General features: G+C 64.4%; 44 protein-coding genes and 1 tRNA gene. 29 read left to right on the forward strand and 16 right to left on the reverse strand.

Annotated elements, in window-relative coordinates:
* Positions 1-5 precede the first annotated feature (5 nt).
* Entirely contained in the window at positions 6-1,067 is a 1,062-nt protein-coding gene (gene hemB / locus XF30_RS18920) for a porphobilinogen synthase (RefSeq protein ID WP_036025484.1), read from the reverse strand.
* Positions 1,068-1,205: 138 nt separating this feature from the next.
* Here hemB and XF30_RS18925 point away from each other — a divergent pair, with 138 nt between their 5' ends.
* The 12 genes from XF30_RS18925 (at position 1,206) to XF30_RS18980 (ending at position 11,918) form a co-directional block, all read left to right on the forward strand.
* Complete coding sequence (locus XF30_RS18925; protein WP_036025482.1) at positions 1,206-1,709, forward strand: DUF6163 family protein; 504 nt, start codon at positions 1,206-1,208, stop codon at positions 1,707-1,709.
* 516 nt (positions 1,710-2,225) lie between these two features.
* Positions 2,226-2,744, forward strand: coding sequence for a transcriptional regulator LdtR (gene ldtR / locus XF30_RS18930; RefSeq protein WP_025036696.1), 519 nt, complete (start codon positions 2,226-2,228; stop codon positions 2,742-2,744).
* 202 nt (positions 2,745-2,946) lie between these two features.
* The gene (locus tag XF30_RS18935) at positions 2,947-3,183 is read left to right on the forward strand and encodes a hypothetical protein (RefSeq protein ID WP_036010478.1); all 237 of its coding nucleotides are present in this window, start codon (positions 2,947-2,949) and stop codon (positions 3,181-3,183) included.
* Positions 3,184-3,220: 37 nt separating this feature from the next.
* Complete coding sequence (locus XF30_RS18940) at positions 3,221-3,442, forward strand: hypothetical protein (RefSeq protein WP_025036694.1); 222 nt, start codon at positions 3,221-3,223, stop codon at positions 3,440-3,442.
* 263 nt (positions 3,443-3,705) lie between these two features.
* Complete coding sequence (gene glyA / locus XF30_RS18945; RefSeq protein ID WP_109143542.1) at positions 3,706-5,004, forward strand: serine hydroxymethyltransferase; 1,299 nt, start codon at positions 3,706-3,708, stop codon at positions 5,002-5,004.
* Positions 5,005-5,074: 70 nt separating this feature from the next.
* On the forward strand, positions 5,075-5,557 hold the full coding sequence (gene nrdR / locus XF30_RS18950) for a transcriptional regulator NrdR (protein WP_011087793.1): 483 nt from the start codon (positions 5,075-5,077) through the stop codon (positions 5,555-5,557).
* A complete protein-coding gene (gene ribD, locus XF30_RS18955) occupies positions 5,554-6,702 on the forward strand; it encodes a bifunctional diaminohydroxyphosphoribosylaminopyrimidine deaminase/5-amino-6-(5-phosphoribosylamino)uracil reductase RibD (RefSeq protein WP_036010471.1) in 1,149 nt (382 codons plus the stop codon). The genes nrdR and ribD overlap by 4 nt, the downstream gene beginning before the upstream one ends.
* On the forward strand, positions 6,702-7,331 hold the full coding sequence (locus XF30_RS18960) for a riboflavin synthase (protein WP_057029743.1): 630 nt from the start codon (positions 6,702-6,704) through the stop codon (positions 7,329-7,331). The genes ribD and XF30_RS18960 overlap by 1 nt, the downstream gene beginning before the upstream one ends.
* A gap of 62 nt (positions 7,332-7,393) precedes the next feature.
* Positions 7,394-7,885 (forward strand): 6,7-dimethyl-8-ribityllumazine synthase, encoded by a 492-nt coding sequence (gene ribH, locus XF30_RS18965; protein WP_036010456.1) that lies wholly within the window; start codon positions 7,394-7,396, stop codon positions 7,883-7,885.
* Between the two features lie 4 nt (positions 7,886-7,889).
* Positions 7,890-8,387: a transcription antitermination factor NusB gene (gene nusB / locus XF30_RS18970; RefSeq protein ID WP_036010453.1), complete on the forward strand. Its 498-nt coding sequence runs from the start codon at positions 7,890-7,892 to the stop codon at positions 8,385-8,387.
* 175 nt (positions 8,388-8,562) lie between these two features.
* Positions 8,563-9,561, forward strand: a complete 999-nt coding sequence (thiL, locus tag XF30_RS18975) for a thiamine-phosphate kinase (protein WP_036010463.1) — start codon at positions 8,563-8,565, stop codon at positions 9,559-9,561.
* Positions 9,562-9,797: 236 nt separating this feature from the next.
* On the forward strand, positions 9,798-11,918 hold the full coding sequence (locus tag XF30_RS18980; protein WP_109143543.1) for a sodium-translocating pyrophosphatase: 2,121 nt from the start codon (positions 9,798-9,800) through the stop codon (positions 11,916-11,918).
* A 175-nt stretch (positions 11,919-12,093) separates the two neighbouring features.
* Here the strand turns inward: XF30_RS18980 and XF30_RS18990 are convergent, their stop codons facing one another.
* Both XF30_RS18990 and XF30_RS18995 read right to left on the reverse strand, forming a co-directional pair.
* Positions 12,094-13,095: a Bug family tripartite tricarboxylate transporter substrate binding protein gene (locus XF30_RS18990; protein ID WP_036010447.1), complete on the reverse strand. Its 1,002-nt coding sequence runs from the start codon at positions 13,093-13,095 to the stop codon at positions 12,094-12,096.
* 216 nt (positions 13,096-13,311) lie between these two features.
* Positions 13,312-13,797 carry an outer membrane protein assembly factor BamE gene (locus tag XF30_RS18995; protein WP_036010444.1) on the reverse strand — a complete coding sequence of 162 codons (486 nt, stop codon included), beginning with the start codon at positions 13,795-13,797 and terminating at the stop codon, positions 13,312-13,314.
* A 98-nt stretch (positions 13,798-13,895) separates the two neighbouring features.
* Between XF30_RS18995 and XF30_RS19000 the strand changes: the two genes are divergently transcribed.
* From XF30_RS19000 to XF30_RS19035, 8 genes are all read left to right on the forward strand, one after another.
* Positions 13,896-14,447: a ubiquinol-cytochrome C chaperone family protein gene (locus tag XF30_RS19000; protein WP_109143544.1), complete on the forward strand. Its 552-nt coding sequence runs from the start codon at positions 13,896-13,898 to the stop codon at positions 14,445-14,447.
* Complete coding sequence (locus XF30_RS19005) at positions 14,444-15,007, forward strand: YceD family protein (protein WP_109143545.1); 564 nt, start codon at positions 14,444-14,446, stop codon at positions 15,005-15,007. Before XF30_RS19000 ends, XF30_RS19005 begins: the two co-directional genes overlap by 4 nt.
* Positions 15,008-15,307: 300 nt before the next feature.
* Positions 15,308-16,369: a phosphate acyltransferase PlsX gene (gene plsX / locus XF30_RS19010; protein WP_036010436.1), complete on the forward strand. Its 1,062-nt coding sequence runs from the start codon at positions 15,308-15,310 to the stop codon at positions 16,367-16,369.
* Entirely contained in the window at positions 16,366-17,346 is a 981-nt protein-coding gene (locus XF30_RS19015; protein WP_036025462.1) for a beta-ketoacyl-ACP synthase III, read from the forward strand. The genes plsX and XF30_RS19015 overlap by 4 nt, the downstream gene beginning before the upstream one ends.
* A 132-nt stretch (positions 17,347-17,478) precedes the next feature.
* Positions 17,479-17,820, forward strand: coding sequence for an integration host factor subunit alpha (locus XF30_RS19020; protein WP_036010431.1), 342 nt, complete (start codon positions 17,479-17,481; stop codon positions 17,818-17,820).
* A 24-nt stretch (positions 17,821-17,844) separates the two neighbouring features.
* Positions 17,845-18,420 (forward strand): MerR family transcriptional regulator, encoded by a 576-nt coding sequence (locus XF30_RS19025; RefSeq protein WP_109143546.1) that lies wholly within the window; start codon positions 17,845-17,847, stop codon positions 18,418-18,420.
* Positions 18,421-18,530: 110 nt separating this feature from the next.
* Positions 18,531-18,608 (forward strand) — tRNA-Pro (locus tag XF30_RS19030).
* 336 nt (positions 18,609-18,944) lie between these two features.
* Positions 18,945-19,436: a DUF421 domain-containing protein gene (locus XF30_RS19035; RefSeq protein ID WP_109143547.1), complete on the forward strand. Its 492-nt coding sequence runs from the start codon at positions 18,945-18,947 to the stop codon at positions 19,434-19,436.
* 247 nt (positions 19,437-19,683) lie between these two features.
* Here the strand turns inward: XF30_RS19035 and XF30_RS38545 are convergent, their stop codons facing one another.
* From XF30_RS38545 to XF30_RS19055, 4 genes are all read right to left on the reverse strand, one after another.
* Positions 19,684-20,190, reverse strand: a complete 507-nt coding sequence (locus XF30_RS38545; protein ID WP_036010404.1) for a septal ring lytic transglycosylase RlpA family protein — start codon at positions 20,188-20,190, stop codon at positions 19,684-19,686.
* A gap of 292 nt (positions 20,191-20,482) precedes the next feature.
* Complete coding sequence (locus XF30_RS38170; RefSeq protein WP_244608978.1) at positions 20,483-20,851, reverse strand: hypothetical protein; 369 nt, start codon at positions 20,849-20,851, stop codon at positions 20,483-20,485.
* Positions 20,848-22,101, reverse strand: coding sequence for an OpgC domain-containing protein (locus XF30_RS19050; protein WP_063822468.1), 1,254 nt, complete (start codon positions 22,099-22,101; stop codon positions 20,848-20,850). Before XF30_RS19050 ends, XF30_RS38170 begins: the two co-directional genes overlap by 4 nt.
* Positions 22,102-22,469: 368 nt before the next feature.
* Positions 22,470-23,090, reverse strand: coding sequence for a TetR/AcrR family transcriptional regulator (locus XF30_RS19055; RefSeq protein ID WP_036010401.1), 621 nt, complete (start codon positions 23,088-23,090; stop codon positions 22,470-22,472).
* A gap of 121 nt (positions 23,091-23,211) precedes the next feature.
* Here XF30_RS19055 and XF30_RS19060 point away from each other — a divergent pair, with 121 nt between their 5' ends.
* The gene (locus XF30_RS19060) at positions 23,212-24,183 is read left to right on the forward strand and encodes an alpha/beta fold hydrolase (RefSeq protein WP_109143548.1); all 972 of its coding nucleotides are present in this window, start codon (positions 23,212-23,214) and stop codon (positions 24,181-24,183) included.
* A gap of 147 nt (positions 24,184-24,330) precedes the next feature.
* Here XF30_RS19060 and XF30_RS19065 read toward each other — a convergent pair whose 3' ends face one another.
* Positions 24,331-24,570 (reverse strand): hypothetical protein, encoded by a 240-nt coding sequence (locus XF30_RS19065; RefSeq protein WP_025036674.1) that lies wholly within the window; start codon positions 24,568-24,570, stop codon positions 24,331-24,333.
* A 408-nt stretch (positions 24,571-24,978) separates the two neighbouring features.
* Here XF30_RS19065 and XF30_RS19070 point away from each other — a divergent pair, with 408 nt between their 5' ends.
* Both XF30_RS19070 and XF30_RS19075 read left to right on the forward strand, forming a co-directional pair.
* The gene (locus XF30_RS19070; RefSeq protein WP_109145775.1) at positions 24,979-25,950 is read left to right on the forward strand and encodes an SDR family NAD(P)-dependent oxidoreductase; all 972 of its coding nucleotides are present in this window, start codon (positions 24,979-24,981) and stop codon (positions 25,948-25,950) included.
* A 354-nt stretch (positions 25,951-26,304) separates the two neighbouring features.
* Entirely contained in the window at positions 26,305-27,417 is a 1,113-nt protein-coding gene (locus XF30_RS19075) for an alpha/beta hydrolase family protein (RefSeq protein ID WP_036010398.1), read from the forward strand.
* A 10-nt stretch (positions 27,418-27,427) separates the two neighbouring features.
* Here the strand turns inward: XF30_RS19075 and XF30_RS19080 are convergent, their stop codons facing one another.
* On the reverse strand, positions 27,428-27,934 hold the full coding sequence (locus tag XF30_RS19080; RefSeq protein WP_036010395.1) for a MarR family winged helix-turn-helix transcriptional regulator: 507 nt from the start codon (positions 27,932-27,934) through the stop codon (positions 27,428-27,430).
* 407 nt (positions 27,935-28,341) lie between these two features.
* Between XF30_RS19080 and XF30_RS19085 the strand changes: the two genes are divergently transcribed.
* Positions 28,342-29,829 carry a porin gene (locus XF30_RS19085; protein WP_109143549.1) on the forward strand — a complete coding sequence of 496 codons (1,488 nt, stop codon included), beginning with the start codon at positions 28,342-28,344 and terminating at the stop codon, positions 29,827-29,829.
* Positions 29,830-30,099: 270 nt separating this feature from the next.
* On the opposite strand, the gene XF30_RS19090 is transcribed toward XF30_RS19085, so the two are convergent.
* The 3 genes from XF30_RS19090 to XF30_RS19100 all read right to left on the reverse strand — a co-directional run bounded on the left by XF30_RS19090 (position 30,100) and on the right by XF30_RS19100 (position 31,994).
* On the reverse strand, positions 30,100-30,579 hold the full coding sequence (locus XF30_RS19090) for a GcrA family cell cycle regulator (protein ID WP_036010389.1): 480 nt from the start codon (positions 30,577-30,579) through the stop codon (positions 30,100-30,102).
* Between the two features lie 75 nt (positions 30,580-30,654).
* Entirely contained in the window at positions 30,655-30,852 is a 198-nt protein-coding gene (locus XF30_RS19095) for a hypothetical protein (protein ID WP_024341172.1), read from the reverse strand.
* Positions 30,853-31,052: 200 nt separating this feature from the next.
* Positions 31,053-31,994, reverse strand: a complete 942-nt coding sequence (locus XF30_RS19100; protein ID WP_109143550.1) for an acetamidase/formamidase family protein — start codon at positions 31,992-31,994, stop codon at positions 31,053-31,055.
* A gap of 168 nt (positions 31,995-32,162) precedes the next feature.
* On the opposite strand from XF30_RS19100, the gene XF30_RS19105 reads away from it, so the two are divergent.
* The 3 genes from XF30_RS19105 to XF30_RS19115 are packed head-to-tail and all read left to right on the forward strand — an operon-like array spanning position 32,163 to position 34,956.
* Positions 32,163-32,930 (forward strand): YdcF family protein, encoded by a 768-nt coding sequence (locus XF30_RS19105; protein ID WP_036010382.1) that lies wholly within the window; start codon positions 32,163-32,165, stop codon positions 32,928-32,930.
* A 55-nt stretch (positions 32,931-32,985) separates the two neighbouring features.
* Complete coding sequence (locus XF30_RS19110; protein ID WP_109143551.1) at positions 32,986-33,768, forward strand: DUF169 domain-containing protein; 783 nt, start codon at positions 32,986-32,988, stop codon at positions 33,766-33,768.
* Positions 33,769-33,777: 9 nt separating this feature from the next.
* Entirely contained in the window at positions 33,778-34,956 is a 1,179-nt protein-coding gene (locus XF30_RS19115) for a saccharopine dehydrogenase family protein (protein WP_109143552.1), read from the forward strand.
* A gap of 82 nt (positions 34,957-35,038) precedes the next feature.
* Here XF30_RS19115 and XF30_RS19120 read toward each other — a convergent pair whose 3' ends face one another.
* Positions 35,039-36,253, reverse strand: coding sequence for an FAD-dependent monooxygenase (locus tag XF30_RS19120; protein ID WP_109143553.1), 1,215 nt, complete (start codon positions 36,251-36,253; stop codon positions 35,039-35,041).
* 147 nt (positions 36,254-36,400) lie between these two features.
* On the opposite strand from XF30_RS19120, the gene XF30_RS19125 reads away from it, so the two are divergent.
* Positions 36,401-36,877, forward strand: a complete 477-nt coding sequence (locus XF30_RS19125) for a MarR family transcriptional regulator (RefSeq protein WP_050995948.1) — start codon at positions 36,401-36,403, stop codon at positions 36,875-36,877.
* On the opposite strand, the gene XF30_RS19130 is transcribed toward XF30_RS19125, so the two are convergent.
* The 3 genes from XF30_RS19130 to XF30_RS19140 all read right to left on the reverse strand — a co-directional run bounded on the left by XF30_RS19130 (position 36,846) and on the right by XF30_RS19140 (position 41,060).
* Entirely contained in the window at positions 36,846-38,102 is a 1,257-nt protein-coding gene (locus XF30_RS19130) for an O-antigen ligase family protein (protein WP_192893188.1), read from the reverse strand. The two genes, XF30_RS19125 and XF30_RS19130, sit on opposite strands and share 32 nt — an antisense overlap.
* A 155-nt stretch (positions 38,103-38,257) precedes the next feature.
* On the reverse strand, positions 38,258-39,808 hold the full coding sequence (locus tag XF30_RS19135; protein ID WP_036025420.1) for an undecaprenyl-phosphate glucose phosphotransferase: 1,551 nt from the start codon (positions 39,806-39,808) through the stop codon (positions 38,258-38,260).
* A gap of 118 nt (positions 39,809-39,926) precedes the next feature.
* Positions 39,927-41,060: a glycosyltransferase family 4 protein gene (locus XF30_RS19140; protein WP_109145776.1), complete on the reverse strand. Its 1,134-nt coding sequence runs from the start codon at positions 41,058-41,060 to the stop codon at positions 39,927-39,929.
* A 202-nt stretch (positions 41,061-41,262) separates the two neighbouring features.
* Here XF30_RS19140 and XF30_RS19145 point away from each other — a divergent pair, with 202 nt between their 5' ends.
* On the forward strand, positions 41,263-43,608 hold the full coding sequence (locus tag XF30_RS19145) for a GumC family protein (RefSeq protein ID WP_109143555.1): 2,346 nt from the start codon (positions 41,263-41,265) through the stop codon (positions 43,606-43,608).
* Positions 43,609-43,724 lie beyond the last annotated feature (116 nt).

Below are 43,724 nucleotides of genomic sequence, written 5' to 3' on the forward strand. Positions count from 1 at the left end.
ACAGCTTACGTCTGGCCCCGCAGCTTCTCCGCAGCCTTCGGCGCAAAATAGCTCAGCACACCGTCGGCGCCGGCGCGCTTGAAGGCGAGCAGGCTTTCCATCATGGCACGGTCGCCGTCGAGCCAGCCGTTGTTCGCGGCTGCGGCGATCATCGCGTATTCGCCGGAGACCTGATAGGCGAAGGTCGGCATCGCAAACGTGTCCTTCACGCGGCGGACCACGTCGAGATAGGGCATGCCGGGCTTCACCATCACCATGTCGGCGCCCTCGGCGATGTCGAGCTCGACCTCGCGCAGCGCTTCATCGGTGTTGGCGCTATCCATCTGATAGGTGCGCTTGTCGCCGGTGAGCGTCTTGGCCGAGCCGATGGCGTCGCGGAACGGGCCATAGAAGGCGGAGGCGTATTTCGCGGCATAGGCCATGATCTGCACGTCGAGCAGGCCGGCGCGGTCCAGCCCCTCGCGGATCGCGGCGACGCGGCCGTCCATCATGTCGGAGGGCGCGATGATGTCGCAGCCGGCTTCGGCCTGCACCAAGGCCTGACGCACCAGCACGGCGACCGTCTCGTCATTCAGGATCTTGCCGTCGGAGATCAGGCCGTCGTGGCCGTGGCTGGTGAAGGGATCGAGCGCGACGTCGCAGAGGATACCGATCTCCGGAAACTCCTTCTTGATCGCGCGCACGGCCTGGCAGACCAGGTTGTTCGGGTTGGTGGCTTCCGAGCCTTCCTCGTCGCGCAGGGACGGATCGGTGTAGGGAAACAGCGCGATGCAGGGGATGGTCAGCTTCATCGCGCGCTCGGCCTCGCGCACGGCCTGGTCGACGCTGAGGCGGTCGACGCCGGGCATCGAGGCGACCTGCTCGCGCTTGTTGGTGCCGTCGATCAGGAACAGCGGCCAGATCAGGTCGTCGGTGGTGAGGACGTTCTCGCGCACCATGCGCCGGGCCCACTCGGCCTTGCGGTTGCGGCGCGGACGGACGGTCAGATCGAGGGCATGCGGCACTGCCGTGCTGTCCCGGCGCGAAACGTCGCGCAATTCGATCGGACGTCCGTATTTGATCGCCATCACTCTTCCTCCGGCTGGAATTATTCTTATACCAGCTCGCATGGTTCCCGTCACCGCGGCTTGACCTGCCGCAAGGCAGATCTGAACCTGACTTGGGCAGCCGATTGATTTTGCGGGCCGAAGCAGCCAGAAGGGGCCATGTCCGAGATCTCCACCCGCGATGCGGCCCAAGGCGGCGCCAATGCCAGGGACGCTGCCCGTGACACTGCCCGAGAGAGCGCGCTCTCAGTGGCGGCGATCTCCTCGGAGCGCTCGGAGTCCGACGACAATGTCTGGACCCGACGGCTGGTGCTGTTCCTGCGGGTGATGGCGCTGCTCTCGATCCTGAAAGGCCTCTATCACTGGGCGCAGGTCACGGGCTTCGTCGGCGGCGAGGACGAGGCGTTCGAGAACCAGTCGATGGCCTGGCAGGCCGCGACGGTCTACTTCGCGGTGATCGAGCTCGTCGCCGCCGTCGGCCTCTGGCTGGCGACGCCCTGGGGCGCGGTGGTGTGGCTGACGACCGTGGTGTCGATGGCCGTGATCGAGCTGATGTTCCCGGGAATCTACGGCGGCAGCCTCGTCGTGGTCGGCATCGAGGTCTTCATGCTTGCCGCTTATCTTGCGCTCGCCTGGATGGCCGCGCGCGAGCGGCCGCCGTAGCGCGCAGAGATTCACGCTCACGCTCTCGTGCCCCGGACGCAATGCAGCACGCCGAAGTTTGCGGCGTGATGCGTTGCAGAGCCGGGGCCCATCTTTCCGATATCTCGCTTTTGGCTTCTGGGATCCCGGGTCTGCGCGCCGCTTGCTGCGCTTGTCCGGGACAAGAGAATGTTGCGTTTGGTTGACCGCTGGTTGCCTAAAATTCGCGGTAAGTTTTCATTGACCAGCCGGTTCCGCCACAGCTCTTACGCGTGCGTTTCGAAACGGGGCGGGGCTGTTCTGGAATGCGACAACAGCGGCGGACGGAGGGTGAACAGGACCTTGCGAAGGTCAACAGAGGCTTTCAAAAAGTACTTGTGGCACAGGCTTAATGCGCAATTCACTGTCTTAAATTCATGATCTCTTTATTCTCTTATTTAAGCCGATCTTCAAACGCCCCTCTTAAGTTGCACCTATCAGACGGGACACAAGTTTCGTCGAATAAGTGTCGATAAAAACGACAACAGGGGAAGTGTCATGATGAAAGCCGTCGCAACTGCGGCAGATACCGCAGAGCGCGTCTCCGGCCAGCAGGGTTCGGTGCAGTCGCTCTATCTGGAAGCTTTGACTCTGGTGGAGCGGCTGCATCGCCGGCTCCTCGACGTGATCAAGGACGAATTCGATCGCCGCGGCCGCGCGGACATCAACTCGGTCCAGGCGCTCTTGCTCTACAACATCGGCGACAAGGAGCTGACCGCGGGCGAATTGCGCACGCGCGGTTACTATCTCGGCTCCAACGTCTCCTACAATCTGAAGAAGCTCGTCGAGCTCGGCTTCCTCGATCATCAGCGCTCGCGCGTCGATCGCCGCTCGGTGCGCATCCGCCTGACCCCGCAGGGCCAGGAAGTCCGCCGCATCGTCGATGCGCTCTACCAGAAGCACGTCAAGACGGTGGAGCAGGTCGGCGGCATCTCCGGCGACGAGTTTGCGACCCTCAACAAGTCGCTGCACCGCCTGGAGCGGTTCTGGACCGACCAGATCCTCTATCGCCTCTGAGTTCTAAAGGGATCTGGGCGAAGCCGGCCCGCAACAAGACCGGCAGCCCTCCCGAACGTGCCTGACTTCCCCAAGCGCGCTGGTCCGGAGTTGCCCCGGACCGGTGCGTTGATATTTTTTTGCACCTGCGAAAAAATCCCCCCGGCAGCCAGGAACCAGTTCCGGGCTCGGCGCTTATCTTCTTCGGATCGGAGAAACGGCGATGCTGGTCGAGCGCGGGCTTCGGGTGATGAACGTGGAACTCGTCAGCGAGGCCTACGCCATCGCCGCGAACTACCTTCGCCGCTCCGGCGCAATCCCGGACACTCTCGTCACCGACGACCGCCTGCTTCACCTGATCGTCAAGCTGCTCCAGCAGGGCGAATTCAACAAGATCAGGCTGGCCAACAGGGCGATCGCCCGGTTCCAGGCGCAGACCGAGGCCAGAGCGGTTGCCTGATCAAAACCCCCAAGATCCCGACCAACCAGAGGATGCCATGGAAGCTGCCATCGACCGCATCATGCAGACCTACGACCTGCTCGCCAACCGCACCGCGGCGGCCAGCGCCGAGGCGCGTGAAAAGGTCACGAACTACCTCAACATCCTGATGGAAGCCGGCGAGACCGACACCCATAGGTTGACGGTCTGCGGCCTGACCTATCTGCGCCAGCTCGACGGCAGCGTCGACCCCGTGAAGGCGGGGTATACCGGGCTGTAAAACGACGCCGGCTGCCCCGGCGGCAGCTGGCAAGAAATAAGGCCCAAAGCGGCCCCACCCGGATATTGACGGGGAGCGGATCTCGCAAGACCGCTCCCGGGCTGAAAACCTCCAATCCCACCATATCTTGCATAAATATCAGGCCCGACCCGCAAATGCTTGGCCGCGGTCGGCCGATGTGGTAGATCGCGCGTGCTTCCGACCGCCACACCAGACCCGCCCGTAGCCCGCCAAAAGGCTGCGGCGGTGGAGATATTCGCGAGATGACCGCACCCAAGTCCGCCTCCGCGCCCGATTCGTTTTTCACCGCCTCGCTCGAGCAGGCCGATCCGGAAATCGCTGCCGCCATCAAGGGTGAGCTCGGTCGGCAGCGCCACGAGGTCGAGTTGATCGCCTCCGAGAACATCGTCAGCCGGGCCGTGCTGGAAGCGCAGGGTTCGGTCATGACCAACAAATACGCGGAAGGTTATCCGGGCGCGCGCTATTACGGCGGTTGTGAGTGGGTCGACGTCGCCGAGAACCTTGCGATCGATCGTGCCAAGAAGCTGTTCGGCGCCAGCTTTGCGAACGTGCAGCCGAACTCCGGCAGCCAGATGAACCAGGCGGTGTTCCTGGCGCTGCTGCAGCCCGGCGATACCTTCATGGGCCTGGATCTCGCCGCCGGCGGCCATCTCACCCATGGCTCGCCCGTGAACATGAGCGGCAAGTGGTTCAAGGCCGCGCACTACACCGTGCGCCGCGAGGACCAGATCATCGACATGGATGCGGTGGCCAAGCAGGCCGAAGAGGTCAAGCCGAAGCTGATCATCGCCGGCGGCTCGGCCTATTCGCGCGCCTGGGACTTCAAGCGTTTCCGCGAGATCGCCGACAGCGTCGGCGCTTACCTGCTGGTCGACATGGCGCATTTCGCTGGGCTCGTCGCCGGCGGCGTGCATGCTTCCCCGGTGCCGTATGCGCACGTCACCACCACCACGACGCACAAGTCGCTGCGTGGTCCGCGCGGCGGCCTGATGCTGTGGAATGACGAGACGCTGACCAAGAAGCTCAACTCGGCGATCTTCCCGGGCCTGCAGGGCGGTCCTTTGATGCACGTGATTGCAGCCAAGGCGGTCGCCTTCGGCGAGGCGCTGCGTCCGGATTTCAAGGTCTACGCCAAGAACATCGTCGAGAACGCCAAGGCCTTGGCCGAGACGTTGAAGGGCCATGGTCTCGATATCGTCTCCGGCGGCACCGACAATCATCTGATGCTGGTCGATCTCCGGCCGAAGGGCCTGAAGGGCAACGTCTCGGAGAAGGCGCTGGTTCGCGCCGCCATCACCTGCAACAAGAACGGCATTCCGTTCGACCCGGAATCGCCCTTTGTGACCTCGGGCATTCGGCTCGGCACGCCGGCTGCGACCAGCCGCGGCTTCGGCGTGGCCGAATTCCAGCAGGTCGGCGGCATGATCGCCGAGGTCCTCAATGCGATCGCGCAATCCTCCGACGGCAAGGCGCCGCTGGTGGAGGCTGCGATCAAGGAACGGGTCAAGGCGCTCACCAACCGGTTCCCGATCTACCAGTAAGGCGCCGCATGATCCGGAAAAGTGGGTACCGGTTTTCCGAAGAGATCATGCGAAAATAAAGGTCACACGGATGCGCTGCCCGAACTGCAACAGTCTCGATACGCAGGTGAAGGACTCGCGTCCGACCGAGGACTCGTCCGTGATCCGCAGGCGGCGCGTGTGCGTCGCCTGCAATTTCCGCTTCACCACCTTCGAGCGCGTACAGCTGCGCGAGCTCACGGTGATCAAACGCAACGGCCGCCGCGTGCCGTTCGATCGCGACAAGCTGATGCGCTCGGTGCAGATCTCACTTCGCAAGCGGCAGGTCGAGCCGGAGCGCGTCGAGAAGATGGTCTCCACCATCGTGCGCGAGCTCGAGACCGGAGGCGAGGCCGAGATCTCCTCAGAGGTGATCGGCGAGACCGTGATGGAGCATCTGCGCACGCTCGACGACGTCGCCTATGTGCGCTTTGCCTCGGTCTACCGCAATTTCCGCGAGGCCAAGGATTTCGCCGACGTGCTCGGCGAGCTCTCCGGCGAGGAGGAAGCGCGGCTCGCCGCGATCCGCAAATGATCTTCCGCATCCTGGAAGACCAGTTCGCGCAGAAGGCCCGCGAGGCCAAGGATGCTGATCGCCGTTTCATGGAGCTGGCGCTTGCGCTCGGTCGGCGCGGGCAGGGCCGGACCTGGCCCAATCCGGCCGTGGGCGCCGTCATCGTCAAGGACGGCGTCATCGTCGGCCGCGGCTGGACGCAAGCAGGCGGACGTCCGCACGGTGAGCCCGAGGCGTTGCGGCGGGCGGGCGAAGCAGCGCGGGGTGCCACGCTCTACGTCACGCTGGAGCCGTGCTCTCATTTCGGCAAGTCGCCGCCTTGCGCCGATGCTGTGATCGCCGCCGGCATCAAGCGCGTGGTGGCGGCGATCGAGGACCCCAATCCGGAAGTTGCGGGCCAGGGCCATGCGCGCCTGCGCGCCGCCGGCATCAATGTGGACGTCGGTCTGTGCGCGGCGGAGGCCGCGTTCGACCATGCCGGCCATTTCCGCCGCATCCGGGACCAGCGTCCTCATGTGATCCTGAAGCTCGCGGTCTCGCCTGACGGCAAGATCGGTGCGGCCGGCGGCAAGCCGCTTGCGATCACGGGGGAGGCGGCACGCAACCGCGTGCATCTGCTCCGCGCGCAAAGCGATGCCATCCTGGTCGGCATCGGCACGGTGCTGGCGGATGATCCGCAGCTCAACTGCCGCCTGCCGGGCATGGCGGCGCGCTCGCCGGTGCGTGTGGTGCTCGACCGGAGCCTGCGCATTCCCGCATCGAGCCAGCTGGTTCGGTCCGCGCGCGAGACGCCGCTTTGGGTGATCGCGTCCGAGCTTGCGGAAGCGGCCGCCGCGACGCGCCTTGGCGCGGCCGGTGCGCAAATCATGCGCATGCCTCCGGGGAGTGCATCCGGGCTCGATCTTTCGGCCGTGCTGCATGCGCTGGCGGACAAGGGCATCACACGGCTGATGGTCGAGGGCGGCAGCCGCGTTGCGGCATCGTTCGTCGCGGCCGATCTCGTCGACGAGGTCTGGCTGTTCCGCGGAGCGGAAGCGGTCGGCGAAGGCGGCGTCGATGCGCTCGATGCATTGCCCCTGTCGAAAATCACGCAGTCGCCGGCCTACAAGGTTCATGCTAGCGAGACCTGCGGCAAGGATAACCTCACCATCTACGAGCGCGCGTAATGTTCACCGGCATTGTCACCGATATCGGCGAGATCGTCAGCTTCACGCCAACGGCGCCGGGGCAGCTGCACCGGCTGCGGATCGCCTGCCGCTACGATCAGAGCACGATTGCGGACGGCGCCTCGATCGCCTGCAACGGTGTGTGCCTGACCGTGGTTGCCTCGGGCGTTGCGGATGGCAGGGACTCCAAGCAAAGGACCTGGTTCGACGTTGACACCGCGGCCGAGACGCTGGCGCTGACGACGGCCAAGCACTGGAAGGTCGGCACCAGGCTCAACCTCGAGCGCGCGCTGAAGATCGGCGATGAGCTCGGCGGCCATATCGTCGCCGGCCACGCCGATGGCATTGCAACCATCGTCAGCCGCGAGGACTTGCCGGATATGGCGCGTTTCGTGCTCTCGACGACGCGGGAGCTGGCCCGGTTCATCGCCACCAAGGGCTCGATCACGCTCGACGGCGTCTCGCTGACGATCAATACGGTTGCAGACGTGACCTTTTCGGTGCTGATCATTCCGCACACGCTCGATGTCACGACGATCGGCAGCTGGAAGGCCGGGGATGAGGTTAATATCGAGGTCGACCTGATGGCCCGCTACGCGGCGCGGCTGACGGAAATGACGGTCTCTTAGAACTTGGCTTACCTGCTTCCGGCGACTACATAGCGCCGACCCCTTTCGAAACGGATTGAACGATGGCAGACGCGCGGCGCGCACCCCTGAAGGACCAGACCGACATTTCCGGCGCGCGCGCGCTGATTGTCGAGGCGCGGTTCTATGACGATCTCCAGGATGCGCTGCTGGACGGCGCGGTGGCCGAGCTGAAGGCGGCCGGCCTGACCCACGACGTCATTACGGTTCCCGGTGCGCTGGAGATCCCCGCGGCAGTCGCCATCGCGGTCGATGCCGCGGCGGCGAACGGCAGGCCCTATGATGCGGTGATCGCGCTCGGCTGCGTGATCCGCGGCGACACCATTCATTTCGAGATCGTCTCGCAGGAATCCTCGCGCGCGCTGATGGACCTCGCCGTGGCGCGGAAGCTGCCGCTCGGCAACGGCATCCTCACCGTCAACACCGAGGCGCAGGCCTGGGCGCGGGCGCGTGCCAGCGAGCTCAACAAGGGCGGCGATGCCGCGCGCGCCGCGCTTGCGATGCTGCGCATTAAACGCCGCCTGGCGCGGGCCTGAAGCCATGGCCGATAACACCAAGAAGCCGACCGGCGTTGTCGAGAAGAAGGCGAACCGGCGCGGTGCGGCACGGCTCGCAGCCGTGCAGGCACTGTACCAGATGGACATCGCCGGTGCGGGCATCAACGACATCTTTGCCGAATTCGAAAGCCATTGGCTCGGCAACGAGGTCGAGGGCGAAACGTATCTGCCGGCGGAAGCCGCCTTTTTCCGCGACGTCGTCTCCGGCGTCGTCCGCGACCAGAAGAAGCTCGATCCTCTGATCGACGAGGCGCTGTCGAAGGGCTGGCCGCTCAAGCGGATCGAGGCGATCCTGCGGGCAGTGCTGCGGGCAGGAGCCTATGAGCTCCAGCATCGCAAGGACGTGCCGGGCCGGGTGGTGGTCTCCGAATATGTCGACGTCGCCAATGCTTTCGTCGACCGCGAGGAGACCGGCATGGTCAACGCCGTGCTCGACCAGATCGGCCGGCAGTTTCGCGGCGACGAGTTCGGGCGGGGGTAGTTTCCCGCGAGGGCGGTGAAGTGATGCGAGACGACTGCCCCATTCTCCGTCGTCATCACCCGCGAAGGCGGGTGATCCAGTACGCCGCGGCCTATCGGGCTAACACGACTGTCTCTCGAATACTGGATCGCCCGGTCAAGCCGGGCGATGACAGCGGTGGATGGGGCTGACGCCGATGGAAACCACACAAAATCCCTCCGGCGAAGACTCCCTCATCGCGCGCTATTTCAAACCGCTGGCGACCGATCCCGGCGCGTTCGGGTTGGTCGACGACGCGGCGGTGCTGTCCTCGTCCGGCGAGGACATCGTCGTCACCACCGACGCGGTGGTGGAGGGCGTGCATTATCTTGCCGGCGATCCGCCTGACAACATCGCGCGCAAGGCGCTGCGGGTGAACCTGTCCGATCTCGCGGCGAAAGGAGCGACGCCGGCAGGCTTCGTGCTGACGCTGGCGCTGCGCAGCAAGGAGGATGCCTGGCTGCGTCCCTTTGCGGACGCGCTGGGCGAGGATGCGAAGACCTTCGCTTGTCCTCTGCTCGGTGGCGACACGGTGTCGACGCCGGGCCCGCAGATGATCTCGATCACCGCCTTCGGCCGTGTGCCTCAGGGGCGGATGATCGGCCGCACCGGCGCAAGGCCGGGCGACCGCGTCCTGGTCACGGGCACGATCGGCGATGCCGCGCTCGGCCTCGACGTGCTCAAAGGCGGGGCTGCCGCCAGCGCGCTGACCTCCGATCCCGCGGCACGGGATTTTCTGGTCTCGCGCTATCGGGTGCCGCAGCCACGCAACGTGCTGGCGCCGGCCCTGCGCGATCATGCCACCGCGGCGATGGACGTCTCCGACGGCCTCGCCGGCGATCTGACCAAGCTCTGTGCCGCCTCCGGGGTCGCGGCTTCGGTCGACGTGACGAGCCTGCCACTCTCGGCCGCGGCAGCCGGCCTTCGCGCCCGCAACGTCGCGTCTGTCGAGACGCTGCTTGCCGGGGGCGACGACTACGAGGTGCTCTGCACCGTTCCGCCGGCACAATGCGAGACGCTGATTGCCGCGGGGCAGTCCCTCGGCGTTGCCGTGACTGCAATCGGTACCATCACGGAGGGGCAGAAGCCGCTGCGCTTCCTGGACGGGCAGGGCCAGGATCTGCTTTTGACGCGGCTGTCCTACAGCCACTTCTAGGAATTGCTCCAAACCGGCATCTGAGTTCTCAGCGCTTGGTCCTAAATACCTGCCAAGATCGGCCTTTTCGGGCTGATCCGGCGTTGCACCCTCAATGTGATTTTGGCAAGCTCGCGGCCGACTGGAGCCGTCCCTTAAGGGCAAGGGGGCGGCTTTGTTCAAAATCAAGGCGCTGCACCGCATGACGGACAACAAAAGGCGCCGGGGGTACATCAAGGATCTGAGGCAAACATCACATGACAGCATTATGGTTGATAGTGCTCTGCGGAGCGCTTTCCGTCGCCTACGCGATTTGGGCGACGTCTTCGGTCTTGGGCGCGGATGCGGGGTCGCCGCGCATGCAGGAGATCGCAGGGGCGGTGCGCGAAGGCGCACAAGCCTATCTCCGGCGGCAATACACCACGATCGGTATCGTCGGCATCGTCATCTTCGTGCTGCTTGCCTATTTCCTCGGGCTCTATGTCGCGATCGGTTTCGCCATCGGCGCGATCCTGTCCGGCGCTGCGGGCTTCATCGGCATGAACGTCTCGGTCCGCGCCAATGTGCGCACCGCCCAGGCCGCGACGACGTCGCTGGCCGGCGGCCTGGAGCTCGCCTTCAAGGCGGGCGCCATCACCGGCCTTCTGGTGGCGGGTCTGGCGCTGCTCGGCGTGACGCTCTATTTCGGCTTCCTGGTCCATTCGCTGAAGCTCGCGCCGGATAGCCGCGTCGTCGTCGACGCCCTGGTGGCGCTCGGCTTCGGCGCCTCGCTGATCTCGATCTTCGCCCGTCTCGGCGGCGGCATCTTCACCAAGGGTGCGGACGTCGGCGGCGACCTCGTCGGCAAGGTCGAGGCCGGCATTCCCGAGGATGACCCGCGCAACCCTGCGACCATCGCCGACAACGTCGGCGACAACGTCGGCGACTGCGCCGGCATGGCCGCCGACCTGTTCGAGACCTATGCGGTGACCGCGGTCGCCACCATGGTCCTGGCGGCGATCTTCTTCGCCAAGACGCCGATCCTCGCCAACATGATGACGCTGCCGCTCGCGATCGGCGGCATCTGCATCATCACCTCGATCATCGGCACCTTCTTCGTCAAGCTCGGGCCGAGCCAGTCGATCATGGGCGCGCTCTACAAGGGCCTGATCGCAACGGGCATCCTGTCGCTGATCGGCATCGCCCTGGTGATCTACTACCTGATCGGCTTCGGCAAGCTCGAGGGCGTCAACTACACCGGCCTGGCGCTGTTCGAGTGCGGCGTGGTCGGTCTCGTCGTCACCGCCCTGATCATCTGGATCACCGAATACTACACCGGGACCGACTATCGTCCGGTGAAGTCGATCGCCCAGTCCTCGGTCACCGGCCACGGCACCAACGTGATCCAGGGCCTCGCCATCTCGATGGAAGCGACCGCGTTGCCTGCGATCGTCATCATCGCCGGCATCCTGGTCACCTACAGCCTCGCCGGGCTGTTCGGCATCGCGATCGCGACCGCCACCATGCTGGCGCTGGCCGGCATGATCGTCGCCCTCGACGCCTTCGGCCCCGTCACCGACAATGCCGGCGGCATTGCCGAAATGGCGGGACTGCCGAAGGAGGTGCGCAAGTCGACCGACGCGCTCGACGCGGTCGGCAACACCACCAAGGCGGTCACCAAAGGCTACGCGATCGGCTCCGCTGGTCTCGGCGCCCTGGTGCTGTTCGCGGCCTACAACGAGGACCTCAAGTTCTTCGTGGCCCGCTCCGCGCAGCATCCCTACTTCGCCGGCGTCAATCCGGACTTCTCACTGAACAATCCCTACGTCGTGGTGGGCCTGCTGTTCGGCGGTCTGTTGCCGTACCTGTTCGGCGCGATGGGCATGACCGCGGTCGGCCGTGCGGCCGGTGCGATCGTCGAGGAGGTCCGTCGCCAATTCCGCGAGAAGCCGGGCATCATGCAGGGCACCGACAAGCCTGATTACGGCAAGGCGGTCGACTTGCTCACGCGCGCGGCAATCAAGGAGATGATCATCCCCTCGCTGCTGCCGGTGCTGTCGCCGATCGTCGTCTACTTCCTGATCTATGCGATCGCGGGCGGCGGCGCGGCCGGCAAGTCGGCGGCATTCTCGGCCGTCGGCGCCATGCTGCTCGGCGTCATCGTGACGGGCCTGTTCGTCGCGATCTCCATGACCTCGGGCGGCGGCGCCTGGGACAACGCCAAGAAGTACATCGAGGACGGTCATTTCGGCGGCAAGGGCTCTGATGCCCATAAGTCCGCGGTGACCGGCGATACCGTCGGCGATCCCTACAAGGACACGGCGGGACCTGCGGTGAACCCGATGATCAAGATCACCAATATCGTGGCCCTGCTGCTGCTGGCGATCCTGGCGCACTGAGCGGCGCTGACGCGACAAGAGAAAACCCCGCGGCGTGAGCCGCGGGGTTTTTGATTTGGCGATCCGACGCTCTCCCGACGTCATTGCGAGGAGCTCTTGCGACGAAGCAATCCAGCATCGTTCCGCAGAGACAGCCTGGATTGCTTCGCTTCTCTCGCAATGACGTGAGAGAGACCTACTGCACGTCCATCTGCAGGCCTTCCTTCTGGATGATGCCGGCGAACTTCTTCGTCTCGGCGTCCACGAAGGCGGCGAACTGCTCGGGCGTGCCGTAGTCGGCGCGGGCGCCCATGGCGGCGATCTGCTTCTTGACGTCCTCGCGCTCCAGCATCGCCTTGACCTGGAGATTGAGCGCGCCCAGCACCTCGGGCGAAGCGCCCTTCGGCAGGAAGACCGCGAACCAGGAGGACACGTCGAAATTCGCCAGCTCCGGCGCGCTCTCGCGCATGGTCGGCAGGTCTTTGGCGAGGTCGCTGCGCTCGGGCGTGGTGACGCAGAGACCGTTGAGCGTGCCGCTCTGCACCTGAGGCAGGGTCGGATAGAGATTGTCGAACAGGATCTGGATGTCGCCGGCAAGGGCGGCCTGGAGCGCGGGGCCGGCGCCGCGGAACGGGATGTGCGTCATCTTCAGGCCGGTGAGCTGGAGAAACCAGGCGCCGGTGAGGTGGGGGCTCTGGCCGACGCCGGAGGAGGCGTAGCTGAGCTTGTCCGGATTGGCCTTCAGATACGCGATCAGCTCGGGAATCGTTTTGATGCCGGTCTTCGGATGCGCCGAGACGATGTTCGGAATCCGGATCATGTTCGAGACCGGCTGAAGCTGGTCCGGCTTGTAGCTGAGGTTCTTGAAGATGCTGTAGGCGATCGCGTTCGGGCCGGGGTTGCCGACCAGGATGGTGTGACCATCCGGCTTGGCGCGCACGGCCTCGGCGGTGCCGATCGTGCCGCCGCCGCCGGAGCGGTTTTCCACCACAGTCGACTGACCCCAGGCGGTTTGCAGATGCGCGGCCAGGAGGCGGCCCATCACGTCCGTCGAGCCGCCGGCCGCGGCCGGCACGATGAGACGAACGTTTTCAGTGGGCTTCCAGTCGGCAAGGCTCGATCGCGGTAGAATCGCTGCGGCCGAAAGGCCGGCAGCACCGGCGAGCACACGACGGCGGGACAACAAAGGCTTATGCACGAATCCACTCCTGCTTTTTGCTTTGCGGGAACCGTAGGGAACGGCACGTGCGACCGCAAGTCGCGCGCGACGACAAGTGCCGCGCAGAGAGCGGCACGACGACGCAGGCGTAAGCCCATATACCTTGCGATGGAATTAAGCGGCTTCAGGCGACTCGTTCGACGCGCATTTTCGACGCGAAGCGACAAGCCGCTTCGATCGAATCCTTCGACGGCCTCAGTTGAAGCTGAGCAGCTTGAACAGCGGGGTAAGGTAGCTCATCTCCTGACCCGACGTCGGCGTGGTGCGGCTGATGAAGTCGAAGATCTTGCCGTCCTGGAGACCGTAATTCGCAAGCCGGCGCACGCGCCGGGTCTTGTCGAAATAGACTGCGATGACACGCTGATCGACCACCTTCTGGTTCATGAAGGCGACCGGGCGCTCCGAGCGCTGCGAGATGTAGTAGAACACTTCACCGTCGAGGGTCGCGACCGTCGAAGGCGTGCCCATCACGATCAGCACCTGATCCTGGCTCGCGCCGATCGGAATCTGCTCGAGCGCGCCGGGCGGCAGGATGTAGCCTTTCTGGAACTGCTCGCCGGTGCAAGCTGCAAGGGCCACGCCGATCACGGCGGTGGCCGCGAGCATGCGCAGGCCGCGCCAACAGGCATGAAGGCCGCGCCGCATATCCGCGCGCAGGCTGATCTGGTTCGTTGTCGTCATAGCGGAACTGATTCCGTCCCCTTGCGTCGCGCGAGGCGCTGAAGTACCGGGCTGGGCGTCTGAATGCAACTCGCGCGCGCCCGCTTGCGGAAACCACAATGCTTTGGCCGTTCAATCACTTCAGGAAACCCCGGCGAACCCCGCCCGGCACCATTGAGGCCATCTATGGCATGATCGTGACGCAGGCGCGAGAACCCCTGTTTTACCGGGTCTTGGGTGTGCCCGATACGGTTAACGGGCGTTTCGACCTGTTGCTGCTGCATCTCTGGCTGCTGCTGCGCCGTCTGCGCGCGGTTCAGGGCGCCGCGGAGCTGTCGCAGGCGCTGTTCGACCGCTTCTGCGAGGACATGGACGACAATCTGCGCGAGATGGGGGTGGGCGACCAGACCGTGCCGAAGCGGATGCGGGCCTTCGGCGAGGCATTCTACGGCCGCGTCCAGGCCTACGACCAGGCGATGGAAGCCGGCGGCGAGGCGCTGGCAGCGGCGATCTGCAAGAATATCTTGAATGGGACCGGCTTCGACCAGGCGGAGCGGCTCGCGGCCTATGCGAGGGCCAGCGAGGCCGATCTTGGCCGGACCGACGAGGCCGCGCTGCTGCGCGCGTCCTTCAAGTTTCCCCGGGCGCTGTCACAGGATGTCACGCCATGAGCCGACCAGATACCGAGCGCGATCCCTGGCGGGCGCCCGTCATCGTTGCGCAAATCCCGGACGGCGGGTTGCATCGCGAGCTCGAGGCCTCAGTGGCCGAGCGGCAGGCGATGGCGGAGGTCGCGGGCTTGCGCGAGATCCTGTCCGCCCATGCCAGCTTCGATGTCGTGCCGAAAAGCGGGGGGCGGGTCCAGGTCACGGGCGTGGTTCGTGGCCGGATCGGCCAGACCTGCGTCGTCACGCTGGATCCGATCGAGAGCGAGATCGAGGAGGAGGTGGACCTGATGTTCGCCCCCGAGGCCGAGGCGCGCCGCCTGGCCGATCTGATCGAGGAGGGGCAGGACGACGAGGCGCCGCCCGAGGTTGCCGACCCGCCCGAGCCGATCACGGGCGGCATCATCGACCTCGGCCGGCTCGCCACCGACGTCCTGTTCCTGGCGATCGATCCCTATCCACGCAAGGAGGGGGCCGTGTTCGAGGCGGAGGTCACCGCTCCCGACCCCGAAGACCATCCCTTCGCCGTGCTGAAGGCATTGCAGGACAAGAAGAAGGGCCAATGAGGGGCATTTTGGCTCGCGGGCTGCCTTGCCAGGGGACGCGAGCGATTTGCCTCGATGGTTTGAGACAGCTGTTTATCTGTCTGATTTCAATGGATTTCTCGCGAAATCCGCGCCCGGCGGCCGGATTGCCCCGAATGCAAAAGGCTGGGGGCAAGAGGTTGTTTCGGGGGTACAAAACGCTATTGTCGCGCCCCGGTCCGGGTGCGGCGTGGCGCTTGGCCGGCCGCCGTACCGGTGGCGAACCCATTTTGCGGCCCCGCTGATCCCAAGACCGCACCAGACCAGGTTTCCAGGACTTACATGCCAAGCAAGGTTCGCATCGCGCTGGACGCCATGGGGGGCGATGTCGGCCCCGCCGTGGTCATTCCGGGCGCCGCCATCTCGCTTGGCCGGCATCGCGACACCGAGTTCCTGCTGGTCGGCGACCGCGCCAGGATCGAGCCCGAGCTCGACCAGCACCCGAAGCTGAAGGCCGCCTCCAAGATCATCCATACCGACGTCGCCGTCAGCATGAAGGACAAGCCGAGCCAGGCGCTGCGGCGCGGCCGCAAGACCTCCTCGATGTGGCTCGCGATCGACGCGGTCAAGAAGGGCGAGGCGGACGTCGCGATCTCCGCCGGCAATACCGGCGCGCTGATGGCGATGGCGCGCTTCCATCTGCGCACCCTGCCGGGCATCGACCGGCCGGCGATCTCGGCGATCTGGCCGACCCTGCGCGGGGAGTCCGTCGTGCTCGACCTCGGCGCCACCCTCGGCGGCGATGCCCACCATCTGGTGTCGATGGCGGTGATGGGCGCGGCCAAGGCGAGCGTGCTGTTCAACAAGACCCGGCCCACGGTCGGGCTGCTCAACATCGGCGCCGAGGAGATCAAGGGCCACGAGGAGATCCGCGAGGCCAGCGAGATCCTGCGGGCGCGGAACCTGCCGGAGCTCGACTATATCGGTTTCGTCGAGGGCGACGGCATTGGCAAGGGGCTCGCCGACGTGATCGTCACCGAAGGCTTCAGCGGCAACATCGCGCTGAAGGCGGCCGAGGGAACCGCACGGCAGATGGCGGAATTGCTTCGTCACGAGATGCAGCGGAGCTGGATGTCCAAGCTCGGCTACCTCTTCGCGCGCAGCGCCTTCCAGGCCCTGCGCGACAAAATGGACCCCAACAAATCCAATGGTGGCGTGCTGCTGGGACTGAACGGGGTGGTGGTCAAGAGCCACGGCGGAACCAACGCCGAAGGCTTTGCCTATGCGATCGATGTTGGCTATGAGATGGCTCACTACGATCTCCTGAACAAGATCAATCAGATGCTCAACCGCGAGGGTGGTGCACTCAAATTCGTGCAGCCCGCGCCGGAGGATGTTTCGTGACTCAGATTCGTTCGGTCGTGCTGGGCTGCGGCTCTTATCTGCCGGAGCAGGTGGTGACCAACGCCCAATTGGCGGCGCGCATCGATACCTCCGACGAGTGGATCGTGCAGCGCACCGGCATTCGCGAGCGGCACATCGCGGCCGAGGGCGAGTTCACCTCGCACCTCGCCATCAAGGCGGCACAGGCGGCGCTCCGCGATGCCGGCGTTGACGCGCAATCGATCGAGCTGATCGTGCTGGCGACCTCGACGCCCGACAACACCTTCCCCGCGACCGCCGTCGCCGTGCAGCACGGCCTCGGCATCAATCATGGCGCGGCCTTCGATCTGCAGGCAGTGTGCTCGGGCTTCGTGTTCGCGCTCGCCACCGCCGACAATTTCCTGCGCACCGGGGCCTACAAGCGCGCGCTGGTGATCGGCGCGGAGACCTTCTCGCGCATCCTCGACTGGAACGATCGCGGCACCTGTGTGCTGTTCGGCGACGGCGCCGGCGCCGTGGTGCTGGAGGCGCAGGAGCAGCCCGGCAATGCCGCGACCGATCGCGGCATCGTCACCACTCACTTACGATCCGACGGCCGCCACAAGGCAAAGCTGTTCGTGGACGGCGGGCCGTCCTCGACCCAGACCGTCGGCCATCTGCGCATGGAGGGCCGCGAGGTCTTCAAGCACGCGGTCGGCATGATCACCGACGTCATCGTCGATGCCTTTGCGGCGACAGGGCTCAATGCCGACGGCATCGACTGGTTCGTGCCGCACCAGGCCAACAAGCGAATCATCGACGCTTCCGCGCACAAGCTGCACATCGCGCCGGAAAAGGTGGTGCTGACGGTGGACCGTCACGGCAACACCTCGGCGGCCTCGATCCCGCTGGCGCTCTCGGTGGCGCGCAAGGACGGCCGCATCAAGAAGGGCGACATGGTCCTGCTGGAGGCCATGGGTGGCGGCTTTACCTGGGGCTCCGCGCTGGTGCGCTGGTAAGCCACACCGATAAAATTTTGCCGGAATCCGCGCCGATTATCGCGACGTGTGCATTGATGTGCGGTGTTGACCGCCGTATCGTAAGCTCATAATTTCAGACAAGAATTGTTCGCCGTGAGGTGGGGCAGGGCGATGAGCGAGACCAGCAAAACCGTAACGCGTGTCGATCTGTGCGAAGCCGTCTACCAGAAGGTGGGCCTGTCGCGCACGGAATCGTCTGCCTTCGTGGAACTCGTGCTGAAGGAGATCACCGACTGCCTGGAGAAGGGCGAGACGGTGAAATTGTCCTCGTTCGGCTCCTTCATGGTGCGCAAGAAGGGCCAGCGCATCGGCCGCAACCCGAAGACCGGCACCGAGGTGCCGATCTCGCCGCGCCGCGTCATGGTGTTCAAGCCGTCGGCGATCCTGAAGCAGCGGATCAACGCCCAGCACCGTACCAACGGTGACGCCACCCAGGCTCAAGAAGAGGCGTAACCGCCTTTCGGAAAGGACTGGCCTTTGGACAAGGCGCCGGATGCGTTCCGAACCATCAGCGAAGTAGCGCAGGAACTCGACATTCCGCAGCACGTGCTGCGGTTCTGGGAGACCCGCTTCTCCCAGATCAAGCCGATGAAGCGCAGCGGCGGCCGCCGCTATTATCGCCCCGACGACGTCGACCTGCTCAAAGGCATCCGCCGGCTGCTCTACGGCGAAGGCTATACCATCCGCGGGGTGCAGCGGATCCTGAAAGAGCACGGCGTCAAATCGGTGCAGGGCCTCGCCGACAGCGCGGCCGCGGTCTCCTTTGGCGCCATCGAGGACGCGATCGGCGCGAGCCTGATGGAGCCCGAGGACGAGGCCCCCATCAAGGGCATCACCGACACCGACGATGACGACTATCAGGGCGATGAAGAGGAAGGCATCGACTTCCGCTTCACCGAGGTCGACGACGAGGAGATCCTCACCACCTTCCGCAAAGGCGGCGCCGCCGTGCCCGCCGGCCCCAGCGCGCTCGACCGCGAGCGGCTGGAGCGGGTCCTCGGCGACCTCGTCGCCTGCCGGGAGATGCTGGAGCAGGCCCTGAAGGACGGCTAGGGCCGGGGCTGCGGGCTTTTCGGGCAGTTCCGGCCTGCTTGGGCGGATACACCAAAATGCCGCCGCCTCGCCTTGCGCAAAGCGGCGATCCTAGCTAATGGAACGGCATTCGGAGCGTGGCGCAGCCCGGTTAGCGCACTAGTCTGGGAGACTAGGGGTCGGAGGTTCAAATCCTCTCGCTCCGACCATTTTTTCCAAAGCATCTGTCGGGTGGATGATTGTCGGCGCGGATCCTGCTCCGGGCCGCGCGGGATATCTGTGGCCAGAAGCGGGCCTGCGGCGGGCGGTACGTCAAAACGCCGAAAAACAACCCCATGCACAGTAGCGATGTCATTGGAGCATATGGTTTTTCCGAATCCACGCGTCGGACGGGGCAATGAGCGGATCGTCCGGGAAGGATAATGACGATCGAGCTGTCGTTTAGAGGCCAATCTTGACCATCCTCCTCGCAATTCCGAAACCGTTCGTGTCGATAGGAGTTTCGGTACGCGGCATCAGGACGCTTCCATTTCGGCGAGGGCAACATGTTTCAGGTATCGTGGAGCGAGATCTTCGTCCCGACGCATTCCGTCATGGAAATGATCGTGCGGGGCACCATCATGTATCTTGGCATCTTCACTCTGATGCGGTTCATTTTGAAGCGGCAAACCGGCGGGCTCAGCATCCCCGATGTGCTTCTCGTCGTCCTGCTGGCGGACGCGGCGCAGAATGGCATGGCGGGTGAATACCGCTCGATCACGGAAGGTATCGTGCTCGTTGCCACCATCATTTTCTGGAATCTTGCCATCGACTGGGTCGGGTATCACGTGCCTTTCGTGGAGCGGCTTGCGCGGCCGGCGCCGCTCCTTCTCATCAAAGACGGGCAGGTCCTCCGCCGCCACATGCGGCAGGAGCTGGTGACAATGGATGAGTTGATGAGCAAACTTCGCGAGGAGGGCATAGCGAGCCCCGCGGACGTGATAGAGGCCTATATCGAGGGCGACGGCAATATCAGCGTGAAAAAGAAGGAAGCCTGACGGCCTTGTCTGCCCGCCGACATGTCGGCGTTGCGCAGCATTGGCGATAGACTACTTGTTATCCTGCGAGGTTTCCGCAGGCTTTCCAAAGGGCACATTCGCTGAGGTTGCGCCACCTACCTCAACTACCCGCCATCCGCGTGGTTTCGCCCACCCGCGTCCGCTCCATCGCCGCGGCGAGTACTTGAGGGGTCATATCCACAAGCGCGTCGGGTTTACAATATCACCGCCCTTCAAAGGTCATCCGCTACAACACCTCGGCACGAACCTGAGCTACGCCGCGATTCGTAATCCCCAAGCTGCGCGCGGCAGCGAGCGAGAGATCGAGGACGCGGCCACGAATGAACGGGCCTCTGTCGTTGATGGTGACGATGACGCTGCTTCCTCCATGGGTCACGCGGACCTTGGTGCCGAACGGCAGGCTGCGATGCGCCGCCGTGAGGTGATTCCGATTGAATGTCGAACCGCTCGCTGTCTTGCCTTTGGAATATGAATAATAGGAGGCCTTTCCCGAAAAGACTCGATTGAAAGATCGCATGCCCGAGCGATCAGCCGATGGCTCTTGTGCGGTTGGAGGTGGCGCCTCAATCTGATCCTTCTTCGGCTGTTCGGGTCCAGCAGGCGCCGGCTCTGCCTGAGCCTTCGGAATGATGGACCACCGGTCATGGAAATCCTGTGCTGCAGCGCCGTTCGCGTTCAATCCGATCCAAGCAGGGACTGTCGCAATCGCCGCCATTCTGACGAGAAGATGCATTGTCGGCCTCGTGAACGATTGAAGATCAAGCCGACAATGCAAGCTCAGAGGTCGCGTTCCTCAAGACGCGCAAAACCGTGATGACATACCGACATCGCGGAGCATAATAATGATTTAATTTGTCAAAATTAAATATATTTAAATATTTAAATTAGCGAGGCGAGTTAGCGCGCGACGACTGACGCGGTCGCGTCCCGGCGGAGGATGAGTGGCGCAAATACGATCAGCTTTGGACGCGAGCAGTGCGATCGTCATCAGGCCAGATGCGAAGCTCAAGAAGCATCGTGCGGAGCTAGATCGCAAGTGCCCTGGCTTGTCGCCCACCCAGCTCAAATACCCCACCACCATCCTTGTCGTCTCGTCCACCAGCACCTTCACCAATTTTCTCCGACAGCATCTCGGCTGCGTTCAGCGCCGTGTTGTGCGCGATGGCTTCGATCGTGCTCACGCACATGAACGCTGCGAGCGCGGGGTCGAGCTTGCGCATCTCCTTCCGGTGACGTTCGAGATAGGCGCGCACGAGGGCGTGGATTTCGTGGCTGTAGGCCTCGACCTCGGCGAGGTGGCCGGAGCGGGGGATCTGCTCGGCGAGGACGCGGTGCAGATTCGGGTCGATGGAATGGGCCTCGATCGCGATCTTGACGGCCGGCGCGGTTGTCAAACTTCCCTTAACGGCTGCTGCTGCGTACCCGTCCCGCAAGCGACCTGCGGCACCGTTCCGGCGGCGCGCACTACAAGATGCTCAAGGGGGCCGGTGCTTTCCGGCGCCCTCTTTCCATCCACCGGACTCTCATGTGAAGGTTTCTCTACTCGCTTTGACCAGGATCTGTAGTAGGCAACCGCCGTCATGATCGCGATTCCCGCAGCTCCGACGAGCAGTTGAGCGAGGATGCCGTTCCCTGCCAACTGCAGGATGAAGTACCCGATGAAGGCCAGGAGAATGCCGACACAGAACACTTCGAGGGACTGCTGGCCGCACTTTACCAGGGGTCGCAAGATGGTGGCTTGTAGCCCGCGCGCATCGATCGGTATGAACCGGGCACCAAGGATAATCAGCACCATCAAATGAAGATAGCGGTAGGGCGCCAGATTGGTCTTGTCGTTGGGATTGAAAAGCTCGAACAAGGCAGGCGCAAACAAGGCCCGGAGCTGAGGCTGGTGAGCAGCTAACGTCATGATCGCCGCAAAAATCAAATAGGCAACCGCAACAACCAGCACGAACCTGGACCGCAGCAAGAAATGCAGACGCCCCGCACCGGTCAACGCGAGCCATGCGCCCGTGACAAACAGAAGCTGCCACGCCAGCGGATTGAAGTACCAGCTTCCCGACGGATAGGAAGGCAGGTTCCAATGGAATTGCCGCGCAGCCAGATATAACAGCACCGACCCGATCATGGCGGCGTCGGGAAATCTCAACATCAACCAGAGGATCGGAGGAAACAGGCCCATCAAGACGACGTACAGCGGCAGCACGTCCAAATTCAGAGGCTTGTATCGCAGCAAAAGCCCCTGCGTCATCATCTCGATCGGCGCGCTGGTGACCGGTCCGGCGTTGAACAGATCGATCAGATCAGGCGCGTTGAACCTCTCCGACAGGAAATGGATGAAAGCCAGGTAGATCATGAATAGCACGATATGGGCGGTGTAGATTTGCCATACGCGCCTGAAGAGCCTGCTCGTTCCGAACACAAAGCCTCGCTCCATTTTTCGGGTATAAACGAGCGCCGAGGTGTAGCCGGAGATGAACACGAACAGGTCGGCCCCGTCGCTGAATCCATAATTTCGGAACGAACACCACACCAGCACTGTGCCGGGCACATGGCCGAGAAACATCGCCCAGTTGGCGAGGCCGCGAAACAGGTCGAGACGCAAATCACGTTGCGGTGGTGGCAGCGCAAGCGCGAGCTTCATTCTGCTTTCCGTCGTGTCACGATTCACGATCGATGTCCGCGCCCCGGCACTCCGCCGGGATCGCTCACGCTAGATGGCAGGCAATACAACACCCATATGACAATGTTGGCGCGCTGAGGCCCGCGGGATATTGACCTGAGTCAAGCGGCCCGCCGAGAGCCCCGGTACTATGCATGGTAACTTGGTCCCGAACAAACGCGGTGCGCTTTGTGTCATCGGGCCTGGCGAAGTGGGCGCTTCCTCGATCCGTCGTGTTCGGACATTACGGTGACAGTGCTGGACTGCATTCTGGCGCGCCTCTCAGGGCGCAGGACGCTGCCTCATCCAAATGGGCGCGCTGTCGCCGATTTCCGTAATCTCAGGCTCCGCTACCTCAAATACCCCACCACCATCCGCGTCGTCTCGTCCACCAGCACCTTCACCATCTTCTCCGACAGCATCTCTCCGTTCAGCACGGTGTTGTGCGCGATGGCTTCGATCGCGCTCACGCACATGAATGCTGCGAGCGCGGGATCGATCTTGCGCATCTCCTTGCGGTGGCGTTCGAGATAGGTGCGCACGAGGGCGTGGATTTCGTGGCTGTAGGCTTCGACTTCCGCGAGGTGACCGGAGCGGGGGATCTGCTCGGCGAGGACGCGATGCAGGTTCGGGTCGATGTGATGGGCCTCGATCGCGACGGTGACGAGGCGGTGCACTGCCATCTCGATCGGCAGGTCGGCGACCTCCGCGAAGGCGGCGCGGACGACATTCATGATCGCATCATTGTGGCGATCGATCACGGCGGCGACGAGGGCCTCCTTGCTGGGAAAATATTGGTAGAGCGAGCCGACGCTGACGCCGGCGATCTCGGCGATGCGGTTGGTACTGGCCTTCTCGAAGCCTTCCTTGACCAGAATGCGAGCAGTTGCCTCGACCAGCGCGTCGACGGTGGCGCGGGATCGCTCCTGCGAGGCATTTTTCCGGGGTGTTGTGGACGGTTTGCGGGCCACGGACTTGTGATCTGAATGCGAGTAGGAAAAGCGAGTGAATGCTCGCATTATATCGACCAATGGCGGCGGGTCGGCAACCCTCTTCGTCGCCGGGTCGAAACAGCCGGATGGGGATGTGGCGATGAGCGTTGCGAAACTTGTATCGGCCTTCCAATTCTGTCCGGGCGGCTGCGTATTCGGCGCGCGGGCGCCGCGCGATCCAGCACCAAGCCTGCAAAGCCGGGCCCTCAACCTGCTGCTGCGGCAGCTTCCCTACAAGCAGCAGCTCGCATCCGCCGAGGCGGTGCTGGCGCGTGTGCAGAAGCTGGCGCTGGCGCCGGCCTCTCACGAGCCGATCGGGGTCGGCAACGTCGAGGTGACGCTGACCAAGATGGGCGGCTGGCCGGTCTACTACACCGAGCCGGCGTCAGGCCACGAGGGCTGCAACTACGTCATGTTCCTGCATGGCGGCGGCTACATCAACGAGATCGCGCCGGCGCATTGGCGCTTCATCGGTGAGATGACGCGCAAGGCGCGAATCTGCTGCGTCGTGCCGATCTACCCGCTGGCGCCGCGGGCGACCGCCAAGGACGTCGTGCCGGCGACGGCCGAGCTGCTGCGCATGCTGCTGGAAGACGCGGGCGATGCAAAGGTGACGGTCGTCGGCAATTCGGCCGGCGCTGGCCTTGCGCTCGCCGCCTGCCAATGGCTGCGCGATCGCGGTCATCGGCAGCCGAGCCGGATGCTGCTGATCTCGCCCGCGGCCGATGCCTCGGTCAGCCGTCCGGAGCAGGTTGCGATCGCGGCGCGCGATCCGATCCAGGATATTCCGGGCATCGTCGAGGCGGCGCGGCTCTATGCCGGCGAGCTCGAAGTCGGCCATCCCTTCGTCAGCCCGCTCAACGGCGGCTTCCACGCGCTCGCACCGATGACGATCTTTTCGGGCACCCGCGATCTTCTCTATCCCGACAGCGTCGATCTTGCCGCAAGGGCGAGGGCGGTGGGCGTGCCGGTCGAGCTGCATCTATTGCGCGAGCAGCCGCACAACTTCGCGCTGATGCCGACGCCGGAAGGACGGCGGGCACGCGCGATCATCTTGCGTGAAGTGGCTTAGAGGGAGGGCGTGATCATTGTCACAGAGCGCTGCCGTGATCGGTCTGGCGCTGTGTCCGCGCGGAGGGAATAAGCGGCCCCCGGGCGTTTCCTCTTGGATTGAACGTTCTGGTATCCGTGGTCTCGGTACCAGTGGTTTTGCGGGGCCTTAGGCGTGGCCCTTGATCTCATAGTGACCCGGCACGCATTTGTAGCGCTCGAGGCGCCAGTTCGCGTGATAGATCGGATGCTCACCCATCCACTTCGCGAGAGGCGCTTGTGCGCCGATCGCGCACTGCATCAGCGAAATTTCGGGTGTCATGTTGCTGTCGGTCACGATTTCCTCGACGCAACTGCCTGAGCTGGCTGCGCCCAGCCGGCAAAGCACGGCAACGACGGTCACGAACATTCCTATCACCTCGTTGGTTGTTTCTGACCACGAAGAGGATGCAAGCGGAGTGCCAGAGCCTGTGACACGCAAACAACACGCTGGCCTGGCCGACTCAATCCAGCGTCCACCCCCATTTGGCGATTCGGATTGTAGAAAAATTGCCATTAACCCGAAGCCGGACAAATACGGGGAACCCGCTGGAAAATACTCAGGAATGATCGATTATCCGGGCCGTGTCGCCTATGAGCCACTTCACAAGGCCCGCGCGCAACATCGCGCGTAGTCCGCCCGCCGAAATTACCGAAGGCGAAGAGGGCAGCGCACGGCTTTTACCCGCGGATGTCGCGCTGCTACAGTTTTGCGCGCGCCGCGGTCAGCGGCGCCGTGACCAAGAAACACACCGACAAGGGGAGGGACCGAAGTCCCATGAAGGATTTTGCTGGAAAGATCGCAGTCATCACCGGCGGCGGCACGGGCATGGGGCGCGAGCTCGCGCGGCAGCTCGTGGCCGAGGGCTGCAACGTCGCCATGTGCGACATCTCGGATGCCGCGATGGCCGAGACCAAGCGGCTGTGCGAGGCCGAGAAGCTGCCGCAGGGGCTGCGCGTCACGACGCACGTCGCCGACGTCGCGATCGAGGACCATCTGAAGCGTTTTCGCGACGAGCTCGCCGAGCAGCAGCAGACCGACAGGATCCATCTGTTGTTCAACAATGCCGGCATTGGCGGCGGCGGCAGCCTGTTCACCAACACCCGCGAGCAATGGGAGCGCACCTTCAACATCTGCTGGGGCGGCGTCTATCTCGGCGTGCGCACCTTCCTGCCGATGCTGGTGGCCGCGGACGAAGCCCACATCGTCAACACCGCCAGCGTCAACGGCTTCTGGGCCTCGATCGGCATGAACCAGGCGCACACCGCCTACAGTGCGGCCAAATTCGCAGTGAAGGGATTCACCGAAGCGCTGATCAACGATTTGCGCCTGCATGCGCCGCACGTCAAATGCTCGGTGGTGATGCCCGGCCATATCGGCACCTCGATCGTCTCCAACTCGCGCAAGGTGCAGAGCGCCGACGGCTCGGAGCGGCTCAATGCCGATGAGGTCGCGCTGACCCGCAAGCGCATGGTCGCGGCCGGCGTGCCGGATGCCGACGGGATGTCGGACGAGGACATCCAGGCGGCGTTCGCCGAGCGCGCCCGCAGCTTCCTGGAGGATGCGCCGACGACGGCGGCAGAAGCCGCCAAGATCATCCTCGACGGGGTCAAGGCGGAGCGGTGGCGCATTCTGGTCGGCGAGGACGCCAAGCTTCTCGACGAGCGCGTGCGCGCCGCGCCGGAGCAGGCCTATGACCGCGCCTTCTTCGAAAGTTTTACGCAGGAGGTCGGCTGGCGGCTTGGTTGAGGCCGCTGCCGGGGCGCCCACCCATCGCACCCGAGGAGGCACGTCAGCGCCGTCTCGAAGGAGAGGCGTGCGCGCACGCCGCGGCTAGGGGTCATATTCTTTAGCGCGCCCAGCAAGGCGCGCCGATATGGCTATGATGGTCGTCATGGCAAGAGATACTTGGACAATTCTAAGTGCCAGCTCCCGCCAATGTTCGTCGCGCACCATGATCTGTTGCAATGTCACGCATCCGTCATGACGTTGTTCAAGCGATGTTGATCTCACATGCCTGTAATGACGCGCGCGCCGGCTTGGTCGGCGACTTGAAATGGTTTAGTCAATCGGGGTAACGCGACGATTAGAGCGTAGCTCCCAATGATGCCCGCATGCCTCTCCGACGACTGGACCTTTTGCCCGGAGCGAGAGGACATTTCAGCTGAGTTCACGCGGCTGCTCGCGGCGGCCCAGGAGGGCGGCGCCACGATCGCGGAATGCCTGATGATCGCGCGGCAGCTGAAGCGCGGCGACGACCGCTCCTGGCACCGCGAGTGGAAGAAGCTGGCGCAGACCAATCGGCAGCGCGCGGAGACCGCGTTCGCGGAGGGCCACCGCGCCAGTGCGCAGCGCAATTGGCTGCGCGCCATGAACTATTATGGTGCCGCAGCGATGCCGCTCGATCCCGCCGACGAGCGCCGCTGGGTCGCCGTGCTGGCCATGCAGGAATGCGCGCGCCGCTATCTCGCCGCGCGCAGCCCGGCCGGCGAGGTGGTGACGATACCCTGGCTCGACGGGCACTCGCTGCAGGGATACTTCCTGCCTGCGCCATCGGGGAAGGAGCCGGCGCCGACCGTGATCTGCATCGGCGAGCCCGGCCACCGCAAGGAAGAATTTCTGTTCAAGCTCGTGCCGCACGCGCGCGAGCGTGGCTTCTCGATGCTGGCGCTCGACCTGTTCGGCGACCAGCGCGACGATTTTCTCGAGGCGCTATTGCGGCGCCAGGATCTCGAGAGCGCGATCCCCGGCGTCATGGATTATCTGGAGATGCGGCAGGACGTCGATTTCGCGCGGGTCGGGATCATCGCCGATGGCTGGGGCTCGTCCTTCGTGGCGCGCGCGGTGCTGCAGGAGCCGCGGCTTGCCGCCGCCGTCTGCGACGGCGGCCTGTGGGATCTGCACGAGCGGGCCTTTTTCGCCAGCCGATTCGCGATGAGCGACGTCAGCATCGTCCCTGTGCCGCATGCGCCGCTGATGGCCTCCAGCGCCGACTGCCCGGTGCTGATCACGCTCGGGGAGGACGGCTGGCTCAAGGCCGACCGGGCGCGTCAGCTCGTCCGGAATTCCCGGCTCGGCAGCTCGGATGTCACGCTGAAAGTGTTCACCGCGGCGGAGACCGGCGCCGCGCAGGCCCATGCCGACAATCCGAGCCTTGCCAACGAATATATATTCGACTGGCTGGAATCGCGGCTCCGTGGCGCGGGGCGGATCTAGCGGCGAGCCGTCAGAGGTCCAGGCTGAGGCGGACGCAGGCCTTTTCCAGCCGGGTCTTCAGCGTCGCGAGCTTGGTGGTGAATTCGGCGAGCTCGGCCTCGTCGAACTCCTGGAAGACGAATTCCTTGATGGTCTTGTACTGCTCGTTGAGGCTCGCCAGGTGCTTCTGCGTTTTCTCGGTCAGGGATAGCCGGACCACGCGCGCGTCGGTCGGCGAGGGGCGGCGGCGCAAAAGGCCCTTCTTCTCCAGCAGCTTGGACTGGGTGGTGACGAAGGACGGATCGACGTGGAGGAGCTTGGACACGACGTTGACCGGAATGCCGTCGTCCTTGTCGAGGTCCGAGATGGCCATCAGGATCAGCCATTGCGGTCCGCTGATGCCGAGCGTCCTCGCCCAGAACTGACGCAGCTCCTCGAGATACATGTTGATCGACGATATCTCCCAGGTGAATCGCCTGATGATATCCAGGTTGCCGATGGTGCGCAGGCGCGCGCCTTCCTTCCTCGTCGCGGACACAGCGTCACTCCCGCAAGCTGATTCTCTTTCCGGCTCATTTTCGGCGGGCATAGTCCACGCAACTCTGCTCTGACGCAAGTGCAGAGCAGGGTAATGGTGTCACGAAAACTACAAATATGACCCGATCAGGCTTTTTGGCTCAACACCGCTGTTGCGTTGCGGCCACAGGGTTAGTGAAACCACAAAGCTGATCTAATAAACTATTTTGATTAACGGAACGGCGCGGGCATATTGATCCCGACGGTGGGGGGTTCTCGATCGTCCCGTTGCAGGTGGTTCGCTCACGTCCCTCGCGAATGCAGGTACGTCCGAAAACGCGAAGCGGCCGAGCGGATTTGATGAAGAGACGGGGATCTGGGGGGCCTCACGGTCCGGTCTCCGTGAAATGAGCAACTTGGAGGTTTTAAATGAAAGTGGTGAAGAGCCTTTTGCTCGGCACTGCGGCGGGACTGATCGCCGTTGGTGGAGCTCAGGCGGCTGATCTTCCGGTCAAGGCCAAGGCAGTCGAATACGTGAAGATCTGCTCGCTCTACGGCGCGGGTTTCTACTACATGCCGGGCACCGATACCTGCATCAAGTTTGGTGGTTACATCCGCGCTGACATGCTTCTCGGCGGCGGCGGCGACTATGGCTTCAGGAACAGCTCGAGCAGTGTGAACGGCGGGTCCAACAACCGTCTGACCAACTACTACTACAGCCGCGCTCGTCTGGACTTCAACGTCGATACCCGCACGGCGACCGAATACGGCGTTGTTCGCACCTACGCCGACCTGGTCGTCAGCTACGACTCCACGAACGTCACCGGCAGCAACCCGTCGGCGTTCTCGACCAGTTCGGCCTCGCTCGGTCTCTACCATGCGTTCATCCAGTTCGCGGGCTTCACCTTCGGCCGCACGGTCTCGATCTTCGACGCTCCCTGGCAGAGCTATCCGGCCGGCGGCCCCGATACCCTTCCGGGCGGCTCCAACCACGTCAACGGCGTGAACCAGGTTGCCTACACGGCTGACTTCGGCCAGGGCATCACTGCTTCGTTCGCGCTGCAGGACGAGACCTCGGCGAACAATGGTCAATCGAACCTCTGGAACGTGTCGTCGGGTACGGCGGCGCAGTTCGTGACCGGCGTCTATGGCGCCAGCGCCTGGGGCGGCACGCGCATGCCCGAGGTGATCGGTCAGGTTCGTGTCGACCAGGCCTGGGGTCTGGCGCAGATCTCGGTCGCGGCCCATGAGCTGCATTCAGCCTATTACGGCGCGACTGAAGTGACCGGTCATCCCTCCGACAAGTGGGGCTGGGCCGTGCAGGGCGCCTTGTCGATCAAGAACATCCCGACCGGCGCGGGTGACGTCATCAACCTGCAGGCCGTCTACACCGATGGTGCGACCCGCTACAACTTCCAGAGCCTGTTCCCGCAGAGCTTCTTCATGTTCAGCGGCAGCGGCAACGGCGCGTATCAGAGCACCGGGTTCGCCGGTCTCGCCGACGGCGTGTTCGGAACCGGTACCGGCATCGATACCGTCAAGACCTGGGGCTTCCGTGGCGGTTATACCCACAACTGGAGCCCGAACTGGGCCAGCGCCATCTACGGTGGCTACGCCCAGCTGAAGTACGGCAACACGGGCAAGGCCCTGATCTGCACCAACTTCGCCGCAATCGGGTTGGCCGGTTCGACCTGTAATCCGGACTTCAACTTCGCGGTGGTCGGTGTGAACACCGTGTGGACCCCGGTCAAGGGCCTGGCGTTCACTGCCGACTTGAGCTGGTCGCGTCTGGACCAGAAGTACTCCGGCTTCATCGCGAGCCCGGGCATTGCCAGCGCTGCGAAGCCGGCGGCCGTGTACGAGCTGAAGGACCAGGACTCGGTGAGCATGCTGCTGCGCGCTCAGCGCAACTTCTGATCATCGATCGCGCAAATCGATCGGAGACCCCCGGCGGGAAACCGCCGGGGTTTTTCATGGGCAAGAGTTTCGGAAAATCGAATGCCGTTGCGGAACACGAAGGCGAGCCATGCGATTCCGTCGCGTCAAACTTATTTACTTACTTGAGCTACTAAGCTATATCACTGCCAGCCAGATACGAAAGTTGTGGCTCTTAGCTTCATGCTAAGCCTCCAGAAACCTCCGGCGATGCCCCGCCGGAGGTTTTTTGTTGTCCAGATGCCCGCAACGTCAGCCGCGTATCACGCGGGTGCGCGCCGGCGGCCGGTAGGCGAGGCGGCTGTGGCCGGCGCAATAGGGCTGGCCGTCCGGCGCCGTGTTGCCGCAGAAGCAGAAATCGGCTGCGCCCGGCGTCGAGATCGGCCAGCGGCAGCGATTCTCCGACAGCTCCAGCAACGAGCAGCGGTTGGCCTCGTCGATTGGGCCGGCAAACACCGGCGCATCGGTCTCGCCATAGATCGTGGCGAGCATCTCGTATTGCAGCCGCGGCACGGCCTTGCGCATCCGCGCCGGCGCCAGGCCTTTGTCCTGGACCTTTCGGTCGTCGACCGTCCGGCCGCGCGTCAGATTGAGCCGCGACAATTTGCCGATCACCGCGTTGCGGCTGACGCCGATGTCGGCGGCGATCTCGCGACAGGAGAGGCCGGCCTCGAAGTGCTGCTTCAGGAGTTCGATTCGTTCGTCGGTCCAGGTCGGTGAGAGAACAGGCATTTGTCGGCGATCCCAGGTTGCAGATGTCGGCCATCCGCGGTCTCGAGATCCGTCCGCCTCACGTACCGAGCGCGCTCACGTCCTGCCATTGTCGCGGATCGACAGAAGACCGTCTTTGATGGCGAGACGGATGCCTTCCTCGATCAATGTCCGTGCGACGCCGGGAACGCTGGTGCCGTGGGTGCCCTGTCTCACCAGCTTCTCCAGATACGCGATGGTCGAGAGCGCCAAGGTTACGGGAATGCGGTCAGTCTCGGCTTTTTCGGTGGCCATGGCCCGAACGCTAGCCTCTTACTCGGGTACATAAAAGTAACGATTAAGACTCTATTTAGGTTCGGGGGTGGAAGTCAAATCAGCGCTGGGGCGGAAGCTCACGTGATTGGAATCGCTTGAGAATCGGACACATCACGACGCGCCGCCGGGAAGACCGGGCGGCGGCGTGATGTCGGCAGGTCAGGAAAGGGCGCGGCGGCTCAGCCGTGCACGATCGCCTTTTCGATCATGCAATGGATGCCTTTGGCGCCGTTGACGGTCTGGGTCACCCGGAGATCGGCGGCGAGGCTGCACAGCGTGTAGGCATCCTCGCGCGACAGATTTCGCGTTTCGCCGAGCAGCGCGATCATGTCGCGGAGCGCGCGCACCACGCATTGGTCGAGATCGGGGTCCATCCCCATGGTCATGTAGTGCGCCGGCGTCTCGGCGCGGGGGTAGTCGAGCTTCAGGTCCTTGCGGAGCGTCAGGCGGAAGCGGCCCTGCAGCGCGGTCTCGATCGCGGTGACGCAGACCTCGCCGTCGCCCTGCACGCCATGGCCGTCGCCGCAGGAGAACATTGCCCCCGGCACGAACACCGGCAGATACAGCGTCGCACCGGCTCCAAGCTCCTTGTTGTCGAGATTGCCGCCCATCGCGCGCGGGATCAGCGAGGAGATGCGGCCCCAGCCAGGCGGTGGCGATACGCCCATCACGCCGAAGAACGGCTTCAGCGGCAGGTCGAGGCCCCACGGCATGCGGCCGACCATCCTGGCACGGTCGAGCGGAATGTTCAGGATCCGCGTCTCGTGGAAATCGTCGGGTAGGGTGCCGGACAGCGGCTTGATCATGTTCCAGCCCCAATCCTGCCGGAGCTGCACGTCGAGGATCTCGACCGCGAGCACGTCGCCGGGCTCGGCCCCTTCGATCGCGATCGGACCGGTGAGGATGTGGCCCGGCAGCATGCGTTCGCTCCTGGCATGAACCTCGTGCATCTCGGGCGGAATGTGAAACCTGTCGCGATCAGGCAGCATGTCGGGACCGCCGCTGATGGTGTCGACCGTCACCTCGTCGCCGCTGGCCACGGTGAGGACGGGCTCGAGTGCGGCTTCGAAGAAGCCCCAATGGCAGGTTTCGGGGCTGGAATGCAGGTGATGATGGGTCATTTGCCGCGTCCGGTTGGTTTGATCGGTCCGGGCTTGACCCGGCGATCGATCCTCTTTCAAGAAGGATTTCCGAACAAGGCCGTGCCGGCCAAGCCCGCGCATGGCAGGCACGATCATTCCAGCGAGGCTCCTCTGTTTTTCGCTCTCTCCAAGACCATTGGCGTCGCGCTGCTGCCGATCAATCTTCTGGTCGAGCTCGGAATTGTATCTGTCGTGCTGATGGCGACGCGCTTTGCCGCGTTTGGCCGCCGGCTTGCCGTGACCACGCTGGTGCTGCTGGCGCTCGCAGCGTTCTCGCCGCTCGGCAATCTCCTGATCTACCCGCTGGAGTCGCGCTTCCCGGCGTGGGACGCCTCGCGCGGCGCGCCCGACGGCATCATCGTGCTCGGCGGCTCGGTCGACACCGATCTGTCGGCGGCGCATCGCACGCCGGTCGTCGCGCACGCGGCCGATCGTCTGTTTGCGCCGGCCGAGCTTGCGCGCCGCTACCCCAATGCGCGCATCGTCTTCACCGGCGGCTCCGCGAACCTGGTGTCGAGCGAGGCCAGGGAGGCCGACTATTCCGCGCCGATCCTGGAGAATCTCGGCATCGCGAAGGACCGCCTGATCCTCGAGCGTAACTCCCGCAACACCTGGGAGAATGCGATCTTCACCAAGCAATTGGTATCGCCAAAGCCCGGCGAGCGCTGGCTCCTGGTGACGTCGGCCTTCCATATGCCGCGCTCGATGGGAATCTTCCGCAAGGCCGGATTTGACGTCGAGGCCTATCCGGTGGACTGGCGGATGGGAGGACGTGAGGATCTATTCTCCTTCACCAACATGGGCGCGGACGGCTTGAGACGAACCGAAGTTGCGGTGCGCGAGTGGATCGGTCTTACCGCTTACCGTCTGATGGGCAGGATCTCCGAGTTGCTTCCGGGACCGGGCAGGGACTAGAACAAAGCCGCAAAACAAGAATACGCGGCGCACCATCGCCGGCGCGGAGGAAGCCATGCAACAGCAGAGTACGGGCAGGATCGACCTTGCCGGCCTCGTCGCCGATCTCAACAGCCTGCTGCGGCTGAAGACGAACGTGATCGGCATGAAGCTGTTCGCGAGCGTCGCAGAAATGGAGGCGATCCCGAAGATCCGCCGCCCGAACGCAATTCACACCACCGATCAGATTGTCAGCATGGCCGCGCGCCTGGGCTGGACCGTCGGCATCACCGCCGACGATCTCGTAGGCGCCCAATGCCGCGCGGTGATCGGTCTTGCGCCGCAGGACGAGAAATGGCTCGCCGGCGAAAACTATGTCGGGGTCTGGCACAGCACGGCGGAGGACGCGCGCAACCGCCAGGCGGCGCTGGACGTGGTTCCGTTCGGGCACTATCAGGCGCTCGCCGTCAGCCCGCTCGCGAGCGGCCGGCTCGATCCTCCCGATATCTGCCTCGTCTATGCGACGCCGGGGCAGATGATCATCCTGATCAACGGGCTGCAATATACCGGCTACAAGAAGTTCGAATGGGGCGTGGTCGGCGAGACCGCCTGCGCGGATTCCTGGGGGCGGGCGCTCAAGACCGGGGAGCCCAGCCTGTCCTTGCCATGCTATGCCGAACGGCGCTATGGCGGCGTGCCGGACGAGGAGATGCTGATGGCATTGAAGCCCTCGCATCTCGCCAAGGCAATCGAGGGCATGAAGGCGCTGGCGAAGAACGGCCTGCGCTACCCGATCCCGCCCTATGGCATTCAAAGCGACGTCCGTGCCGGCATGGGCGTGAGCTACGCGAAGAAGTAAAGGCCGATCATGAGCTCTGCGAAATTCGACATCGTCGTCTACGGCGCGACCGGCTTCACCGGCCAGCTCGTCGCCGAATATCTGGCGGCGCATTACAAGGACGACAAGGCGCTGAAATGGGCGATGGCGGGCCGCAGCCTCGACAAGCTGAAATCGGTGCGCGATGGGATCGGCGCGCCGGCCGACACGCCGCTGATCGTGGCGGATGCGTCGGATGCGGCGTCGCTGAAGGCGATGGTGGCGCAAACCAAATCGGTGATCACGACGGTCGGCCCCTACCAGTTCTACGGCGAGGACCTGTTAGCTGCCTGCGTCGCTGCGGGTGTCGATTATTTCGATCTCTGCGGCGAGCCGGTCTGGATGCGGCAGATGATCGACAAGTACGAGGCGGCGGCCAAGGCGAGCGGCGCGCGCATCGTGTTCTCCTGCGGCTATGATTCCGTGCCGTTCGAGCTCGGCACCTTCTTCGTGCAGGAGGAAGCCAGGCGCGTGTTCGGCGCGCCGGCACCGCGCGTGAAGGGCCGCGTGCGCGACATGCGCGGCACGTTGTCAGGCGGCACGGCGGCGAGCGCGAAGGCGACCTTCGACGCCGTCGCCAAGGATCTCAGCCTCGTCGCCATCCTCAACGACCACTTCGCGCTGACGCCTGATTTCACCGGCCCGAAGCAGCCCAAGGGCAACAGGGCGGTCTTCGAGGAGGACCTGCAATCCTGGGCCGCGCCGTTCATGATGGCGCTGATCAACACCCGCAACGTCCATCGCTCCAACATGCTGATGGGCTTTCCCTACGGGAAGGACTTCGTCTACGACGAGATGGTGCTGACTGGCCCCGGCGAGAAGGGTGAGGCCAACGCCAAGCGCGTGATGGCGGCTAACGCCGAGAAGACCGGACCGAACGCGCCGAAGCCGGGCGAGGGGCCGTCGAAGGAGGAGCGGGAGAACGGCCTGTTCAATCTGCTCTATGTCGCGATCGCCCCCGACGGCCGCATGGTCCGCGCCGGCGTCACCGGAGACCGCGATCCCGGCTACGGCTCGACCTCCAAGATGATCTCCGAATGCGCGATCTGCCTGCTGCGCGATGCGAGCGATGTGCCGGGTGGGATCTGGACGCCGGGCGCAGCGATGCAGCACAAGCTGATCAAGCGGCTGCAGGACAATGCCGGGCTGACGTTCAAAGTGGAGAGCTAGGTTGGCTCTCGTAGGGTGGGCAAAGGCGCAACGCGCCGTGCCCACCATCTCTCGGTGGTGGGCACGCTGCGCTTTGCCCACCCTACGGCACCGTCTCTGTCACGCCCGCCCGCGCATCGTACGCGTACATGAAGTCCATGCCCTTGGCGCCCAGCGGCAGCAGCCATTTCAGCATCTGATTGCGCATCCAGGCGCCGGTGGCGCTGAACTCGCGCTTGTTGTTGCCGTTGCGGCGGGCGATCGCGACGATCTTCTCGGTGCGCGGGCGGCGCTCGGCCTCGAAGGCCTGGAAGGTGGCGCCGAGTTCCTGGCCCTCCTGCATCAGCCGCGCGAAGCGCAACGCGTCCTCCAGCGCCAGCGAGGCGCCCTGGCCGGCATGGGGGCTGGTCGCGTGCGCGGCATCGCCGATCAGAAGCGAACGCTTGCGCGACCATGTCGGCAGGGTCGCGACGTCGAGCGTGTCGGTGACCACGATGTTCTCGGCCGTTTCGATGATGGCGGGGATCGGATCATGCCAGCCGTGATGGAAGCTGTGCAGATGCTGCTTCAGCGTCGCATGGTCGAGCGCGCGGAACGTCGCCGCGTCCATGCCGTGCGCCGGCTGCGTGCTCCACCACATCACGCCGTCTTTCGGATCGGAGCTGCAATAGCCGTAGCCGAAGAAGCCGCTCTGTCCGAACGTCGTTTCGACGTGCTGGCCGATGGATCTGCCGTCGAGCACGGCGTGCGGCACGAAGCCGCCGAAGCCGATCAGGCCGGTGTCGAACGGCTGCGGGCCGTCGGGCACGACCTGGCGGCGCACGACCGAGTGCACGCCGTCGGCGCCGATCAGGAAGTCGCCTTCGGCGGCGGTGCCGTCGGCGAAGTAGGCGATGATCGGCTGGTCGCCGCGGTCCTCGATCTTGATCAGGCGCTTCTCGAAACAGAGCGAGACAGAGGCGCACCAGGCCTTGTCGATCAGGATCTCGTTCAGCGTGGCGCGCGCGATGTTGACGGCCGGCTGGCCGAAGCGCCGCGCCAGGTCGCGGTTGATCGAGCCGAGCTTCTCGCCGCCCTGCGAATAGAAGTTGAAGGCTTCCGCGACCGAGCCGCGGTCGATCAGCTGCTTCGCCAGCCCGATCTCGTCCAGGACATGCATGCCGTTCGGTGCGATCTGCAGGCCGCCGCCGGTCCCTTTCGAATAGGGCCAGGCCTCGTAGATCGCGGATTCGATGCCGGCGCGGCGCAGCAGGATCGCGGCGACGGGGCCGGCGATGCCGGCGCCGATGATCAACGCCTTGCTGGGACGGTGGGCCATGGCTTGCTCCCGACGTTTCCGTGGTGCTAGGAGAAATTACGGTCACTAATTATCTTAGTGACTAAGATATATATTGCCTAAGAGATGAGGTGGGCCTTGTCAAGGACGAAGGCGCGCGCTGCGCTGCTGCAGGAACTCGAGGACGCCATGCGCAGGTCCTCCGCGCAGGGCGTGCTCTACGGACAGACCGTTGCCAACGTTGCCGGAATTGCCAATTCCGATCTCGAATGCATGGACATCCTGTATCTCGAAGGCCGCGTCACGGCAGGGCGGCTCGCCGAGGTCACCGGCCTGACCACCGGTGCCATCACCGGTGTTGTCGACCGGCTCGAAAAGGCGGGCCTAGTGCGGCGCGAAAGAGACGAGAAGGATCGTCGCAAGGTCTTCATCACGGTCGTGCCGGAGGCGATCGCCGGCCTCGGCCAGTATTACGTGCCGATGCAGCAGGCGATGGAGAACGTCTGCAACGGCTATTCCGACGAGGAATTGCGGCTGCTGCTTCGCTTCTCCAATGAAGCATACAAGGGCACGCTCGCGGCGACCGAGGCACTGAAAGGTCTGCTCGACACGCCGCCGGAAAAGCGGCCGGATCTCAAGCTGAAGAAGCGTCCTCGCCGGACCTGAGCTTGTAGGCTTGCGCGGCTGCGATCATCCCCCACACTGCGCCCAGCATCATCCAGAAGTGCCGCCAGTGGTCGGTGTCGATCACGAAGCTTTCGCCGACGGTGCCGAGGAAGGCGGAAAAGATCGCGAGGTAGGCGCGCTGCCACGGCACACGGATGAAGACGTGGCGGAAACCCATGATGACGGTGGTGAAGACCAGCGCGGGATAGCACACGCCGGAGAGCCAGCCGCCGGACATGAAGGCGTTGAGGTAGGAGTTGTGGGTGTCCTCGGGGAAGTAGCGGTTGAATTGCAGTGGACCGATGCCGAACGGCAGATCGAGCGCCATCTCCGCACCCAGGATGTGCCGGCCGAACCGGCCGAAGCGGCCTTCGTCATAGCTCTGGCCGAAGCTCGCGCGCTGCTTGAACATCTCCGCCGTGGAATCGAACGACAGCAGCACGGCGATCAGCGCGAGGCCGAGCACCGCGGCGACGATCGCCATGATGACGATGCGCGAGCGTTGCGCATTGGTGCGGCTGGTCAGCACCATCAGCGCCAGCATGAAGGCGGAGGTCAGCACCAGGCCGCCCCAGGCCGCACGCGAGAAGGCGAGCAGGATCGCCAGAGACATGATGCCGAAGGCGATGACGTTGCGGAATGCCTTGGCCAGTTTATCGGAGACCACGCTCTGAAGCGCGAACAGCGCCGGCAGGATCAGGTAGGCGCCGAGCACGTTCGGGTCCTTGAAGGTGCCGCGCGCGCGGCCGTAGAGCGTCAAGAGCTCGTTGCCGCCGGGAACCAGGTGGAAGTAGCCGGCCATCGCCAGCAGCGAGGCAATCATCGCGCCGACCACGAGGCCGCGGCGCAGCATGTCGAGCCGGGCCTCGGTGTCCTCGGAGATGACCATGGCGAAGAACAATACGGTCACCGCCATGTACCAGGAGGTCGCGATCCAGCTCACCACCTCCGTCCGCTCGTACAGCGGAATCGCGCTGATGGTGTAGCCGACATTGAGCAGGATCAGCATCAACAGCAGCGGCATCAGCACGAGACGCAGGCGCAGGCCGGTGGCGAAAAAGGTGACGGTCGCGAGCAGCGTCGCGATCTCGTAAGGGCTCGGCTCGATGAAGACGATGGCGCCAGAGGCGCCGACCAGCCACACCAGCGCGCGCTGCAACGCCAGCACGCCGGGCGCGGCCGTTGCGGCTGCGTTCACTCCACCGGCTGTCGCCGCATACGCCATCACACGCTCATACGCTTACGCAACTCATGCGCCACAACACAGCCGTCATCGCCCGGCTTGACCGGGCGATCCAGTACTCCGCGGCGCCTATCGTGGAAACCACTGGCGCTACGGAGTACTGGATGCCCCGCCTACGCGGGGCATGACAGAGAAACTCAATACGCGTTCTCGTTCTTGGTCAGCAGCGAGATCGGCGTCTTCAGGAGAATGACGAGGTCGAACAGCACCGACCAGTTCTCGATGTAATAGAGGTCGAACTCGACGCGCTTCTGGATCTTCTCTTCGTTGTCGATCTCGCCGCGCCAGCCGTTGATCTGGGCCCAACCGGTGATGCCCGGCTTGACGCGGTGGCGGGCGAAATAGCCGTCCACGGCTTCGTCGAACAGCCGGCTCTGCAGCTTGCCCTGCACCGCATGCGGGCGCGGGCCGACCAGCGACAGATTGCCTGAAAACACCACGTTGAAGAGCTGCGGCAGCTCGTCCAGGCTGGTCTTGCGGATGAAGCGGCCGACGCGGGTGACGCGCGGATCGTTCTTGGTCACCACCTTCGAGGCGGTCGGGTCGGCCTGATGGTGGTACATCGAGCGGAACTTGTAGACGTCGATGCGCTCGTTGTTGAAGCCGAACCGCTTCTGTCGGAACAGCACCGGGCCGGGGCTGTCGAGCTTCACCGCGAGCGCAACCAACGCCATCACCGGCAGGGCTGCGAGCAGCGCAAGGCTGCCGACAATACGGTCGAACAGCCATTTCATCACCAGGTCCCAATCGGTGATCGGCGCCTCGAACACGTCGAGCGTCGGCACCTCGCCGAGATAGGAATAGGAGCGGGGCCGAAAGCGCAGCTTGTTGGTGTGCGCGGAGAGGCGGATATCGACCGGAAGCACCCAGAGCTTCTTCAGCATCTCCAGGATGCGGGTCTCCGCCGAGATCGGCAGCGCGAACAGCACGAGGTCGACGCGGGTGCGGCGGGCGAACTCGACGATGTCGTCGACCTTGCCGAGCTTGCGCGCGCCGGCGCAGGTGTCGAGCGCGCGGCTGTCGTTGCGGTCGTCGAACACGCCGAGCACGTGGATGTCGGAATCCTCCTGCGCCTTCAGCGCCTCGACCAGCTGCTCGCCGTTGCTGTCGGAGCCGACGATGATGGTGCGGCGGTCGAGCCGGCCCTGGCGCGCCCAGGCGCGGACCAGCGCGCGCAGCACCAGGCGCTCGGCAATCAACGCGGCGAGTCCGAGGAAGTAGAAGGCGGCGAGCCACAGCCGCGAGATTTCGCTGCCGAACTTGGCGAAGAAGGAGATGCCGATGAAGAGCAGGAAGACGAACGACCAGGACGAGATCATCCGCGTCATCTGCCGGAGCTGACCACGGAACAGCTGCACCTGGTAGATGTCGGCAGCCTGGAAGCAGACCACGGCGGCGATGGCGACGGCGATGACCTCGGCTGGATAGATCCAGCTGAACGCCCCCGCGAGCGGCATGACGTAGCCGAGATAGATTGCGATGCCGACGAGGCTCAGCAGCGCGAAATCGGCAAGGCGCACGAAGCCGGCGATCACGATCGGCGAATAGGCGCGGGCGACCTTCTGGTTGACGACGTCGAGCGCGGCAGGCGAGAGCCGGCGACGACGCTCCACGAAGGGCTGGTCAGCAGGCTTTGCCGCAGCGCTGGCCGCGGCATCGAGCATCGAGCGTGCGTTGAGCGGTTCCACGGGCGTTCACGTCCATTCCAGAACCCGCGGCACGGCATTGCGCGCCCGGGCAAGCATACCCTGGCGCTTCGATTATCGAACAAATCGGAAGATTCTCTAAAGCTGGACTTAAGGATGGTTAATGATTGGCAAATGCGTCGCGATAGCCGGCGAGCACGCCCTCGACCATCGCGGCTTGCGAGAAGTGCGCCGAGATGCGCTCGCGCAAGGAAAGTGCGCGTTGCGCGGTGGTTTGCGGATCGTCCAGCGCTGAGGCGATCGCCTCCGCCATGGCCTCGGGATCGCTCGGGCCGAACAGTGCGGGGCTGTCGACGCCCAGGATCTCGGGAATGCCGCCGATCTTGGATGCGATCATCGGAATGCCCGCGGCCCCGGCCTCGATCACGACATAAGGCATGGAATCGCCGCGCGAGGGGACGACGAGCAGCCGCCCCTTGGAGAAGCCGTAGCGCGCCTTGACGTGACCGATGAAGCGGATGGCGTTCGCCAGGCCGAGCCGCTCGACCTGCGCCTTCAGCGCGGCCGTCTCCTCGCCGTCGCCGCCGAGCGTGAGCGTGACCTTCTTGCCGCCCTCGTGCAGGCGCGCCACGGCATCGACCAGCAGGTCGGCGCCCTTGATGTGCCTGAACTCGCCGACATAGCACAGGTCGGTCGCATCCTCGGCGGTGATGACCGGCTCGAATTCCTCCGGCGTCACGCCGTTGAAGACGCAATGCACCACGCCCTTGGGCGTGCCGACGATACGCTGATAGGTGTCGCGCGCAAAGGCACTCTCGAACAGGAACAGGTCCGTGGAGTCCATCAGCGCGCGTTCGAGCCGCGCGTAGAACTCGCCCTTGAAGGTGTTGAGCGGATAATGCAGCGAGCCGCCATGCGGGGTGTAGATCCGGATCGTGGCGTCCGAGCGCCGCCGCATGCGGATGAAGGCACCGGCCTTGGCGCCGTGGCCGTGCAGCACGTCGGGCTTGAGCGTGGCGATGAGCCGCCGCATGCGGAGCCATACCAGGACGTCATCGGGCGACGGCTCGCGGCGGATCGCCATGCGGTGGACGCCGAGCTTCAGGCGCGGCGCAAGCTCGGTCAGCGCCTTGTCGGCGCGCTCGCCGCCGGTGAGGCTGTCGGCGAGGATGCCGACATGATGGCCGCGGTCAACCTGGCCGTTGGCGACGTCGAGGATGTGGCGGAAGATGCCGCCGACCGGAGCGCGCACGGCGTGAAGGATGCGAAGCGGCCGGTCGGGAGAGGGGGGCATGATCAAAACCAGCTCGACGGCAACTTGCCGAACAATTCTCACGAAATAATCGAGATGGATTAAGGGGCCTCGTGGTTAACAAACGGTGACGGGACGACGCGCGCAAGGCGCGTGTCGTCCCGATTAACCCAGCGGCAACCTTAATGGAGTGTAATCGCCCCGGTTGAGGTAGAGTCGCAGCATTGCCCTGCGGGAGTGTTCGATGCGTTTAGCGTTCTGGCGTGCCGGCAAGGACAAGGCTGTGATCGCGCGGGCCGTCGCGAAGTCCAAAGGCGAAGCTGCGCCCAAGAGCGAAGCGAAGGCTGAAAAGCGCGAAGCGGAAGCCGAAAAGATCGAAGCCAAGGTTGAGGCCAAGATCGAAGCGAAGCCCGAAGCGAAGCCCGCGCCCGTCATCGCCAAGCCTGGACAGGTCGAATCCGGCGACATCGACCTGCACGCGCTCGGTGCGGCCCTGGCGCGCAAGCGCGGCTGGGTCATCGTGCCGACGGTGCTGGCGCTCGTTGCCTCGCTCGCCATCGTCAATCTCGTCACGCCGCGCTACAAATCTGAAACCCGGATTCTGATCGACGGCCGCGAGAACGTGTTCCTGCGTCCGAACAGCGACCGCACCGAGGAGCGGCAGGCGCTCGATGCCGAGGCCGTCACCAGCCAGGTGCAACTGGTGCTGTCGCGCGATCTGGCGCGCGAAATCATCAAGAAGAACAAGCTCGCCGAGCGCCCCGAATTCGACCCCGTCCTGCAGGGCATCTCGCCGCTCAAGTCGCTTGCCGCGCTCGTCGGTATCGTCCGCGATCCGTTCGCGATGACGCCGGAAGAGCGCGTGCTCGATTCCTATTACGAGCGACTTTCGGCCTACGCCGTCGACAAGTCGCGCGTGATCGTGGTCGAATTCCAGTCCGCCGATCCCGAGCTCGCCGCGCGCGTCGCCAACTCGATCGCCGACGGCTATCTCGTGCTGCAGCAGGCCGCGCGCCAGGAGCAGGCCAAGAACGCCAGCCAATGGCTGGCCGGCGAGATCGAGAGTTTGCGCAAGAAGGTCTCGGACGCCGAGGCGCGGGTCGAGGACTTCCGTTCCAAGTCCAGCCTGTTCATCGGAACCAACAACACCACGCTGTCGAACCAGCAGATGGGCGAGGTCAATACCCAGCTCAACAATGCGCGCTCGATGAAGGCGGATGCGGAATCCAAGGCACGGCTGATCAAGGAGATGCTCCAGAGCGGCAAGCCGATCGAGGCGTCCGAGGTCGTGAACTCCGAATTGATGCGCCGGCTGTCGGAGCAGAGGGTGACGCTGCGGGCGCAGCTCGCCGAGCAATCGTCGACGCTGCTCGGCAATCATCCCCGGATCAAGGAGCTGAAGGCTCAGCTCGGCGACCTCGACAATCAGATCCGCGATGAAGCCGCCAAGATCTCGCGCTCGCTCGAGAACGACTCCCGCATCGCCAGCGGCCGGGTCGATGGCCTCACCGTGAGCCTCGAGCAGCTCAAGAAGCAGGCGGCCTCCACCAACGGCCAGGACGTCCAGCTCCGCGCGCTGGAGCGGGAAGCCAAGGCGCAGCGCGATCTGCTCGAGACCTATCTTGCCAAGTACCGCGAGGCCAATACCCGCGAGACCATCGACACCGCGCCGACCGACGGCCGCATCATCTCGCGTGCGATTGTCTCGAACACGCCGGCCTATCCGAAGAAGCTGCCGATCGTGCTGATCGCAACGATCGCAACGCTGCTGCTCTCGTCCGGCGTCGTCGTCACCGGCGAGCTGCTGCGCCAGACCGCGCCGGGCGCGGCAATGGGCTCCGCGCAGACGCCGGTGCGCGAGGAGCCGCTGGTCGTTGAGCGGGCCATCGAGCCCGTGGTCGAAAGGGGCGGCGAACCAATGTTGGATCCGGTCTTGGCGGAGCCCGCGCCGCTGCAGCCGGAGATGGCGGCCGATTTGGATACGAGTGAATTCGCCGAGATCGAGCGTCTGGCCGACGATCTGCGTGCCGCGGGCGCTGCGGCCAAGAAGGTTACGGTGCTCGGCACGGCGCCCGGCGAGGCCATCACGCTGTCGACGCTGACGCTGGCGCGGAACCTGGCGCGCGATGTACGCGTCGTCGTGGTCGATCTCGCCGCCTCCTCGCCGACCATTGCCGCAGTCTCCGCCGATGCGCAGGCTCCGGGCCTTGCCGAACTGATGCAGGGCGAAGCCTCGTTCGCGCAAGTCATCACCCGGGACAAGCTGTCGCGGCTGCATCTGGTGATGGCCGGCCGTCCCGGCTTCGACCGCAGCCTGCTGCAGTCGCCGCGCGTCGCACTCGCGATCGACGCGCTGCTGCGGGCTTACGACCACGTGCTGATCGATGCCGGCAGCGCCTCGGACCTGCCGGTCGACCTGTTGACGGCCCATGCCCGCGCCGTCGTGGTGCCCGATGCGTCGATGGCGGCGGATGCGCGCGCGCAGATGTGCGAGCAGCTTAGAGCCGTCGGCTTCAGCGCGGTGGCGATGCTGAGCAAGCCGGTGCAGCCGTCCGATGCCGCCGAGACGCCGCGCGTGGTGGCGGCGTAGGCTTTCTTACCCTCTCCCGTTGTGGGAGAGGGTGGCTCGCCGCGTTAGCGGCGAGACGGGTGAGGGGTATCTCTCCGCGAGTTCACCTTTCCATTCGAGCTCGCGGAGGCATACCC

Origin of the sequence: Bradyrhizobium sp. SUTN9-2, assembly GCF_003122645.1 — a bacterium.
GTDB lineage: Bacteria > Pseudomonadota > Alphaproteobacteria > Rhizobiales > Xanthobacteraceae > Bradyrhizobium > Bradyrhizobium yuanmingense.

What these genes read in the sequence shown, in the direction of transcription:
- hemB (WP_036025484.1), bottom strand. Translation starts at nt 1,067, where the DNA reads ATGGCGATCAAATACGGACGTCCGATCGAATTGCGCGACGTTTCGCGC.
- ribD (WP_036010471.1), top strand. Translation starts at nt 5,554, where the DNA reads ATGATCTTCCGCATCCTGGAAGACCAGTTCGCGCAGAAGGCCCGCGAG.
- XF30_RS19005 (WP_109143545.1), top strand. Translation starts at nt 14,444, where the DNA reads ATGAGCCGACCAGATACCGAGCGCGATCCCTGGCGGGCGCCCGTCATC.
- XF30_RS19130 (WP_192893188.1), bottom strand. Translation starts at nt 38,102, where the DNA reads ATGGCGTATGCGGCGACAGCCGGTGGAGTGAACGCAGCCGCAACGGCC.
- XF30_RS19125 (WP_050995948.1), top strand. Translation starts at nt 36,401, where the DNA reads ATGCGCAGGTCCTCCGCGCAGGGCGTGCTCTACGGACAGACCGTTGCC.
- nrdR (WP_011087793.1), top strand. Translation starts at nt 5,075, where the DNA reads ATGCGCTGCCCGAACTGCAACAGTCTCGATACGCAGGTGAAGGACTCG.
- ribH (WP_036010456.1), top strand. Translation starts at nt 7,394, where the DNA reads ATGGCAGACGCGCGGCGCGCACCCCTGAAGGACCAGACCGACATTTCC.
- XF30_RS19060 (WP_109143548.1), top strand. Translation starts at nt 23,212, where the DNA reads ATGAGCGTTGCGAAACTTGTATCGGCCTTCCAATTCTGTCCGGGCGGC.
- XF30_RS19050 (WP_063822468.1), bottom strand. Translation starts at nt 22,101, where the DNA reads ATGAAGCTCGCGCTTGCGCTGCCACCACCGCAACGTGATTTGCGTCTC.
- XF30_RS19070 (WP_109145775.1), top strand. Translation starts at nt 24,979, where the DNA reads ATGAAGGATTTTGCTGGAAAGATCGCAGTCATCACCGGCGGCGGCACG.
- XF30_RS18940 (WP_025036694.1), top strand. Translation starts at nt 3,221, where the DNA reads ATGGAAGCTGCCATCGACCGCATCATGCAGACCTACGACCTGCTCGCC.
- XF30_RS19085 (WP_109143549.1), top strand. Translation starts at nt 28,342, where the DNA reads ATGAAAGTGGTGAAGAGCCTTTTGCTCGGCACTGCGGCGGGACTGATC.
- XF30_RS19075 (WP_036010398.1), top strand. Translation starts at nt 26,305, where the DNA reads ATGATGCCCGCATGCCTCTCCGACGACTGGACCTTTTGCCCGGAGCGA.
- XF30_RS18995 (WP_036010444.1), bottom strand. Translation starts at nt 13,797, where the DNA reads ATGACGACAACGAACCAGATCAGCCTGCGCGCGGATATGCGGCGCGGC.
- thiL (WP_036010463.1), top strand. Translation starts at nt 8,563, where the DNA reads ATGGAAACCACACAAAATCCCTCCGGCGAAGACTCCCTCATCGCGCGC.
- XF30_RS18925 (WP_036025482.1), top strand. Translation starts at nt 1,206, where the DNA reads ATGTCCGAGATCTCCACCCGCGATGCGGCCCAAGGCGGCGCCAATGCC.
- XF30_RS19110 (WP_109143551.1), top strand. Translation starts at nt 32,986, where the DNA reads ATGCAACAGCAGAGTACGGGCAGGATCGACCTTGCCGGCCTCGTCGCC.
- XF30_RS19115 (WP_109143552.1), top strand. Translation starts at nt 33,778, where the DNA reads ATGAGCTCTGCGAAATTCGACATCGTCGTCTACGGCGCGACCGGCTTC.
- XF30_RS19145 (WP_109143555.1), top strand. Translation starts at nt 41,263, where the DNA reads ATGCGTTTAGCGTTCTGGCGTGCCGGCAAGGACAAGGCTGTGATCGCG.
- XF30_RS18935 (WP_036010478.1), top strand. Translation starts at nt 2,947, where the DNA reads ATGCTGGTCGAGCGCGGGCTTCGGGTGATGAACGTGGAACTCGTCAGC.
- XF30_RS19140 (WP_109145776.1), bottom strand. Translation starts at nt 41,060, where the DNA reads ATGCCCCCCTCTCCCGACCGGCCGCTTCGCATCCTTCACGCCGTGCGC.
- XF30_RS19095 (WP_024341172.1), bottom strand. Translation starts at nt 30,852, where the DNA reads ATGGCCACCGAAAAAGCCGAGACTGACCGCATTCCCGTAACCTTGGCG.
- glyA (WP_109143542.1), top strand. Translation starts at nt 3,706, where the DNA reads ATGACCGCACCCAAGTCCGCCTCCGCGCCCGATTCGTTTTTCACCGCC.
- XF30_RS18960 (WP_057029743.1), top strand. Translation starts at nt 6,702, where the DNA reads ATGTTCACCGGCATTGTCACCGATATCGGCGAGATCGTCAGCTTCACG.
- XF30_RS19020 (WP_036010431.1), top strand. Translation starts at nt 17,479, where the DNA reads ATGAGCGAGACCAGCAAAACCGTAACGCGTGTCGATCTGTGCGAAGCC.
- XF30_RS18980 (WP_109143543.1), top strand. Translation starts at nt 9,798, where the DNA reads ATGACAGCATTATGGTTGATAGTGCTCTGCGGAGCGCTTTCCGTCGCC.
- XF30_RS19065 (WP_025036674.1), bottom strand. Translation starts at nt 24,570, where the DNA reads ATGTTCGTGACCGTCGTTGCCGTGCTTTGCCGGCTGGGCGCAGCCAGC.
- XF30_RS38545 (WP_036010404.1), bottom strand. Translation starts at nt 20,190, where the DNA reads ATGCATCTTCTCGTCAGAATGGCGGCGATTGCGACAGTCCCTGCTTGG.
- XF30_RS19090 (WP_036010389.1), bottom strand. Translation starts at nt 30,579, where the DNA reads ATGCCTGTTCTCTCACCGACCTGGACCGACGAACGAATCGAACTCCTG.
- XF30_RS19035 (WP_109143547.1), top strand. Translation starts at nt 18,945, where the DNA reads ATGTTTCAGGTATCGTGGAGCGAGATCTTCGTCCCGACGCATTCCGTC.
- nusB (WP_036010453.1), top strand. Translation starts at nt 7,890, where the DNA reads ATGGCCGATAACACCAAGAAGCCGACCGGCGTTGTCGAGAAGAAGGCG.
- plsX (WP_036010436.1), top strand. Translation starts at nt 15,308, where the DNA reads ATGCCAAGCAAGGTTCGCATCGCGCTGGACGCCATGGGGGGCGATGTC.
- XF30_RS19120 (WP_109143553.1), bottom strand. Translation starts at nt 36,253, where the DNA reads ATGGCCCACCGTCCCAGCAAGGCGTTGATCATCGGCGCCGGCATCGCC.
- XF30_RS19100 (WP_109143550.1), bottom strand. Translation starts at nt 31,994, where the DNA reads ATGACCCATCATCACCTGCATTCCAGCCCCGAAACCTGCCATTGGGGC.
- XF30_RS19000 (WP_109143544.1), top strand. Translation starts at nt 13,896, where the DNA reads ATGCTTTGGCCGTTCAATCACTTCAGGAAACCCCGGCGAACCCCGCCC.
- ldtR (WP_025036696.1), top strand. Translation starts at nt 2,226, where the DNA reads ATGATGAAAGCCGTCGCAACTGCGGCAGATACCGCAGAGCGCGTCTCC.